This is a genomic window from Treponema vincentii (genome assembly GCF_010365865.1).
Lineage (GTDB): Bacteria > Spirochaetota > Spirochaetia > Treponematales > Treponemataceae > Treponema.
Genome location: NZ_CP048020.1, coordinates 2,246,093 through 2,303,763 on the forward strand (window position 1 = coordinate 2,246,093; position 57,671 = coordinate 2,303,763).

53 protein-coding genes and 3 pseudogenes (2 of these 56 running past the window's edge) are annotated in these 57,671 nt (G+C 44.4%); 30 read left to right on the plus strand and 26 right to left on the minus strand.

All coding sequences use genetic code 11. The features are described 5' to 3' along the window. Positions 1 to 209 carry the 3' portion of a mechanosensitive ion channel family protein gene (locus GWP43_RS10480; RefSeq protein WP_162664113.1) on the plus strand. Its footprint begins 628 nt before the window's first position, so only the last 209 of its 837 coding nucleotides appear in the window; the start codon falls outside the window, past its left edge; its stop codon occupies positions 207 to 209. 287 nt (positions 210 to 496) lie between these two features. On the opposite strand, the gene GWP43_RS10485 is transcribed toward GWP43_RS10480, so the two are convergent. The 3 genes from GWP43_RS10485 to GWP43_RS10495 all read right to left on the minus strand — a co-directional run bounded on the left by GWP43_RS10485 (position 497) and on the right by GWP43_RS10495 (position 4,410). Beyond that, entirely contained in the window at positions 497 to 1,531 is a 1,035-nt protein-coding gene (locus GWP43_RS10485) for an ABC transporter substrate-binding protein (protein ID WP_162664114.1), read from the minus strand. A gap of 58 nt (positions 1,532 to 1,589) precedes the next feature. After that, positions 1,590 to 2,678 (minus strand): ABC transporter ATP-binding protein, encoded by a 1,089-nt coding sequence (locus GWP43_RS10490; protein ID WP_162664115.1) that lies wholly within the window; start codon positions 2,676 to 2,678, stop codon positions 1,590 to 1,592. 64 nt (positions 2,679 to 2,742) lie between these two features. Next, the gene (locus GWP43_RS10495; protein ID WP_162664116.1) at positions 2,743 to 4,410 is read right to left on the minus strand and encodes an ABC transporter permease; all 1,668 of its coding nucleotides are present in this window, start codon (positions 4,408 to 4,410) and stop codon (positions 2,743 to 2,745) included. A gap of 153 nt (positions 4,411 to 4,563) precedes the next feature. Here GWP43_RS10495 and GWP43_RS10500 point away from each other — a divergent pair, with 153 nt between their 5' ends. Then, a complete protein-coding gene (locus tag GWP43_RS10500) occupies positions 4,564 to 5,430 on the plus strand; it encodes a MurR/RpiR family transcriptional regulator (protein WP_162664117.1) in 867 nt (288 codons plus the stop codon). Continuing rightward, positions 5,427 to 6,915, plus strand: a pseudogene (gene gnd / locus GWP43_RS10505) (decarboxylating NADP(+)-dependent phosphogluconate dehydrogenase). The gene GWP43_RS10500 and the pseudogene gnd overlap by 4 nt, the downstream one beginning before the upstream one ends. Before the next feature lie 125 nt (positions 6,916 to 7,040). On the opposite strand, the gene pyrE reads toward gnd, so the two are convergent. The 7 genes from pyrE to pyrB form a co-directional block, all read right to left on the minus strand. Beyond that, positions 7,041 to 7,703: an orotate phosphoribosyltransferase gene (gene pyrE / locus GWP43_RS10510; protein ID WP_203232403.1), complete on the minus strand. Its 663-nt coding sequence runs from the start codon at positions 7,701 to 7,703 to the stop codon at positions 7,041 to 7,043. Between the two features lie 15 nt (positions 7,704 to 7,718). Continuing rightward, entirely contained in the window at positions 7,719 to 8,999 is a 1,281-nt protein-coding gene (locus GWP43_RS10515) for a dihydroorotase (RefSeq protein ID WP_162664118.1), read from the minus strand. Positions 9,000 to 9,002: 3 nt separating this feature from the next. Then, positions 9,003 to 9,770 carry an orotidine-5'-phosphate decarboxylase gene (gene pyrF / locus GWP43_RS10520; RefSeq protein WP_162664119.1) on the minus strand — a complete coding sequence of 256 codons (768 nt, stop codon included), beginning with the start codon at positions 9,768 to 9,770 and terminating at the stop codon, positions 9,003 to 9,005. 68 nt (positions 9,771 to 9,838) lie between these two features. After that, positions 9,839 to 10,813 carry a dihydroorotate dehydrogenase gene (locus GWP43_RS10525; protein ID WP_162664120.1) on the minus strand — a complete coding sequence of 325 codons (975 nt, stop codon included), beginning with the start codon at positions 10,811 to 10,813 and terminating at the stop codon, positions 9,839 to 9,841. Positions 10,814 to 10,850: 37 nt separating this feature from the next. After that, entirely contained in the window at positions 10,851 to 11,690 is an 840-nt protein-coding gene (locus tag GWP43_RS10530; protein ID WP_162664121.1) for a dihydroorotate dehydrogenase electron transfer subunit, read from the minus strand. 12 nt (positions 11,691 to 11,702) lie between these two features. After that, a complete protein-coding gene (locus GWP43_RS10535) occupies positions 11,703 to 12,161 on the minus strand; it encodes an aspartate carbamoyltransferase regulatory subunit (protein WP_230977673.1) in 459 nt (152 codons plus the stop codon). Positions 12,162 to 12,226: 65 nt separating this feature from the next. Continuing rightward, on the minus strand, positions 12,227 to 13,147 hold the full coding sequence (gene pyrB, locus GWP43_RS10540) for an aspartate carbamoyltransferase (protein WP_162664122.1): 921 nt from the start codon (positions 13,145 to 13,147) through the stop codon (positions 12,227 to 12,229). A 307-nt stretch (positions 13,148 to 13,454) separates the two neighbouring features. Between pyrB and GWP43_RS10545 the strand changes: the two genes are divergently transcribed. The 19 genes from GWP43_RS10545 (at position 13,455) to GWP43_RS10635 (ending at position 29,236) form a co-directional block, all read left to right on the plus strand. After that, positions 13,455 to 14,210 (plus strand): head GIN domain-containing protein, encoded by a 756-nt coding sequence (locus tag GWP43_RS10545; protein WP_162664123.1) that lies wholly within the window; start codon positions 13,455 to 13,457, stop codon positions 14,208 to 14,210. Between the two features lie 46 nt (positions 14,211 to 14,256). Beyond that, on the plus strand, positions 14,257 to 14,610 hold the full coding sequence (locus GWP43_RS10550) for a nitrous oxide-stimulated promoter family protein (protein ID WP_162664124.1): 354 nt from the start codon (positions 14,257 to 14,259) through the stop codon (positions 14,608 to 14,610). Further along, entirely contained in the window at positions 14,607 to 15,104 is a 498-nt protein-coding gene (locus GWP43_RS10555; RefSeq protein ID WP_162664125.1) for a methyltransferase family protein, read from the plus strand. The genes GWP43_RS10550 and GWP43_RS10555 overlap by 4 nt, the downstream gene beginning before the upstream one ends. A 139-nt stretch (positions 15,105 to 15,243) precedes the next feature. Beyond that, positions 15,244 to 17,211 (plus strand): ABC transporter ATP-binding protein, encoded by a 1,968-nt coding sequence (locus GWP43_RS10560; protein ID WP_162664126.1) that lies wholly within the window; start codon positions 15,244 to 15,246, stop codon positions 17,209 to 17,211. A gap of 16 nt (positions 17,212 to 17,227) precedes the next feature. After that, positions 17,228 to 17,839, plus strand: coding sequence for a class I SAM-dependent methyltransferase (locus GWP43_RS10565; RefSeq protein WP_162664127.1), 612 nt, complete (start codon positions 17,228 to 17,230; stop codon positions 17,837 to 17,839). A 71-nt stretch (positions 17,840 to 17,910) separates the two neighbouring features. Further along, complete coding sequence (locus GWP43_RS10570; RefSeq protein WP_162664128.1) at positions 17,911 to 18,408, plus strand: GNAT family N-acetyltransferase; 498 nt, start codon at positions 17,911 to 17,913, stop codon at positions 18,406 to 18,408. 509 nt (positions 18,409 to 18,917) lie between these two features. Continuing rightward, positions 18,918 to 20,744: an ABC transporter ATP-binding protein gene (locus GWP43_RS10575; protein WP_162664129.1), complete on the plus strand. Its 1,827-nt coding sequence runs from the start codon at positions 18,918 to 18,920 to the stop codon at positions 20,742 to 20,744. 405 nt (positions 20,745 to 21,149) lie between these two features. Then, complete coding sequence (gene aspS / locus GWP43_RS10580; RefSeq protein WP_162664130.1) at positions 21,150 to 22,910, plus strand: aspartate--tRNA ligase; 1,761 nt, start codon at positions 21,150 to 21,152, stop codon at positions 22,908 to 22,910. A gap of 3 nt (positions 22,911 to 22,913) precedes the next feature. After that, positions 22,914 to 23,951: an amino acid--tRNA ligase-related protein gene (locus GWP43_RS10585; protein ID WP_162664131.1), complete on the plus strand. Its 1,038-nt coding sequence runs from the start codon at positions 22,914 to 22,916 to the stop codon at positions 23,949 to 23,951. A gap of 376 nt (positions 23,952 to 24,327) precedes the next feature. Further along, positions 24,328 to 24,960 carry a DUF5343 domain-containing protein gene (locus tag GWP43_RS10590; protein ID WP_162664132.1) on the plus strand — a complete coding sequence of 211 codons (633 nt, stop codon included), beginning with the start codon at positions 24,328 to 24,330 and terminating at the stop codon, positions 24,958 to 24,960. Between the two features lie 3 nt (positions 24,961 to 24,963). After that, a complete protein-coding gene (locus tag GWP43_RS10595; protein WP_044978216.1) occupies positions 24,964 to 25,533 on the plus strand; it encodes a Swt1 family HEPN domain-containing protein in 570 nt (189 codons plus the stop codon). A 149-nt stretch (positions 25,534 to 25,682) separates the two neighbouring features. Then, on the plus strand, positions 25,683 to 25,991 hold the full coding sequence (locus GWP43_RS10600) for a nucleotidyltransferase family protein (RefSeq protein ID WP_010697523.1): 309 nt from the start codon (positions 25,683 to 25,685) through the stop codon (positions 25,989 to 25,991). Continuing rightward, positions 25,975 to 26,331 carry a HepT-like ribonuclease domain-containing protein gene (locus GWP43_RS10605; RefSeq protein ID WP_162664133.1) on the plus strand — a complete coding sequence of 119 codons (357 nt, stop codon included), beginning with the start codon at positions 25,975 to 25,977 and terminating at the stop codon, positions 26,329 to 26,331. Before GWP43_RS10600 ends, GWP43_RS10605 begins: the two co-directional genes overlap by 17 nt. After that, on the plus strand, positions 26,321 to 26,980 hold the full coding sequence (locus tag GWP43_RS10610; RefSeq protein WP_162664134.1) for a hypothetical protein: 660 nt from the start codon (positions 26,321 to 26,323) through the stop codon (positions 26,978 to 26,980). Before GWP43_RS10605 ends, GWP43_RS10610 begins: the two co-directional genes overlap by 11 nt. A 332-nt stretch (positions 26,981 to 27,312) precedes the next feature. After that, entirely contained in the window at positions 27,313 to 27,603 is a 291-nt protein-coding gene (locus tag GWP43_RS10615; RefSeq protein WP_002669594.1) for a hypothetical protein, read from the plus strand. Next, the gene (locus GWP43_RS10620) at positions 27,593 to 27,850 is read left to right on the plus strand and encodes a hypothetical protein (protein ID WP_162664135.1); all 258 of its coding nucleotides are present in this window, start codon (positions 27,593 to 27,595) and stop codon (positions 27,848 to 27,850) included. Before GWP43_RS10615 ends, GWP43_RS10620 begins: the two co-directional genes overlap by 11 nt. Before the next feature lie 107 nt (positions 27,851 to 27,957). Next, entirely contained in the window at positions 27,958 to 28,590 is a 633-nt protein-coding gene (locus GWP43_RS10625) for a hypothetical protein (protein WP_162664136.1), read from the plus strand. Positions 28,591 to 28,684: 94 nt separating this feature from the next. Next, positions 28,685 to 28,858 carry a hypothetical protein gene (locus tag GWP43_RS10630; RefSeq protein ID WP_162664137.1) on the plus strand — a complete coding sequence of 58 codons (174 nt, stop codon included), beginning with the start codon at positions 28,685 to 28,687 and terminating at the stop codon, positions 28,856 to 28,858. 48 nt (positions 28,859 to 28,906) lie between these two features. Continuing rightward, the gene (locus GWP43_RS10635; protein ID WP_162664138.1) at positions 28,907 to 29,236 is read left to right on the plus strand and encodes a hypothetical protein; all 330 of its coding nucleotides are present in this window, start codon (positions 28,907 to 28,909) and stop codon (positions 29,234 to 29,236) included. 708 nt (positions 29,237 to 29,944) lie between these two features. Here GWP43_RS10635 and GWP43_RS15275 read toward each other — a convergent pair. The 8 genes and pseudogenes from GWP43_RS15275 to GWP43_RS10670 all read right to left on the minus strand — a co-directional run bounded on the left by GWP43_RS15275 (position 29,945) and on the right by GWP43_RS10670 (position 38,816). Continuing rightward, positions 29,945 to 30,714 (minus strand): annotated as a pseudogene (locus tag GWP43_RS15275) (IS256 family transposase). Position 30,715: 1 nt separating this feature from the next. Continuing rightward, complete coding sequence (locus GWP43_RS15280; RefSeq protein ID WP_203232404.1) at positions 30,716 to 31,180, minus strand: transposase; 465 nt, start codon at positions 31,178 to 31,180, stop codon at positions 30,716 to 30,718. Positions 31,181 to 31,278: 98 nt separating this feature from the next. Then, positions 31,279 to 31,953 carry a cytochrome c oxidase assembly factor Coa1 family protein gene (locus GWP43_RS10645; protein ID WP_162664139.1) on the minus strand — a complete coding sequence of 225 codons (675 nt, stop codon included), beginning with the start codon at positions 31,951 to 31,953 and terminating at the stop codon, positions 31,279 to 31,281. Between the two features lie 65 nt (positions 31,954 to 32,018). Next, positions 32,019 to 32,951, minus strand: coding sequence for an ABC transporter permease (locus GWP43_RS10650; protein WP_162664140.1), 933 nt, complete (start codon positions 32,949 to 32,951; stop codon positions 32,019 to 32,021). A gap of 3 nt (positions 32,952 to 32,954) precedes the next feature. Continuing rightward, a complete protein-coding gene (locus tag GWP43_RS10655; protein WP_162664141.1) occupies positions 32,955 to 34,055 on the minus strand; it encodes an ABC transporter permease in 1,101 nt (366 codons plus the stop codon). After that, entirely contained in the window at positions 34,055 to 35,560 is a 1,506-nt protein-coding gene (locus tag GWP43_RS10660) for an ABC transporter ATP-binding protein (RefSeq protein ID WP_162664142.1), read from the minus strand. Before GWP43_RS10660 ends, GWP43_RS10655 begins: the two co-directional genes overlap by 1 nt. A gap of 178 nt (positions 35,561 to 35,738) precedes the next feature. Continuing rightward, a complete protein-coding gene (locus tag GWP43_RS10665; protein ID WP_162664143.1) occupies positions 35,739 to 36,824 on the minus strand; it encodes a BMP family lipoprotein in 1,086 nt (361 codons plus the stop codon). A 291-nt stretch (positions 36,825 to 37,115) separates the two neighbouring features. Then, positions 37,116 to 38,816: a methyl-accepting chemotaxis protein gene (locus GWP43_RS10670; RefSeq protein WP_162664144.1), complete on the minus strand. Its 1,701-nt coding sequence runs from the start codon at positions 38,814 to 38,816 to the stop codon at positions 37,116 to 37,118. A gap of 30 nt (positions 38,817 to 38,846) precedes the next feature. Here GWP43_RS10670 and GWP43_RS10675 point away from each other — a divergent pair, with 30 nt between their 5' ends. Next, positions 38,847 to 39,290 (plus strand): ABC transporter permease, encoded by a 444-nt coding sequence (locus tag GWP43_RS10675; protein ID WP_203232405.1) that lies wholly within the window; start codon positions 38,847 to 38,849, stop codon positions 39,288 to 39,290. A gap of 378 nt (positions 39,291 to 39,668) precedes the next feature. Here the strand turns inward: GWP43_RS10675 and GWP43_RS10680 are convergent, their stop codons facing one another. Genes GWP43_RS10680 through selD form a run of 4 tightly spaced genes read right to left on the minus strand, consistent with a single transcriptional unit; the run spans position 39,669 to position 42,690 of the window. Next, a complete protein-coding gene (locus tag GWP43_RS10680; protein ID WP_230977675.1) occupies positions 39,669 to 40,709 on the minus strand; it encodes an aminotransferase class V-fold PLP-dependent enzyme in 1,041 nt (346 codons plus the stop codon). A gap of 17 nt (positions 40,710 to 40,726) precedes the next feature. Continuing rightward, positions 40,727 to 40,996, minus strand: coding sequence for a putative Se/S carrier protein (locus GWP43_RS10685; protein WP_162664145.1), 270 nt, complete (start codon positions 40,994 to 40,996; stop codon positions 40,727 to 40,729). Positions 40,997 to 40,999: 3 nt separating this feature from the next. Then, positions 41,000 to 41,602, minus strand: a complete 603-nt coding sequence (gene yedF / locus GWP43_RS10690; RefSeq protein ID WP_162664846.1) for a sulfurtransferase-like selenium metabolism protein YedF — start codon at positions 41,600 to 41,602, stop codon at positions 41,000 to 41,002. A 29-nt stretch (positions 41,603 to 41,631) separates the two neighbouring features. Then, the gene (gene selD / locus GWP43_RS10695; RefSeq protein ID WP_162664146.1) at positions 41,632 to 42,690 is read right to left on the minus strand and encodes a selenide, water dikinase SelD; all 1,059 of its coding nucleotides are present in this window, start codon (positions 42,688 to 42,690) and stop codon (positions 41,632 to 41,634) included. Between the two features lie 178 nt (positions 42,691 to 42,868). On the opposite strand from selD, the gene uvrB reads away from it, so the two are divergent. After that, positions 42,869 to 44,860 (plus strand): excinuclease ABC subunit UvrB, encoded by a 1,992-nt coding sequence (gene uvrB / locus GWP43_RS10700; RefSeq protein ID WP_162664147.1) that lies wholly within the window; start codon positions 42,869 to 42,871, stop codon positions 44,858 to 44,860. 602 nt (positions 44,861 to 45,462) lie between these two features. Further along, a complete protein-coding gene (locus GWP43_RS10705; RefSeq protein ID WP_162664148.1) occupies positions 45,463 to 46,071 on the plus strand; it encodes an ATP-dependent Clp protease proteolytic subunit in 609 nt (202 codons plus the stop codon). 203 nt (positions 46,072 to 46,274) lie between these two features. Here GWP43_RS10705 and GWP43_RS15640 read toward each other — a convergent pair. The 4 genes and pseudogenes from GWP43_RS15640 to lepB all read right to left on the minus strand — a co-directional run. Next, positions 46,275 to 47,075, minus strand: a pseudogene (locus GWP43_RS15640) (nuclease/transposase family protein); the annotation flags it as partial. 189 nt (positions 47,076 to 47,264) lie between these two features. Next, complete coding sequence (locus GWP43_RS10720; RefSeq protein WP_162664150.1) at positions 47,265 to 47,501, minus strand: hypothetical protein; 237 nt, start codon at positions 47,499 to 47,501, stop codon at positions 47,265 to 47,267. Between the two features lie 26 nt (positions 47,502 to 47,527). Further along, on the minus strand, positions 47,528 to 48,700 hold the full coding sequence (locus tag GWP43_RS10725) for a thymidine kinase (RefSeq protein ID WP_162664151.1): 1,173 nt from the start codon (positions 48,698 to 48,700) through the stop codon (positions 47,528 to 47,530). Further along, positions 48,701 to 50,479 carry a signal peptidase I gene (gene lepB / locus GWP43_RS10730; protein ID WP_162664152.1) on the minus strand — a complete coding sequence of 593 codons (1,779 nt, stop codon included), beginning with the start codon at positions 50,477 to 50,479 and terminating at the stop codon, positions 48,701 to 48,703. Positions 50,480 to 50,909: 430 nt separating this feature from the next. Here lepB and GWP43_RS10735 point away from each other — a divergent pair, with 430 nt between their 5' ends. The 5 genes from GWP43_RS10735 to rlmN all read left to right on the plus strand — a co-directional run. Continuing rightward, positions 50,910 to 53,012 carry a methyl-accepting chemotaxis protein gene (locus GWP43_RS10735; protein ID WP_162664153.1) on the plus strand — a complete coding sequence of 701 codons (2,103 nt, stop codon included), beginning with the start codon at positions 50,910 to 50,912 and terminating at the stop codon, positions 53,010 to 53,012. A gap of 227 nt (positions 53,013 to 53,239) precedes the next feature. Then, positions 53,240 to 54,937, plus strand: a complete 1,698-nt coding sequence (locus tag GWP43_RS10740) for an FAD-dependent oxidoreductase (RefSeq protein ID WP_162664154.1) — start codon at positions 53,240 to 53,242, stop codon at positions 54,935 to 54,937. A 459-nt stretch (positions 54,938 to 55,396) separates the two neighbouring features. Further along, a complete protein-coding gene (locus GWP43_RS10745; RefSeq protein WP_162664155.1) occupies positions 55,397 to 55,729 on the plus strand; it encodes a hypothetical protein in 333 nt (110 codons plus the stop codon). Next, the gene (locus GWP43_RS10750) at positions 55,722 to 56,873 is read left to right on the plus strand and encodes a tetratricopeptide repeat protein (RefSeq protein ID WP_162664156.1); all 1,152 of its coding nucleotides are present in this window, start codon (positions 55,722 to 55,724) and stop codon (positions 56,871 to 56,873) included. The genes GWP43_RS10745 and GWP43_RS10750 overlap by 8 nt, the downstream gene beginning before the upstream one ends. 59 nt (positions 56,874 to 56,932) lie before the next feature. Next, on the plus strand, positions 56,933 to 57,671 hold the 5' portion of the coding sequence (gene rlmN / locus GWP43_RS10755; protein ID WP_162664847.1) for a dual-specificity RNA methyltransferase RlmN. The gene runs 287 nt beyond the window's last position; 739 of the gene's 1,026 nt are visible here — the first part of the coding sequence; its start codon is at positions 56,933 to 56,935; its stop codon lies off the right edge, out of view.

Consider the following 57,671-nt stretch of genomic DNA (forward strand, 5'->3'; position numbering starts at 1 on the left):
ATGCATTCACTCTTGATGATCCGGCGCCTTCAATTCTTTGGACAAGCTTTTCAAGTTCAAGTATTGATTTTACGCTTATGACATGGACAAAAATCGAAGACTTTAGAAATTTACGTAATTCATTATTCATCGAAATAGATGAAAAGCTTAAACAGGAAAATATAATCGTACCCTTCCAGCAACTCGACATTCATATAAAGGATGACTAAACAATAACGATACCCGAACTTGACCAATCAATACCTCCAACACAGAGCATTGCCGAGGACGGCGGGTATTAAACTCTCCGCACAAATAAAAAACCTCTCAGCCCTTACATTGTAAGTTCCGGCAGATATTGCAAAAACAAAACGTCCCTCTGAAATAGTATGCTTATGTTACAGCGACTTGAAGAAAAATGAGCCGTACGAAATATTTTTATCTTTTATAAATTTAATGCGATCTGCTATAAACACAGACCGCATTTTATGCACAATGATTTAATAACCGTCTTGTCCTACTTTGACTTAATTGCGTTGTTCCATGCTTCGAGCAGGCGGTTCTTGTTTTGACCCGACCAGATAAAATCATATTTAATGAGCTTGGTATCACGTAATGCAACAGCTTCATCGGGAGTATGCGCATCGGGATTAGTCAAGAAGTGATAGGAGTCGGTATATTTCTGACCGATTTCGAGGCACGCGGGAGTCATACACCAGTCGATGAATATCTTGGCAGCTTCAGCCTCGGGAGCGCCTTTGATCATAGCAACGGATCCAACCTCGTAACTGGTACCATCTTTCGGAACGGAAAGATGAATGTTGGTATAACCTTGTTTCATCAACCGGATACCGTTGTGCAAAAAGGTAATACCGACGGCGCATTCGCCGAGCGCAGCCGACCGGGACGGCGCTTCACCGCTTTTAGTATACTGCTTAACTTGACCGTTCAACGCCTTCATATACTGAATACCTTCTTTTTCTCCCCGCATCTGTACCATTGTTGAAAGCAACAAATAACCGGTGGATGCAGAACCGGGATTCGATACGATAATTTGTCCTTTAAATTCAGGCTTTAATAAGTCGTTCCACGATTCAGGATAGGCGACACCGGGGTGATCTTCAAACCAGCGTTTGTCGCAGATAAAACCGAGATAGCCTACGGTAAGCCCTGTCCAATAACCTTCCGCATCTTTAAAGTTCGGTGCAATTTTTGCGGCAGACGGCGAAACGTATGCTTCCAATAATCCCTCACCCTTTGCAGTGATGAACGAATCGGCAGATCCGCCGTACCATACGCTTGCTTTCGGGTTTGCTTTTTCCGCACGAATCCGGCTCAAGGCTTCGCCTGCGCTCATACGTACAAAATCGACGTGAATACCGGTTGCTTTTTCAAACTCTGCTGCAACCTTCATACCGTACTCTTCAACATAACCGACATACATCGTCAAATGTTTCGGTTTTCCATTCCCCTGCTCCGCTTGCCCACCCATAGCAAAGAGCATTCCTGCAGCAACGATCGCTGCAAGCATCATACTGCACATTTTTTTCATATAGACCTCCTCATTAATGGGAACCTCTGAAAATCCAGCTTGGTTTTTTAGAGGTGTCCTAATCTACTATATATATGCTATCCTCATGCAGACGGATAGATACATGCTCATTTTCTGCAAACAGCTTACCGCCCATCGGGTTAAGTTGTTCGGCATCCAGTACGATATCGCCGAGTTTAACTCGGTACTCTTGGTGTGCGCCCATAAAAGCAGACATCACAATATCGCCTTCAAACTGACCTTCCGTACCGACCGTTACGGATTCGGGGCGCACTACGGCGGTTACCGTGTCGCCTACGGCGAATTGCTTTTTTGCATAATTTGTTATGTGCAACACCGTACCGTACAGTTCAACGGCAAGGCCGTGCTCATCACGCCCCTTTACCTCGCCCTTAATAAAGTTTGCCCGCCCGATAAAGTCGGCGACAAAAACAGAAGCAGGACGCAGATATACTTCTTGCGGTGTTCCTACCTGCTCTATCTTCCCCTTATTCATAATGATGATACGGTCGGAAAGCGCCATTGCTTCCGCCTGATCGTGGGTTACATAGATACTCGTAACACCGAGCTTACGCTGAATCTTGCGGATTTCGGTACGCATATTTACGCGCAGTTTTGCATCGAGGTTAGACAGCGGTTCATCAAACAGCATTACAGCAGGTTCCATAATGAGGGCACGGGCAAGTGCCACACGCTGCTGCTGTCCGCCGGATATCTGCGTTGGGAAGCGGCTTTCCATACCGGTTAGCCCGACCAGCTCAATCATCGCTCCGACCTTTCGGCTGATTTCTTCTTTAGATAATTTACGGAGCCTCAATCCGTATGAAATGTTATTAAACACATCATAATGGGGAAATAACGCATACGATTGGAACACCATCGCAGTATCGCGCTTATCAGGAGTTAAACTATTAATCCGCTCATTTCCCAGAAACATATCGCCTGACGTCGGTGTTTCAAAACCTGCGATCATCCGCAGCGTAGTGGTTTTTCCGCAGCCGGAAGGACCAAGCAGCGTTACGAATTCGCCTGCATTGATGGTAAGATCAATATCATTGACCGCGCGGAACACCGACTTATCGGGAGAAACATATTCTTTTACAATGTGCTCTAACCGTACCGGTTGAGATTTCTCATTCTTTACCATATCGTTACCTCATTGTGTGAACAAGGGTATCTCTAAAAACTAACCGAGCTTTTAGAGATACCCATTATGTCAATTTAATGTCTTTTTTATTTACGCCGAGCAACCGTATCAGCCGGTAGAGGATTGCAATCGCAATGTATACAACGACAATCAGCATCGTTGATAAGGCCGAAGCGACGCCGAATTTTCCCGAGTCTACCTGATCGAGAATGGAAACCGTCAAAAGCTTGTACCGTGCCGATACCAAAAAGATAACGGCGCTGATCGATGTCATACTCTTTACAAAAGTGTAGACGAGTCCGCCGAAAAATGCGGTTTTAATGAGCGGCAGTGTAACGGTTGTAAATGTCGTAAACGAGTTCGCGCCTAAATCAGCCGCTGCTTCTTCTATAGAAGGATCAATCTGCTTTAATGAGGTTACACCCGATTGTACGCCGACGGGAAGATAGCGGAACACATACGACAGCACGATGATGAGCATTGTACCGGTAAGCACAAGCGGCGGAGTATTAAAGGACAGCACATAACCGATTCCCATGACCGTACCCGGCACCGTCATACCGAGCATCGAAATCAATTCCATTGCTTTTCTACCGACAAACCGCTTACGTACCGTTAAAAAGGCGATAACCATTGCCAATATACCGGTAACCGGAGTCGCAAGCGCCGCCATCAACGTTGAATCACGGAGACTCTTCATACCGATACCGAATGCATACCGGTAGTGTTCAAGAGTGAACGTATAATTAATACCCCACAGTTTAACGAACGAAACAAGCGGAATGAGGATATACAAGCCGATAACGATGAACGAAATAAAATAGCAGCCTGCATTGATGGGCGCTGCGATATGTTTTTCATCAATGAGCACTCGTCCGCGTGCCGCCTTGCCGGTAATGGTAACAAAGGTTTTCTTTTCTACCCAGAGCTTACTAAGCGCAAAAAGACCGATCGAAATCAGCAGCAATAAAATAGCCACTGCTGCGCCGCCCTGCATATCATAATTACCGATTGCCTGATAGTAAATTTGTGTCGCTAAGGTTTGATAGTTGCCGCCGATGGTGATGGGATTCCCGAAGTCGGCAACCGATTTGATAAATACCAGCAAAAATGCGTTCGCAATACCGGGTAAGCAAAGCGGCAACGTAACGTGAAGAAAGGTCTTGCCCCGTGAAGCACCCATATTGCGGGCTGCTTCTTCAATTGAAGGATCAATCGAACCGAGCACTCCGTTTAAAAGCAAGTATGCAATAGGAAAGTACGAGAGCGTTTGTGCAAACAAAAGCCCGCGGAATCCGTAGATATTCACATCCTGTAAACCGAGCAGCGTGTAAGAAATCAGCCCCCTGCTGCCGAACAACAAGATAATCGACAATGCGATGGCAAAAGGCGGCGAAACAATCGGAAGCATGGCAATCAGGTTGAAAAGCCGCTTCCAGCGCATGTGGACATAAGCGGCACTGTAGGCAAACAAAAAACCGATAGCAGTAGAAAGGATGCCGCTCGCTGCCCCAAGCGTCAAACTATGACTGAGTGCCTTAAAATTTTCTTCCGACGTAAACGCACGGAGATATGCATCAAAGGAAACGACACCTTCATACGAAATAAAACTTTGAATGAGTACTTTTACTAATGGGATAACGGCAAACACAATCAGCGAAACCATTGTAAATATAATGGTAAACACTAAAAGCGGATCAACCGGTTTGTTTGACGCCGGCATCTTCAGCATATCTGCAATCTCCTTCTAAACGATCCCTCAAAAAAACAATTGAGGTGAACTATACTAATAGCTTACACCGAAGAATATCTGCTGTCAAGAAAAAAATATTCCTTGCATAAAAAAAATTTTCAAGATATACTAATAAGAGAGATGGTCAATAAGATGAATACAGAAAGCGAAACAACAGTAAGTGTTCTTTATACTATTAAAAACCAGTATGGATCACTCAGTGAAAAAGAACGGCTCATTGCAGATTTTATTATCGAGCACAAAGGGGCTACTGTTGATCCAAGTATCACCGAGCTGGCAGCACAAATCGGTATCAGCGAGGCGACACTGGTACGGTTTGTTAAAAAGCTCGGTTATCAAGGCTATCAGAAATTCCGTATTGCGCTTGCCCGCGAAAGTGCTGCCGATAATGCGCATATTTTTGAAATAGCGGTTGACGGAGATGAGCAGGAAGAAGATGTTATCGACCGTATCTTTAAACATACCATACAGGCGCTCGAATCCAGCCGGAAACTCCTCGATAAAAAAGCCGTCATAAAAGCAGCGGAGCTTATGACAACTGCCCGACATTTGCTGCTGTTCGGATTCGGCGGTTCAAATGTAAACGCCCGCGATGCTTATCATAAGCTGTTACGGACGGGGCTTGCATGTATGTACACTGATGAATTTCACATGCAGCTCATGCTCGCTTCACAGGCATGCGCTGAGGATGTGGCATTGCTGTTTAGCCATTCGGGAAGAAATTATGATATTGTTGCGTTGGCAGAGGAGTTGAAAACACATAAATGCCCGATCGTTGTCATAACCAGTTATGACAACTCACCGCTTGCGCATTGTGCGGATATATTGCTGACGGTGAGTCCCGTACTCAATTCGGTTATTTCGGAATCGTTTTCGGACAGTTTGGCGGTGGGTACGCTCATTAATGTGCTCTACGTTGAGGTCATGAATAGGCTGAAAGAAACCGGCTTACAGAACTTAGCAAAAATGCGCAGAGCAATTGCAGGGAGAAGAATATGAAAGCATCTATCGGTATTATCGGCCTTGCCGTTATGGGAGAAAATCTTGCATTAAATATGGAAAGCAAAGGTTACACTGTTGCGGTGTTTGATATTCGCCCTGAACGGCCGGATGAATTTGCCGGTTCAAAGGGTGCGGGAAAGCGGTTTATTCCTGCACACAGTCTGTCGGAATTGGCCGCTTCTCTTGAACGTCCCCGGAAAATCTTGATGATGATAAAGGCCGGAGAGCCTGTCGATCAGGTAATTCAAAGTCTACTGCCGATTTTAGGTGAAGGCGATGTTATTATTGACGGCGGTAATTCCAACTTTGCCGATACGGAGCGGCGTATAAAACAGGTTGAAGCAAAAGGAATCTTGTATATTGGGATGGGAGTTTCCGGCGGAGAAGAAGGTGCTCTGAACGGGCCGTCTCTTATGCCCGGCGGAAGCGCAGCCGCATGGCCGCTTGTACAACCGCTGCTGCAAACCATTGCCGCACACATAGATACGAGCCCCTGTTGTAATTGGATTGGAACAGGCGGTGCAGGGCATTTTGTTAAAATGGTGCATAACGGGATTGAATACGGTGATATGCAGCTTATCTGCGAAATATACGACATTATGCGCAAAGTGCTCAAAATGCCTAACGAAGTGATGAGCACGGTTTTCTCCGATTGGGATAAAGGAGAACTCTGTTCGTATCTGATAGAAATCACTGCGAATATCCTCAACTACCACGATACGGACGGATCCTATTTAATCGACAAAATTGCAGATACAGCCGCACAAAAGGGAACAGGTAAGTGGGCAGGTATGACGGCCTTATCCGAGAGTGTTCCCCTCACGTTGATTACCGAGTCGGTATATGCCCGCTGTTTAAGCAGTCAACGGACACAGCGGACGGAAACGTCGGAAGTATTCTCCGGTATACAAACAAAAGCACCGAATGCAGCAGGAATATCTGTTGCCGAACAGTCCGACACATCTGCCACCGGCAATGAAGTCTTACGCATTTTGCATGATGCGCTTTACGCTGCTAAGATTATTTCCTATGCACAAGGATTCGAGTTGATTAAAACAGCGGATGAGCATCACAGCTGGGGAATCGATCTCGGAGAACTTGCACTTCTCTGGCGCGGAGGCTGCATTATTCGATCGGTGTTTTTGGAGAAAATCAGCGAGGCCTACATCCGCAATAAAGATTTACAGAATTTAATTGCCGATCCCTATTTTAGCGGAGTTTTATGCCGTACGCAGCTTGCACTGCGGCAAGCGGTAACGTTCGCTGTTCTCAATGGAGTTCCTGTTCCGGCGCTTTCCGCAGCACTGGCATGGTTCGACGGTATACGCTGTACCCATCTTCCGGCAAATCTTTTTACAAGCGCAGCGCGACTACTTCGGTGCGCACACGTATGAACGCACCGATAAAGCTCCGGGTACATTTTTCCATACAAACTGGACAGGTTGCGGAGGAGAAACATCATCTACAAGCTATACGGTGTAAAAAAGTAGAGACTTGTACACCGCTTCGATACTAAGACAAGCCAATTAACACACTTATTCCTACCGGCATCACCATGCGGCGACAGTAATGACACACCTCAATACGAAAGAAACGGTTCCTTCCCCTTACCCGCGCCGTACACGGTCAAACCAAGTTTCGGGTTCCTTGTTCCATTCAAGCGCGATAGCGGCTTCTTCGGGGCTTAAATACTTTTCTTTTTGCAAGAGCTCAATTAAAACCGAAAAACGGGAAAGCGATTCAAAGGGGCAGTTTTCGTTTTTAAAATTGGCATCAGCTTGCGCAAATTGATAAGAAAAAATCGCTTTTAAACTCACTTCTGCGGCTCCGGCTGCACGTAAGGACTTCACCGCGCCGATGCTGCTCTTTCCTGTCGAGATTAAATCTTCGATAAGCGCTATCTTCTTACCCGCAACGGCTGCCCCTTCTATTGTGCTGCCAGTTCCGTGATCTTTCGGTGCGGAACGCACGTAGGCAAGCGGTTTGTTCAAGGCATTTGCAATGAAGGCCGCCCACGGAACTCCCGCCGTAGCAACGCCCGCAATCACATCGGTATCGGCAGGAATTAATTGTGTAAAGGCCTCCGTAATGAGGGTGCGCTGCTGAGGCCAACCTAAAAGAGAGCGGTTATCGCAATAGATAGGGCTGCGTATCCCCGAAGCAAAGGTGAAGGGCTCCGCAACGTTAATCTTGACGGCTTTTACCTCAAAGAGCGTGCGGGCAACCGCAATTTCTATTTCTTTTTTATCACGACAAATCGGATTACACACAGTATTCCATCCTCCCTATGCCTGAAATACGAAACGTCCGGCGGGGCGTTCCCGTAAGTCGGCGGCGAAACGGCCGTCGCGGTAGACTATGTTGCCGTTTACAATAGTCATATAATTTTTACCGATAAAGTTCCAGCCCTCAAAAGGAGACCACCCGCATTTCGATACTATGTCCTTTCGGCCGAGCTGCCAGTGTACCGCGGTGTCGGCAACGGTAATATCGGCATCGGCGCCTTTTGCAAGTACCCCCTTGCGCGTTAGCCCGAGGATTGCAGCAGGATTTTCACTCATCAGCTTTTGAAGCAGCGGCAGCGTGATATTTCCTTCCGCCGCCGCAGTGAGCATCAGCGCCAGCGAGGTTTCGGCGCCGGGGATGCCGAAAGTCAGCTGTGCCAGTTTTTCATCCAGCGTATGAGGCGCGTGATCGGTGCCGATGGTATCGACGTAGCCGTCCCGGACGGCCTGCATCAAAAATGCAGTATCGGATTGCGCTTTCAGTTCGGGCTTCATCCGCAACAGCATATCGGCTTCGGGGCTCGCTTCCCGCATACCGGTATGTAAAAAAAGATGATGAGGCGTTACTTCCGCATAGATGGGATGCTGCCGGTTATGTAATTCAGGATTTTGCTTCGCCTTGATGACCGTTCGCATCTCTTCTTCGGAAGAAATATGACAAATATACAGACCGTTCCCATAGCGGGCATTCAGCTCAATCGCCTTACCGATCATCTCCGCTTCGGCATGGACAAAGACCAAGCCGCCGGCCTTAAAAATTTCAGCCAGCAGAGCGGTGTCTTCAATCAGCATAAGACCGGTGCTCACATTCATAAACACCTTCGTACTGCGCGCCTGACCGCTGCCGATAACGCGCCGGATTTCATCAATATTATTGTTTTTTGAAGCGCCGAAGTGGAAGCCGAAATTAACGGCTGAAACCCGCGCCGCCTGTGCAATTTTTTCCGCAAGCGCCTGAGCCGTTACCGTCGGCGGCTGCGTATTCGGCATATCAAAAAAAGTCGTTATGCCGCCTTTTGCACAAGCACGCGAACCGGTATAAAAATCTTCTTTATGGGTAAGCCCCGGATCTCTCATGTGGGTATGCAGGTCGATAATACCCGGCATAACGAGGCGACCTTCCAAATCAATTTCCTGCGAATCCTGTACGGCATCCCCCTCTTTTGAACAGCACTGACCGGATATACCCTGTTTGATGATGATATCTTCAATTATACCGCCGTTGATTACAAGGTCGATAATTTCGTTGCGGATGGTTTTCCCGTTTTTGAGTATGAGCACCGTTTAGTCCTCCGTTGCCCGTCTAATCTCCTCCAAAACCGCATATACAGCCTGAACGGGATCGGGATGTTGGGTAATCGGTCGGCCGACCACCAAATAATCGGCACCGTTTTTTACCGCTTCGTAAGCAGTCATCACCCGCGCCTGATCTTCTTTGCGGTTTTGAGCATACGAGCCGCTTTGGGTAAAGGCTGGGCGGACTCCCGGACATACGGTAATGAAACTCTTACCGAAACGCTGTTTAATAGCGGCAGCCTCCTGCGCAGAACAGACAATACCCTGCAAACCGGCATTGCTGACAGCGGCAGCCATCGCTTCGACGGTTGTTTCGACATCGACGGCAGCTCCGTAGAATTGCTGTAAGTCTTGTGCGTTTAAATTGGTTAAGACCGTTACGCCGATGCAAATGCTCTGAGAGCCTTTTTCTTTGAGCATCTCGGCGACTGCCCGCATGGTTTTTTCGCTGTTGGAGCAATGTACGTTGAACATGAATACATTTTGCTCCGCCGCAAAAAGGCAGGCCTGTACAACCGTGTTGGTAATATCGTGGAACTTTAAATCCAAAAACACCTTTTGGTTTTTTCCGTGCAAGTAATCGACAATGGCTCCCTTCGTCCGTAAGAAAATTTCGAGCCCTGCCTTATACACCGTAACACTATTGCCGAGCTGCTCCACGAGGGCGGCTGCTTGGTCGAGTGTGTTATAGTCCAACGCAACAATCAATTTTTCGCGGACAGCGCTGCTGATGGTTCCGCATTGTGTTTTTTCCATATTGTAAAACTCCTCCGGGATGAGGGTATCTCAAAGCTGTTTGCTTTCGAGACTCCCCTACTCTCCTCTTATTGAACGGTATTGCGAACAGTACTGCGATGTTTGAGTTTGCTGCGGTATGCAGCGCCTCCGTCGGGATGGCTGCGGCCGACCAAATCCGTAACGGCAGTTTGATGCCTTTCACAATACCGTTCAAGACCGTCAAGTATTTCTACCGCAGCGCAAGGATTATTAAAAAGACCGCAGCCGACCGCAACTGCCGAAGCGCCTGCAAGTATAAATTCGATTGCGTCCTCCGCAGTCCGTATACCGCCCATCCCGACGATCGGCAGCGACGTAACCTGCGACACCTGATAGACCATCCTGACCGCGATGGGCTTTACCGCAGGGCCGGACAGTCCGCCGAAAATATTGCCGAGCAGAGGCTTTTGGGTATTGATGTCGATTGCCATACCGGAAACCGTGTTAATCAGCGACAAGGCATCCGCGCCTTGGGCCTCCGCGATGCGGGCAAAAACCGTAATGTCGGTAACGTTCGGCGACAGCTTCACAATGAGCGGTTTCCGGCTTGCCGCCCGTACCAGTGAGACCACCCGCTCCGTTTGCGCCGGATCGGTACCGAAAGCCATCCCTCCGTGCTTTACATTCGGGCAGGAAATATTGAGCTCTACGGCCGCGACTTCCGCGATGCCGTTCAGCCGGGCGGCAAGTTCCGCATATTCTTCTGCGGTTTTGCCGTTAATATTAATAATCAACGGGATGTGCAGCTGCGGAAGGATTTCCGGCAATACCCGCTGCACAAACTCATCATAGCCGACATTTTCCAAGCCGACGCAGTTGAGCATACCGGACGGCGTTTCTGCAATCCGCACCCCTGCATTACCGTCCCGCGGCTCAAGCGTTAACCCCTTCAGTACCGCCGCACCGAGTATATTCGGATCAAAGAAATCCGCATAGTCGGTACCGTAGCCGAAACAGCCGCTCGCCGTCATCAACGGATTCGTTAAATGTAAACCTAAAAAATCCAAGGTAAGTTTGCTCATATCATTCTCTCAATTATCACGGCTCATTCTCTCATTGTTACGGCAATTCGTACGGAAACAAAAGCGAATCGAAAACAGGGCCGTCGGCGCATACTTTTTTCACCCCCGCAGCTGTTTGAATGGAACATCCCATACAGGCGCGCACACCGCAAGCCATACGGCGCTCAAGGGAAAGCTGACAGGGTAACTGCGCCGACTGCGAAAACGCACGTATCTTATTCAGCATCGCAGTTGGCTCGCAGGCATAGATCATCGCAATGTCCGCAGCCGCCCCCCCGCTGCCACAATGTTTTTCAATATACGCTGAAAGTACGTCCGGTACAAACCCGTGAATACCGAGGCTGCCGTCATCGGTACAAAGGATGAGTTCAATATCCGCAGGCAGGGCAAAAAAATCGATAAGTTCTTGAATATGCCGGTCGCGTCCTCCTGCAAAAAAAATAATGCGCGCTTCCGGCTGCCTGCTGCAAATCGCCCGTATCAGTTCAGGTAGCGGTGCAAGTCCTATGCCGCCTCCCGCGATAATATGACAGGAACCGGCGGAAGGAACCATAAAGCCGTTCCCCAAGGGGCCTTGAATAGCAAGGCTTTCACCGGCACGGTACTGCGTTAATTCTTGTGTGCCGGCGCCTATGGGGCGATATACAAAGCTCAAAGTACCCTGTTTCTCATCAAATGAATGCAGACTGATGGGACGGGGTAAAATATGAGATTTATCGTGCAAACTGATCATGTAAAACTGTCCCGCACGGGGAAAATCGGAGCCTTCCATCATCCGCGGCCATCGGACGGTAAGACAGTAATAATCGGCTCCCGCATATTCATGGGAAACAATTTCGGTTTTTTCAAAATGCTTCTTTCCGCACCGGTGTTCCATACCGCTTCTCCGCTAATTTAAATTAAGCTTAATGTCGGCGACCGGAATAACCCGTTCACAGTAAAAACACTTGTAGCAGTCCTGTCCATGCGAATGTACTTTTATAAACCGCGACGGTACCGCTTCATTATTTGAAATACATTTAAAATTTTCGCAGTGCATAAGCGCTTCAATTTCATCAGGCAATTCAAGCGGTATTTTCTGTACAACCTTACTGTCTTTAATGATATTGACCGTCGCATGAGGCGCCAACAACGAAATTTTTTCCAGCTCCGATTTAGTCAATGTTTTATCGGCAATCTTAATCAGGCCTTTTTTACTGTGCGCCTTGCTATGCAAATTAAAACCGACGGTTACCATGTCGGTATACTCTTTCAATTTCAGCATTTTGACGATCGCAAAGGTACGCTCCGGTGGTATATGGTCAATCACTATTCCGTTTTCCAATGCAGTTATCTGTAATTCCATCATTCAACTCCTTCTTGTAGTTCCGTTATTCGCACGGATGGTTTAATACCTCATTGCTTCTTGAGCTTTTATTGTTCTAGAGAGAGCATCATCATTGCCTGTCTAATCGGGATGCCGTTCCGCGCTTGCTCGAAATAACGCGCATATTTTGTAGTATCCAAATCCACATCGATTTCATTCACACGCGGCAGCGGATGCATGATAATCATATCATCTTTGCACTTCCCTTCTATATTGCCTCTATTGATGATATAAATGCCTTTCACCTTTTCGTATTCTTCCGGATCGGGGAAACGTTCGCGCTGAATGCGGGTCATATAAAATACATCGAGCTTATCTAAGCAGCCGGTAAAGTTTTCTTCTACATAGTAGGTAACCCCTGCATCATCCAAATCGTCAAGCAGATATTGCGGCATAGCAAGGTTTGACGGAGAAACAAAGTAGATAACCGGATGAAAATGCTTGAGAGCTTTAGCCAACGAATGAACGGTACGCCCGTATTTTAAATCGCCGGTAAAAGCAATGTAAAGATTTTCCAGAGTACCTTTTTCTTTCATAATGGTATACAAATCGAGAAGCGTTTGGCTCGGGTGCTGGTTTGATCCATCACCGCCGTTTAACACCGGCTTATGCGAAACGGAAGCAGCAAGGCGCGCCGCTCCGTCCATCGGATGGCGAATAACAATGATGTCCGAATAGGATTCCACCATGCGTATGGTGTCCGAAAAGGACTCCCCTTTTTTAACCGATGAATGTTCCGTATCGAAATAGAGGATATTTGCGCCGAGCCGCATCGCAGCCGACTCAAATGACAGTTTTGTTCGCGTGCTCGGTTCATAAAACATAGTTGCAACAATCTTGCCGTGCATCAGCGAAAGTTTTTCCTCATCGGACATTTTTTCTATTGCTTCCGCCTTTTTCAAAATGAGCAGAATTTCTTCTGCGGTGAAATCATTCATTGAAATGATATCCTTCTTCCCGTTTATCATAGAACCTCCTCAAGCAAAAAAAAAGGATACTGTCTTCATTTAGAAAACAGTATCCTTATCGGTTACGGTAATAATGCTTACCGGCAGTTGAAAGAGTGAACCCCTGCGGATTATACCCCCGAATGGTACACAAGGATTATACTGGTGTTGCCGTAAGCGCTTTGTCATTATTGCCTCTTTCAATTTAAATTGCAGGTTTATAACAGTATTGAATTTTCTTCGGATGACAGCCTTGGATGATACATTGACATATTTACAGCCTTAAAGTATGCTAAAAACCACAAATTTTATCAATTGAGGGGTTGTGATGAACAGGACAAAAAACAATATAACCAGTATCGTATACATTACCGTTATCGTATTGCTTTTGTTTGCCACCGGCGGCTGCCCGGGGTCGCTCATCCCTATTCGCGGGAACGGGAACATAACACAACAGAACTTTCCACTGAATGATTTTAAGACCGTTTCCGTCAGCGGCGACTGGACTGTCGAGATAACACAGAACGTAACATTTTCCGTTACCGTAGATGCCGATAGAAATCTTTTTGACTATTTAGATATACGAGTCGATGGTAATCATAACCTCCATATCGGCTTCAAAAAAGGGTACGCTATAAGCAACGCCCACTGCAAAGCTTCAATTAAGATGCCGATTTTAGAGCGGTTAACAACTTCCGATTCGATTACCGGGGAGATTAACTTATTTAATAATATGTCAGGAAAAGCAATGTCGATTGCTATTTCAGGATCAGGCAATATTACCGCAAACAACATTAAGGTAAAAAACTTAGCCTTGGAAATATCCGGTTCGGGTGATTTTAAAGCGACAGGGGAAGCTCAAACGTTTACGGGAAGTATTTCCGGTTCCGGCAATATTAAAGCTGTCGACTTAAAAACCAAAGAGGCGAATATTTCCATTTCCGGCTCAGGCTCTGCAGAAGTATGGGTTACAGACTCTTTAACAGCCGATATCAGTGGGAGTGGCAGTGTTCTTTATAAAGGCAACCCCGCCAATGTTATCCCAGATATCAGTGGCACCGGCAGCGTAGCCCCTCTTCCGTAGAATGCGCCCGCGTCCGTTATTCTGAAGCATTGCCGGTATACATACCATGACCGTAGAAGATGAAGTACGTTTAGTTGATTCGATGATCGACTTGTATGCGGCGGCGCACCACACCCATTCTTCACAGGTCGATGCAGAGAATATTGATGCAGCGGTGCCGGATTTAGAGGCATTAAAAGCATATACGCACAAGCGGATTGAACAATGCCGGTATCGTAGCGGCAAGCAGAAGAAACCGTTTTGTAACGTTTGCCCCATACATTGCTACAAACCGGAAATGCGTCGGCAAATTCGCGCAGTTATGCGCTACAGCAGCCCGCGTATGTTATTCCGACATCCGCTGTTAAGCTTACAGCATCTGATCGGCACCATCCGCAGCAAAAGGACTCGTCCCCTATGAAAACAAATGAACAAGAACATCTCCCTGTAATGGGTATCGGTCCTGTATGTATTGCAATTATGATTGCGTTCACTGCCGCAGGTATTACCGCGGTAAAATTCGATCTACTGACAAGCGGAAACGTGCGTAGTGCTATCATTGCAATCGTTTTCGTCACTGCCGGAATACTGTGTATTAGTGGCGGCATCGCACTGTGGTGCGCTGCAGTATTCGGTGCTCGTATCGACATTACGATAAAAGCAAATCAGCTTGCAACCGGCGGCGTATATGCCCTTGTACGAAATCCCATTTATTCCGCTTTTTTATTTATCTGTACCGGAGTACTGCTATTTTGCCGAAATTGGTATGTATTGATTTTACCGCCACTCTTTTGGGTATACCTTACCGTGTTTATGAAATTGACGGAAGAACAATGGCTTTCCGAACGTTTCGGCGATGAATACGCAGCGTATTGCAAACGGGTTAATCGCTTTCTTCCATGGAAAAGACGGTAAGTGATAAGCCCCATCAACATTACGAAATTGTAAATTAAATTGTTAAACATCGTTGACAATCCATTCCTGTTTGCATATATTTTCTATGACTAAACAACTGACGATACCGTCGATTATTTGATATGGAGGACTATTCTCTATGAATGATACAAAAAAGCCGCAGGGGAAAAACGTTACAAAGGATCGGCAATCCCCGGCAAATGCTACAGAGGAAAATCCGGCACAGGAGAGTGCCGTACCGCAGCAGCAAGAACGAAATCCGGCAAAACAGCAAGCCATTAAACGACTGTTAAGCTATGCGGGCAGCAGCAAGAAATTTTTATCGCTGTCGCTGGTGCTTTCCGCTTTAAGCGCACTCGTCAGTTTTGTGCCGTACATTATGGTGTTCTTTGTAATGCGCGATGTGATTTCCGCAGTTGCGGCAAAAGAAGCGGTGAACGCAGCAGCTCTTGCACGCTACGGGCTGTGGGCGGTCGGTGCTGCTACGGCGGGCTTTGTGCTGTATTACGCAGCACTCATGCTTTCGCACGCGACGGCATTTACCATTCAGCAAAACCTTTCAATACGGATGGCGGAAACACTGGCAGACCTGCCCATTGGCTGGCATATTACGCATGTCAGCGGCAAGGTACGCAAGGTGTTTGAAAAAAACATTAATCAACTTGAAACGCTCATTGCTCATAATATGCCTGACACCGCACAAAACATGGTCTCTCCTTTTGCGATACTCGCGCTTACATTGGTATTCGACTGGCGGCTCGGACTGATTTCTCTTTTACCGCTTGTGCTTGCGTTTGTTCTGCAAGCTGTTTTAATGCGGATTAGCACCAACTCGGGCTTTATGCAAAAGTATGAAGACGCGCTTGAGCAGATGAACAACGCGGGTACCGAATATGTACGCGGTATTTCGGTTATCAAAACTTTTAATCAGTCTGTTTACTATTTCAAAAACTTTTACACCTCTATTATGCACTATAAAGAATTCGTTCTCCAATATTCGATGTCGTGGGAAAACGGCTATGCGATTTTTTTATCGCTTATCAAACTCGGGTTTGTCTTTTTACTTCCGGCAGCGTTATTGATGGCTGGGACAGCAACGCTTGACCCGCACTTTTTTTACAGCTTTGTGTTTTACCTTGCTTTCGCACCGGTTACCTACACAATGCTGATGAAAGTTATGTATGCAAACACGTTTTATCAGCGCTCAAACGATGCGCTCAACCGTATCGAAGATATTTTGCAAGCACCGCTGACCAAAGAACCGGAAACATCCATACTGCCTAAAAAATATGATATAGCATTTAACAACGTGATATTTTCATATAAGACGGAACCGGCTGCCGCCTCTGCAAAAACCGCACCGGAAACAGACGGAGGAAACACCGGCAGAGCAGCCCCATCTCCTCAGAGCCGAACCGCGATAAACGGCATCACACTCAGCATTCCCGAACATTCGCTCACTGCTCTGGTCGGTCCTTCAGGGGGCGGCAAAACAACCCTGGTAAATTTGCTCGGCCGCTTTTGGGAAGTTGATGCAGGAAGTATCAGCATCGGCGATATTGACATCCGCGATATAAAAACACAAGACCTGCTGCACACTGTCGGCTTTGTGTTCCAAGAGAATAAGCTTTTTAAGGAAAGCATTTTAGAAAATATCCGCTACGGCAAAAAAGACGCAAGCCGCGAAGAGGTAATGGAAGCACTCCGCAAAGCCGAGTGTATGGACATTATCGAAAAACTCCCCGCCGGTATCGACACGGTGTACGGCACCAAGGGCATATACGTCTCAGGAGGAGAAGCCCAGAGGCTCGCCATCGCCCGCGCCCTGTTGCAGGATGCCCCCATCATCGTACTGGATGAAGCAACCGCCTTTGCCGATGCCGAAAACGAATACAAAATCAAAAAGACCTTCGACGTACTGCTCAAAGACAAAACCGTCATCATGATTGCGCACCGCCTGTCCTCAGTCGTAAACGCAGATAAAATCTGTGTTATAGAAGAAGGCAAAATCGCAGAAGAAGGCACACATAAGGAACTGCTTGCGCGGAAGGGTTTGTACGCAAGTATGTGGGACAATTTCCAAAAAGGCATCGAGTGGAAAGTGTGAATCAGGGGAGGAGAAAATGAGTTTAGGAGATAATTTTAGGAAGCCTGCGGGCTTTATCGGTAAGCTGATTGTCGCGGGAATGAATTCAGGACATACGCGCATGGCGGAATGGGGCTTTTCGCATTTGGATGGAAAAATTTTAGGCAGCGGTCTTGATATCGGATGCGGCGGAGGTGCAAATGTCAAACGATTGCTTGAGCGCGGCTGCGAAGAGGTAACCGGTATTGATTATTCCGATGTCTGTGTTGCGCAATCGACGAAATGCAATAAGGCGTATATCGAACGGGGAGCCTGCCGTATACTGCAAGCAAGCGTTTCTTCCATGCCGTTTGAAAACGATTCATTCGATATTGCGACGGCATTTGAAACGGTTTATTTTTGGCCGGAGATAGAAACAGCGTTTAAAGAAGTGTTCCGCGTGCTCAAAAAAGGAGCGCACTTTTTTATCTGCAACGAAGTAGACGGGCTTCATAAAGGCGATGAAAAATGGCCGAAAAGAATCAGCGGTATGAAAATCTATACCGGTGAACAGTTGAGTGCACTGCTGACTTCGACAGGTTTTACCGGTATACAAACCGACTCGCTTTTTGCAAAAAGGTATCTGTGTGTAACAGCGCGGAAAGGGTAAATAATTGATAATTGATAATTAAATAAGATGGTATTGGTAACCGGTTTATAAAAAATATTATCGAGGTGTTCATGACATTAAGAAAATATGAGGCGCAAGATTCCAAAATCATTTGCAGTTGGATTAAGGATACAAAGCAGCTTTATCAATGGTCTGCCGACAGAATAGGGCGGTTTCCGTTAAACGGTAATGAGTTGAATGAATACTATGATTCGATGAACGGTATACAGTCTATCATTCCTCTTTGCGCCGTTGACGAACACACCGTGCTCGGTCATTTGTTTATCCGGTACCCAAATAAAGACGATAAAACACTCGTCCGATTTGGGTTTATTATACTTTCGCCTGAGTGCAGAGGAAAGGGAAATGGAAAGGAAATGGTAGCCCTTGCAATAGAATATGCAAAAAACGTTTTGCATGCTTCAAAAATAACATTGAGAGTGTTTACGAATAATGAACGCGCTCGGCATTGTTATGAAATCGCCGGTTTTCAACCAACAGGGAAAGTTATAACCTATATGATGCCGGATGGCGTATGGGAATGTATTGAAATGGAATTGAATATCTAACTTTGAGGTCGGGTATGAACATACAAGATTTTTGGGATGCAGTATTAACACAGAACGCCGAATGTACCGTGCTCGCCCCTTCCAAAAAACAGCTCTACTCTGATCGGGCGGTAAAATAAGGCTATATCTTTTTTCAGCGAATGTCTTACGGATTGGGACACGTCAATCCAAAAAACAGAATTCCCCCCGAAAGCGGACAGGATGTTCATTTCAGAGGGGACACGGATGTTCGTGGTTTCACGCAGCAGCGAGTTTAGGCGTTAGGCTAAACTCGTAGCTCCAAAATGAACAGGGATGTTCATTTTTTGGGCGGGTTTCCAAAGGGTACTCCCTTTGGTCGCCAGCTGAGTGGAGTACCTCCCTGTACTCCACTCAGCACGAGATTTGCATCAAACGCAAATCTCGTGCCTGTATGAAACCACCGCCATCCGTTGCGGTTCTGATTAGAAGGGGTCGTAGGGGAAGACCTTTCTTTTTATCGAAAAAAAAGAAAGGTCTTCCCCTACAATATGGAGAAATTATGTTACAAAGATTTTTTTGCGTTATCCGATGCGGGGACGCGGAATTTACGCTTGTCGATTACGCTCGGGGTTATTATCAATTTATTTGTGATGGTGCCGCTAGGACTTTCGCTGTATGTGCTGCAGTATTTTTTGGCGCGTATTATGCAGCAAGGTTTTCAAGCCCCGAATGTATGGGCGGTGGTAGCAGCCGGAGCGGCGTTTATTGCCGTGCTGTTTATCCTTGAGAAATTAAAGTACGGCAGAACGTATAACGGCGCGTATGAAGAAGCGGCGAATGTACGTATTTCGCTTGCAGAGTCGCTTCGGAAGCTTCCGCTGTCGTATTTCGGCAGGCAAGATTTATCGTATTTAACCTCGACGCTTTTAAACGATGTTACAACGATTGAACAAGCGTTTTCTAATGTCGTACCGGAAATGTTCGGCGGTATTATTTCGATTTTAATTGCGACGGCTCTTTTAGCGTTTTTGGATTGGCGGATGACTATTGCGTTGTTTGTTTGCGCCTTTGCAGGATTTTTTATTGTTGTCGGCTGCCGGAAGCTGTCGGAAAAAAAGATGAAAAGCGTCATCGTACGGAAGGATGGGATATACGATTCGCTGCAGCAGATGATAGACAATATCAAGGTGTTGAAATCTTCCGATAAAAAAGCTTTGTATGTGCAAAAGCTCAAAGACGATATTACCGAAACGACGAGCGTTGCGCTCAAATCGGAAGCTGCGATCGGAGCGCTTATGTTCGGTGTGGCTGCGTTGATCCGGTTCGGCTTTCCGCTCGTCATTTCTTACGGAGCGTACTTGCTGTCGCAGGGGCAAATCGAACTGTTGACCTATATCGTTTTTTTGCTGGTCTCATGTCGTATCTTCGATCCGTTGACGACAGTGTTTATGCTGCTTGCCGAATTCTTTTATACACTGATTGCAGTTGAGCGGAAGCAGGCGATTGTCAATTATCCCAAGCAAACGGGAAGCGAAACTTTTAAGCCGAATGGGTATGATATCTGTTACGATAATGTGTCGTTTTCGTATAATGAACCGAGCGGCAAAGGTGCGACTGACATCGGTGGAAGCGCTGCCGGTAATTCACATAATGCAGGCGGTGCCGCAAACGATACCGGAGAAAACACGGTAAGCGGAATCAGCTTTACTGCAAAGCAGGGCGAAATTACGGCTCTCGTGGGACACTCCGGTTGCGGAAAATCCACCATTGCGCGATTGGCTGCGCGCTTTTGGGATGCGTCATCGGGTACAGTCAGCATCGGCGGCGTCGATGTTTCTACGGTAGAACCGGAAACTCTGCTCAGCGCATTTTCGATTGTGTTTCAAGATGTCGTGCTCTTTAACGACACGGTGTACAACAATATTTTAATCGGCAACCGGAATGCGACAAAAGAGCAGGTACTCGCCGCCGCAAAAGCCGCGCAGTGTGAGTCGTTTATCGAAAAACTGCCGCAGGGCTACGACACGGAAATCGGCGAAAACGGCTATACCCTTTCCGGCGGAGAACGCCAGCGGCTTTCCATCGCCCGCGCTCTCCTCAAGGACGCACCGATCATCCTTTTGGACGAAGCAACCGCCGCCCTCGATCCGGAAAACGAAACGCTCATTCAGCACGCCATCGGTACACTTATAAAAGGTAAAACCGTTATCGTCATCGCCCACCGCCTCCGCACCGTAGAAAACGCCGATAAGATTATCGTGCTCAACAAAGGCACCATTGCCGAAACCGGCACCCACGCCGAGCTGATGGAAAAAGACGGTATTTATCGGGAGATGTATAGGTTGCAGAGAGAATCGGAACAGTGGTCTGCGTAACTTGCAAATATGCGGGCATCTGCGTTGTCGCTTTGCAAAAAACAGTCCTCGACGTACAACAAGTACGCCTGCGGGTGTTTTTTGCACGCTCCTAGCATCTGCTCCACCTATTTGCAAGTTGAGGGGATTACTCTCTATTTACGCCGACGGATATTTCAGAACGTCCACGGATGGACGAGGGGTAAAACAGCAGCGATGTTTTTGTACCGTAAAAACTCGCCATCGGCAAATGTACACGGACGTACATTTCGTACCGTGCCTGCGGGTGTTTTTTGCACGCTCCTAGCATCTGCTCCACCTATTTGCAAGTTGAGGGGATTACTCTCTCTTCTCTGTCCAGCATGAATCAGAACACGAATTGCATAAACGCCCCGTTTCAACTATACTTATCCTATTATGATAGAAATGAAACGTACAGTTACCTGCGGAGAGCTGCAAAAAAGCGACGCCGGTAAAACAGTAGTATTAAACGGATGGGTGCACCGCAAGCGCGACCACGGCGGTATCTCTTTTATAAACTTACGCGACCGCTATGGGCTGACACAGGTGGTTGTCGATGATGATGCAAGCCCTGAATTAAAGGAAATCGCAGCCGGTTTGAAGATGGAATATTGTATTGCCGTTGAAGGCACAGTGCGGGAGCGTCCCGATTCCATGGTCAACACGGAAATGCCAACCGGACATATCGAAGTGAAGACGCAGCGCATTGTTGTGCTGTCGAAGAGCGCTGTGCTGCCCTTCCAGATTGACGAAAAAACCAACGCCAACGAAGACCTCCGGCTCAAGTATCGGTATCTCGACCTGCGTTCCCAGACTATGCAGGATCACCTGATACTGCGCTCAAAGGTTACGTTTGCGGTGCGGGAGTACCTCACAGCGAGAAACTTCTTGGAAATTGAAACGCCGACCTTTATTAAATCGACGCCGGAGGGCGCGCGCGACTATTTGGTACCCTCCCGCCTCTATCCGGGCAAGTTCTATGCACTGCCGCAATCCCCGCAGCTGTACAAGCAGATACTCATGGTCTCCGGCTTTGACCGCTATTTTCAGATTGCCCGCTGCTACCGTGATGAAGACGCACGCGGCGACCGCCAGCCTGAGTTCACCCAGATTGATATTGAAATGAGCTTTGTTTCCCGCGATGATGTGCTCGATGTTACCGAAAATATGTTCCGCACGGTATTCAAAAAGACTATCGGTGCGGACTTGGCGCAATTCTTCCCGCGGATCAGCTATGACGATGCCATCGACCTCTACGGCACCGATAAACCCGATATCCGCTTTGAGATGAAGATGCAGGATGCCGCATGGCTGGCTGAATGCACCGAGTTTGCCGTGTTCAAAGATGCGGTCGCCGCCGGAGGAGCTGTCAAGGCGCTTGTAGTGAAAGGACAGGCAGCAAATTACAGCCGCAAAAAGATCGAAGAGCTTGAAGCTGCGGCAAAAATCTACAAGGCAAAGGGGCTTGCATGGACAAAAGTTGCAGGCGGCGCATTCGAAGGCGGTATTGCTAAATACTGCGCCGGTGCGGAAGCTGAAATATGCAAAAAACTGAATGCCGGGGACGGCGACTTGCTCCTCTTTGTTGCCGATGCAAAATATAAAATCGCCTGCACCGCACTCGGCGCTGTCAGAAGTAAACTCGGCAAGGATTTAAATTTGCTCGATCCAAAAGTATTCGCCTTTTTGTGGGTTATCGATTTCCCGCTCTTTGAATGGAATGAAGATGAGCAAAAATGGGATCCCGCGCACCACATGTTCTCCGCGCCGCAGGAACGCTACCTCGACACGCTGGAGCAAAACCCCGGTGAGGTAAAAGGAGACCTGTACGACCTCGTACTCAATGGCTACGAAGTTGCTTCCGGCTCAATCAGAATCCACAATCCGGAGTTGCAAAAACGGATATTCAACATCGTCGGCTTTAACCCCACCGATGCGGAAAAGAAGTTCGGCTTTTTAACGGAAGCATTCAAATACGGAGCGCCGCCCCACGGAGGTATTGCCCCCGGTCTTGACCGCATCGTGATGCTGATGGCAGGGGAAACCTCGATTAAAGAAGTAATCGCCTTCCCCAAAAACACCTTCGCCGTCAGCCCCATGGACGAAAGCCCCAGCGAGGTTGACGAAAAGCAGCTTGCCGAACTGCACTTGAGCATTCGGGAATAAGCAGTGGACATCGAAGCGCTTGAATTCCGTGCGGCTTGTTTGCAGGCTGCGCGGAATTTTTTTATTACACATGGCTATCTGGAGCTGGACACTCCGGCGCTTGCTCCGGCGCTCATCCCCGAAAGCTGTCTCGAAGTGTTCCGCACGGAATACCTCAAACCCTTTAAGACCGGCGAAGAAGCGGCAGTCCCGCTCTTTCTTGTCCCCTCTCCGGAAGTATTCATCAAGCCGGTTATTGCCACGCACGGGCGATCGGTGTTTCAGCTTTCCAAATGTTACCGCAACTGCGAATCCGTCGGGCATATTCACAACCCTGAATTTACCATGCTGGAATACTACACCATGCAGGCGGATTACCGCGATTCCGTCACGCTTACCGAAACTTTTCTACAGACTATGGCGCAGGCAGTTGCGGGGCCGCCGCTTGCCGATCCCGAATTGGGTGCGATACTTTCCAAACCGTTTTTGCAGCTGACTATGGACGAAGCCTTTAAACGATTCGCCGGTTTTTCTCTCGCCGAAGCGGAAACACCGGAGCTTACATTCCATGCGGAACGGCTCGGCCTCGGCGACAGGGCGCAGTATGAAGACTGGGCGTGGGATGATTTATACGAGTTGCTTTTGGTGCACTGCATCGAACCGCAGCTTCCGCCCGATGTGCCCGTTGCGCTGCTGGACTATCCCGCGCGGGTACCCTGCCTTGCACGGGAACGGTCGGAACAGCGTACCGCCGCTGACGGACGGACATATATATGGAAGACAAAAGAGCGGTGGGAAGTATATGTGCGCGGAGTAGAGCTCGCAAACTGCTATACCGAAGCGCGGGATGCGGGAGAGATCAACCGCTCTTTTGTGGATGAAGCAGCGGTTAAAAACGCAACGGCACGGGTTCCGCATCCCGTACCGGAGAACTTCGGCGGGATATGCGCCTGTATGCCGCCCTGCTCCGGCGTTGCAATGGGATTTGACCGCTTAATCATGCTCCTCGGTGGCAAAAAAACACTCGAACCGTTTTTATACGGCGGATTTTCTCGTCTATGATACCTACAATACAGAGAGCAGCTCTAAAAACTCGCTTAGAATTTGTTTAAAGGGGTCCCATACTGATTTTGTAGTTTGTACATACCAATTTCGGATTTGGAACGACATCCATGTCCTCAACTGCAGCGGTTTTGGCATTCAAAAGCCCTATAAACAGGACGTGATTTTCTTTGACTTGTTTAGTGAAGATAGGCCTAATCTGTCTGCTGATGATTCGTTCCGGCGAGTATTTATGGTAGAAAGATACAGTTGTTTGGAGAGATGCAGCTTAGATTGAAAGCGCATAGTTTCTATGATATTATGAGGAAAGGTCGAAAAGATGTTATGTGTTCCTTACGGATGAAATGATAAGTAGATATTATTATGGAGGGAATTTATGAGTTTACCTGATAGTTATACCCAAAAGCCAAGTGCAATTTCTGAATATTTTGAATCATTCAAAGCCGCACAAGCTCCAGAAAGGGTATCTTATAAGTTTTTGGAGAATCTAGGTTTTACTTCAACAAACGACAGAATGATTATTGGTATATTAAAAGAGCTTGGTTTCATTGATACAGATGGGAAACCAACACAGCGGTATTATAAGTTTCTCGATAAAAATGAATCGAGTAAAATTATTGCAGAAGGTATTCGAGATGCATATTCTGATTTATTTGCTGTAAACCTTAGAGCTAATGAACTTTCCATTGAAGACGTGAAAAATAAATTACGTTCTTTATATGCAGGTAAAAAAACTGATCAAGTAATAGGTCGTATAGCGACAACTTTTAATTCTTTGTGTGAACTTGGTGATTTTTCTATTGAAACAGTGCCAAAACAGGAGTGTAAGGTAGATAATACAACTGAAACCTCTAATATTCGAACGGAAAGACCTTTACCAAATACTCAAGAAAAAAAAGAAATAGCACTTGGATCCTTGCAATATCATATAAATATCATTCTTCCGGCTACAAAAGATCAAGCAGTATATGATGCTATTTTTAAAAGCTTAAAAGAACATTTAGGTTAAAATATGGATAAGCTTTATTCATTTGTGTATAAAGGAATATTAGCAGAAGAAAGTCTTAAGAAAGCAAATCCAAAGACTGTAGTTGATATTGAAGAGTTTGATGAATTGAAAATTAAAAAATCTTTATCTTTTGATATGCTTGACCAAGAATTCCTTCAACAATCAATCAAAACGAGTATTATTTATCAAGCTATCCATACTTTTGAGAATATGATTCGGAAAATGGTTGTAAAAGCTATGGATGAAAAATATCATTTGGATTGGTGGAAGCATGTTAGTGAAAGTATTCAAAAAAAAGTCTCTGCACGAAAAGAAGAAGAAAGGAAAATAAAATGGCACGCATCGAGAGGTTCATCTGAAATATTTTATTGTGATTTTGGTGACTTGTCAGCAATAATTTGTTCTAATTGGGAATTATTTGAAGAATTATTAAGAAATCAAGAATGGGTAAAACAATTACTTTTAGCATTAGAAAAATCTCGTAATGTCATTATGCATGGTGGAAATTTAGCTCAAGAAGATATTGAAAGGATTGGTGTAAATATTAGAGATTGGTTGAGACAAACAGGTTGAGTAAGACATCTAATACCCGCTTCAACCTGACATTGCGGACGAGCCGCAAATGCAGGTTAAGCGAATGTTAGATGGACTCGTGCTACTGCACGAGCTGAATTTTTAGATATAAAGCTAGATTTAATATTAAAAAAAAGTATAATAGAGCTATGAAACCTAAAGAAAAAAAAGAGATTTTTAATTTCTTAGAATATAATAAAAACATTCTCCAGTCCTATGGCGTAAAAAAAATAGGTCTTTTTGGTTCTTATATACATAATCAACAAAATAAAAATAGCGATATTGATATATTAGTAGAATTTCATGCTAATAAAAAAAACTATAATAACTTTATAAATTTAGTTTATTACTTGGAAGATAATTTGAATACAAAAATAGATTTATTAACTATAGAAAGTTTAAGTCCGTATATTGGTCAGAGAATACTCAATGAGGTTGAATATGTATCGATCCAATGAAGATTTGTATAATCATATTTTTGATGAAATCATTTTTTTGGAATCTGAAACAGGTACTATGACAAAAGAGGCGTTTCTAAAAGATGAAAAAACGCAACGGGCATTTGCACGGAGTATTGAAATTATTGGAGAAGCCGTTAAAAACATTTCAAATGATATAATCATTAAATATAAAGAAGTTCCATGGAGAAATATTGCCGGTATGAGAGATAAACTCATTCATGGTTATTTTTCCGTTGATTATGAAATTGTGTGGGATGTTGCAAAAAACATTATTCCTGAATTTAAGAACCAACTGATAAAAATTATGGATACAGAAAAAAAGAAAAATGACAATTAAAGAAATAATAACAGAAATCAATAAAATAGAAATAGATATTGCTGATTTTATAAGTAGTTACAAAAGTGAACAACTCGTCAGTAATTATGATGATTGGAATTATAAAGATGTCATTGCGCATCTTTTGGAATGGATTATGTTTTCAAAAAATAAACTAAACGCTATTGTACATAACCAAGATTTTCAAGAAATAAGTAATATCGATATATTCAATAAACAAAATTATATAAAAAATAGGAATAAGCATATTACAGAATTACAGAAGAAACTAATCTTTGAACTGAATGAATATAAAAATATTGTGCTATTGTATACAGAAGCGGATTTACAGAGAAAAGATTTGCCAACAGGTTTTTCATTTGAATTATGGCAGTATATGATAATGGATACTATTATACACCCTGTAATGCATTTATTATATTATTTAATTAAAACAAAAAAATATAAGTTATTTTTCAAATTGTGTAAAAAATATAATGACATATTTTATTGTTATGCAAAAGGAAATCTTGAGGTGTATTCTTTTTATGAATATATTGAAGATAGTAAAAAATTTATTGAGAATATAAAAGAATTAGGCGAGCAGTATAAAAATGATGCTATGATACATGCAGTTTTAAAAGCCAATAAAATAGATGAAAACATCTAACACCCGCTTCAACCTAACATTGCCTTTGCGGCAATGCAGGTTAAGCGAATGTTAGACGGATGCCTTACGGCACGATAAGCTGTAACTTTGAAAAATAGGATATATTTTTATAAATTAAAGTTTAAAGCCCCAATTAATGGGTTAGGTTACTTTGAGCAAGAGTGTCTTTTATTATAATGGCTATTTGAGGATGAGAAAAAATAAATTTTTATCTAATAATTTTAAAACTTATTAAGGAAATTAACAAAATATAAGTCATTCCGACGGTTGTGGTGTTTGTAAGATTAGGATTTATTGTTAAAAAACTGGAAAAGTGATATATTATTTATAGTATGATATTCGATTGGAATAATGAAAAGAATATAATGCTTAAAAGAGATAGAAATATATCGTTTGAGCGGATTATTATAGCAATTGAACAAGATAGTTTGTTGGATATTTTAGAGCATCCAAATAAAGAAAAATATCCAAATCAACTTTTGCTTCTTGTAGAAATTGATAGATATGTATATGTAGTTCCTTGCGTACTTGAAAATAATGTTTGTTTTTTGAAAACTATTTTTCCAAGTAGAAAATATACGGCAAAATATCTTGATATTAAAGGAGAAGAAAATGAATACTGAAAAAGAGCTGTATGAATCTATAGAAAATGATGAATGGGAAGCGGTAAAAAATTTTTATGATCTTCGCAATGATTTAAAAAAAGCTGCTAAAACTATGCTTATGAAAAAAGAAAAGATAGATGTAATACTTGCCAAGCAAGATATAAATAATCTAAAAGCCAAAGCTTTTGAAGAAGGTATGGAATATGAAATTTTTGCAGGAAGTGTTTTACATAAATATCTAACAGGAAGACTTATAGAGGGATAAAAATTCAATTCGTCTAACACCCGCTTCAACCCTGACATTGCGGGCGAGCCGCAAATGCAGGTTAAGCGAATGTTATGCTAATACTCAACTTTTGTGTTTTATAAAAAATGAAGAAGACTAGTAATAATGATAAAAATAGCGGTTGGAAAATACTTTGTTATTTACTAATTGTATTTTTTTTATTTTTAGCATGTAAGAATTATTATAATCTTTCACACTTGGAAAAATTTGGAATCATTGAAACCGCAATTATAAAATCATATTCAATAAAAAGCCATATAGAGGGAAGTGGAACATATTATCATGTAAAAATTGAATATAGTTTGCTTGGTGAAAATTTAAAACAAATTTGTTCTTTTGATTTCAAGCCAAGTGAAGAATACTATGAAAATAAAAGAATACAAATTATTCACGATTCTAAAAATGATTTCAAACTTCCAATAGCTGAAAAAGAAGCGTATAAAAGAAATGAAATAAATGGAAATTTTATCCGCGCAATGGGAGTTTTATTTATTATATTATTAGCAAGATGTGTTAATTACATATTCGAAAAAAACCGTAATCGAAACAAAAGAATAAAAAAACTTATAAAAAAGAAACCTGAATTAAAAGAGAAGTATAGAAAAGAAGAATGTATAAAAAATATAATCATTTTAATCTTGTTAGTACCTTTTCTGTTAATTCAGTGCTTAATTGAATGGATAAAAGAAAGGTTTAATAGCAGAAAAAGAAATAAATAATGGCAGTCTGCTATACATCGATACGTTTTACAACTTAACTGTATGTTAGATGAACGTACTATCATACGAATTATCAACTCAGGAGTTATAAAGTATGAATGAAAAAAATGAATTAAAGAAAAAATCGGATATTGATTTATGGATCATTTTTATATCAACAATGTTTGTTATTATTTTATACAATAGTTTTTCATCGATAATTAGAACTATAACAAAGAATGCATGGGGATGTGTATTTATTTTCATTATATTTTGGAATGCTTATTAAACAATTTATTTGATATAACCCCCGCTGGGCGCTGTAATGGGATAATAAATGAGAAAAATTACGATTATATTTATATTATTTTGTATAGTATTTGTTTCATGTTCACAAAAACAGATTCCATTTAACAAAAAACAATGGATGAGAGAAAGAAATCGATTTTATATGACCGATTCGCTTATTAAAAAATTAAATGAAGATAAACCAAAAAGAGCTGAAATATTTGATTTGCTAGGAAAACCAAAACTTGAAGGTAGGATAAGTGATAATGAGGTCTCTTATTGGTTAAAATCTGACGGTTTCCTTGCTATGTGGGAATTATATATTGATTTTGATGATAACGGAAATTTTAAATCTGCTGTGGTTGCATATGCCGATTAAAAAGAGAAAAATCTTTTTCAGCAAGTTTTAGTTGCTGAAAATAAGCTGAACTTTAAGATTCAGTTTAAAAACCTTTTTCACATCACATACTCACCGCTTTTTATAAAATATTTTGTGTTGACAAATCCATAAAATAGTATGTACAGTATAGATGTATATGACATTTAAATGGGATGAAAATAAAACTCTGAAACTATAATGTTAGGTCGACAAGCTAACCACTTGCGGAAAATTTATAGGTGTCCTTAAATGAAAAGGAATACATTTATTGTGCTACTAGTCTGTCTATTGACAATATCAGTAGTAGTTGGATTTGCAAGTTGTGAAGTAAGAGGATCACCCTGTCTGCAATGCCGTGGAACTGGAAAATGCTCCCACTGCGATGGGACTGGACAAGATTACGATAGACATTATTATAATCATAATTGCGTTGCGTGTAAAGGTTCCGGAAAGTGTCATAGATGTAAAGGAACCGGAATATTATAATAGCAAAGAAAGTCTAAAATCCAGGTTTACAATATCACATAGAGACTGTGAAGTCCTTTCTGTAAATTCAGTAGGCTGCGGTAAAAAGTTTTAATGCGGGTATATCCCACAAGTAGCTGACAGCTACTGTTTATTTTTTGAATATAAAATACTGTTGATTTTTTATCAAGAGTTAAATACTAAAGACAGCTTCCTTGCTGTGAAATTGTCTTTTTTTATAGATTAGTCAGGCAGGCGACCTTCGTACATTATGCACATTTCTCCGTAGGCCTGGCACAGTTGTGAATCGGCTGAGTCCATTTTTGTTGCTTCAAAAGTTGTAAGATACAAAGCTTTGAGCAGAGCCTGGTCGCTTGGGAATACACTGCGCTGGCGATTGAGTTTTCGGTAACTGGAATTCAGGCTTTCAATCGCATTCGTGGTGTAAATGATTTTCCGGATATCCTTAGAGAACTTAAAATAGGCACGACAACATCCCAGTTTTCTATCCAGCGCTTCATGGAGTTCGGATATTTTGCGGACCATTTTTCAACAACTCGGTCGCGAGCTTTCAGCCCTTCACCTTCGGAGGCTGCGTTGTAAATTGTCTTCAGGTCAGTAGCGAAAGATTTCATGTCTTTTGATGCAACGTATTTCAGAGTGTTGCGGACCATGTGAACCATACAGCGCTGATAATCAGTTTTTGGAAATGCGGCATAGATGGCCTCTTTGATACCTGTAAGGCCGTCAGCACAGATAATCATAATATCCTGCACTCCACGGTTCTTAAGCTCATTCAGAGCGTTCAGCCAGAACTTAGCACTTTCATTTTTGCCTATGGCAAGCGACAGCACTTCCTTACGCCCGTCACAGGTAAGTCCAAGAATTACATAAGCGGCTTTTTTGACAATCACTCCGTTGTCTCTGACAGAATAGTGAATGGCATCGATGTAAATGACCGGATAAACATCATCAAGCGGCCGGTTCTGCCATTCTTCAATCTGCGGAACTATCTTATCTGTGACATCGGAATAAAACCCTCAGACACATCAAAGCCGTAAATGTCTTCGATGGTGTCTGAAATCTGACGGTTGTCATTCCCTTTGCATACATTGATATGATTTTATGATCGATGTCAGAAATATCTTTCTGGCCTTTTTTTACGACCTGCGGTTCGAAAGTTGATTTTCTGTCTTGAGGAACTTCCAGTTCAACTTCTCCGATACTTGATTTTACAGTCTTTGACTTGTAACCGTTTCGGTAATCATCGTTGTCAGAACGCTCAGATTTTTCATATCCCAAGTGAGCCTCCATCTCTGCTTCCATCATTTCTTTGATGGTTCCGCCTAGAAGGTCTTTCAGTGCTTCCTGAATATCCTGCGCTGACTGGATGTCGTATTCTGAAAGCAAAGTTTTAATAATCTCTCTTTTGCCTTCAGTCATTACAACTTTGTGTGGTGGTGTTTTTTCTTTTGCCATACGTTGGCTCCTGTCTTTATTTTACCACAGTACCTACTTTTTAGGAATTTACAGAAAGACTTTCACAGAGTCTATCACATAGGACGGCTACTAAGCAATTATTTTTCTTCCAATAGATTCACAACATTAGGGCTATCAACTTCTTTATAAAATAAGATTTTTTGATATGTCCAAATCCCATTTTCTTTTTTAGCCTTTACATAAACCCTAGAAATTCCGTTTTTTCCCTTTATCTTATATGAAATTGAAGCATCACCGGAAGAATCTCCACGTGCATTAATTGATCCCGATATCATTCCTATTTGTTTATAATCGGGTCCAATATACTCCATTATCTCATGGTTTGTTTCAATTAATTCTATTGAATGCTTGAATGGTATGCTCATTTTAAATATTTGCATTATCGAAATAACAATTATGGAGGACAAGCCAATAATAATAAACAAAACACAAACTACAGTAATTATTATTTTCTTACTTTGTTTTTTCTTTATATCTTTGATTTCAGTTTCGGTTTTATTTGCTAAAACTGTTTCTTTTCCGCAATAGGGGCAAAGTTTAGCCCCATTAGGAATTTTTTTATTACATGATTCACAGATTTCTAAAGGCTTTAAAATTAACATTACAATAAAAACCCATATTCCTATTCCCGGCCAAATTCCAAGCCAAAACCAATGGGGAGAGCGATTTTTCTTTTTTGCAACAATTATGCCGGCTATTATTGGCTCAATCCATAAAATAAGAAAAATGATAAGGAATATTTTTGTGTCCATTTTATACTTCCTTTAAAAAAAATGCGTGAAACTTTTAAAAATTTCACGCATAAGGTCGGGATTCTTTAATACGGTTCGCCGTTTGCCTTTGGCGCGGCTGAGTTTTTACTGAATAGTACGAGGGCTATCAGCGTAACAAGATAAGGGAATATCTTGAGCCATACCGGCGGTATGCCGCTTAAAGCAGGGATAACCTGCGAAACGTTCGCAACGGTACGGGCAAACCCGAAGAAGAAGGTTGCACCCAAAATACCGAACGGCTTCCATTGACCGAAGATCAAAGCGGCGATAGCCAAGAAGCCAAGTCCGTCTACGCTGCCGTTAAACTCTCCCGAATAGGTTACGAGAATGATGGAGCCGCCCAATGCGGAAAGCGCACCGCTCGCACATACCGCAAAGTACCGCATCCGATGTACGTTGATACCGGCGCTCGCAACGGCAGACGGATGCTCGCCGCAAGCACGCAGCCGTAACCCGAACGAGGTCTTATACAGCAGTATCCACGATAGAATAAGTATCAGTAGTACCAGCCACGTGCTCCAATACACTTGCGAAAAGAAGAGCAGCCCCAATACGGGAATTTTTGAAAGTCCGGGGACGTCCTGCCGGATAATACCTGCAACACGTACGTTTCCCGAACCGGTTATGGTACGAGCCATATAGATGGTTAACGCGGCGGCGAGCATATTGATAGCAGTACCGCTGATAACCTGATCCGCTTTCAGTGTAATCGACGCAAAGGCATGCAACAGCGAAAAAAGGATACCGGCTACAGCGGCAACCAGCAAGCCGATAGGAATAACAATCCCAGCCGGAACGGAATGTTGCAGCAAATTGATAGTGACCGCTGCGGAAAAACCGCCGATCAGCATCAATCCTTCGAGGCCGAGGTTCGTAACGCCGCTCCGTTCGCTGTATAGCCCACCGAGCGAAGTAATCAAAAGAGGAATCGTATATGCAATTACATATGGAAAAATAAGGGTTAAAATATGCCACATACGTTATACCTCCTCCGCAGCAAGCCCTGCTGTTTGACGTGTGCGTATTTTTTTGGAAATCATACCCCAGAAGCGTTTAAAGAGCAGGCTGGTCGCTGTAAAATAGATGATAACCGCAATGATGGTATCTGCAATTTCCGGCGGAACAATAGTGTTTGCGCTCATAAAGCCCTTACCGACATGAAGCACGCCGAAGAAAATCGAACTGAGCGCAACGCCGACCGGAGTACCGGCGCCAAGTAAAGAAACAGCGATACCGTCAAACCCTTGTGAGGGCATTACGCCGATCTGCATATTCAGTGCGTAGCCGGTATAGTAGGTAAGTCCCGCCAAACCCGACAGCGCTCCCGCAATCATCATCGAAATAACGATATTCCGGTTTACTTTGATTCCTGCGTATTCCGCACAGTTACGGTTATAACCGACTGCTTTTAATTCAAAGCCGAGGGTAGTCTTATCCAAGATAATTTTAAGAAGGATCATTGCAAGAATACCGAGAAAGATACCGTAGTTTACATATTCGCTGCTGAACAAATCGGTAAGCCATGGGGTACGAAGCGAGCGGGCAACTGCGATGGATTTACTTTCCGTTTCCAGATATTCCGCTTTTAAGTAGCCCGGTACGATATAAAAAACGAGCCAATACGCAATCCAGTTCATCATAATGGTAGAAACAACTTCATGCACATTGAACAGCGCTTTTAATAAGCCGGGAACGACGCCCCAAAGCGCTCCGCCTGCGATACCGATAAGAATCAGTACAATGAAAAAGATCGGCCGCGGCATAGAAGTTGCCGATAAGGCAAACATACTGCCGAGTAATCCGCCGATCAGCATCTGCCCCGATCCTCCGATATTGAAGAGGCCGGTTTTAAATGCAAATGAAACGGAAAGCCCGACCAATAAGAGTGTCGTTGCCGTTGCAAGCGTATTCCCGATGCGTTCAATATTCATAAGTCCGCCACGGAAAAGGTAAGAAAAAGCGGTAAAAGGATTTTCTCCGATACAAATAATCAGAATCGCTCCGGCAATTAAACCGAGCAATACGGCGGAAAGACTGATTACAAGGGTATTATCCGAAAGCGAAGTGTGTCTTTTTATCATCACTGTTGGCCTCCATGTTTGCGCGTATCTCCGGCCATCATCAATCCCACTTCCTCGACCGTAGTTTCTTCAGGACGAACTATACCGGTTAGGGTGCCGCGATGCATAACTGCAATTCGATCCGACAGATTAAAGATTTCGTCCAACTCAAAAGAAATGAGCAATACGGCTCGCCCTCTGTCCCTGTGTTTGACCAATTCTTTATGGATTGCCTCGATAGCGCCGACATCCAGCCCACGGGTAGGCTGTACGGCAATCAGCAGTTCCGGATCAAGGGCAATTTCACGGCCGAGGATAGCCTTTTGTTGATTTCCACCACTCAAGTTCCGTGCAGCCGAGTAAACCCCTTCGCCGGAGCGAACATCGAATTGCTTGGTAATATCACCCGCAAATGTGAACATCCGGTTTTTATGCAGGAACCCGTGCTTTTGAAAAGGTTCTTTGTAGTATGATTTGATAATCGTATTTTCGGCAATCGTATACTGCATAACCAAACCGTGTTTCTGGCGGTCTTCGGGAACCAATCCCATACCCGATTCATTGCGTTCGCGGATAGAGGTCTTTGTGATATCCTTACCACTTAGCAGAACGGTTCCTTCCGCAATCGGCATTAATCCCGAAAGTGCATGAACAAGCTCACTCTGCCCATTCCCGTCAACCCCCGCGATACCGACAATTTCGCCTTTATGCACTTGCAGTGAAAAGTCATTGACGGCAGGTACTTTTTTTGCACCGATAACTTTGAGGTGTTGTATATCGAGTACGACTTCGCCGGGCTGTGCAGGCGTTTTTTGTACCTTAAATTCAACCGGACGCCCGACCATCTTTGCTGCCATCTCGTTTTTGGAAGTAGTGGCGACGTCTATCACATCGATCAATTTTCCTCGCCGTATGATGGTGCAGCGATCCGCAACGTCCTTAATTTCCTGTAATTTATGGGTGATGAGGATAATGGATTTTCCTTCCTTTACCAGATTCCTCATTATTTGGATGAGTTCTTCAATTTCCTGCGGCGTTAAAACGGCGGTAGGCTCGTCAAAGATGAGCACTTCCGCATCGCGGTACAGCATTTTTAAAATCTCCACACGCTGTTGCATACCGACTGTTATATCCATAATGCGTGCATTCGGATCGATTTGTAATCCGTATCGGGCGCTTAATTCTTTTATTTTTTTTTCGGCCTTATGCAAGTCGAGAAAAAAGCCACCTTCTTTTCCGAGGATAATATTTTCGGTGACGGTAAAGTTATGTACAAGCTGGAAATGCTGATGTACCATACCGATACCGAGTTCGTTAGCATCATTCGGATTATTGATAACCACCTGTTTACCGTTTACAAGGATTTCTCCCGCATCAGGGTGGTATAAACCGAATAAGATACTCATAAGAGTGGATTTACCCGCGCCATTTTCCCCGAGAATTGCATGGATTTCCCCCTTTTTTACCTGCAATGTTATATCATCATTTGCAACAATACCGGGGAATTCTTTGCGGATATGGCGCATTTCAATAGCATATTGTTCAGACAGATCAGGCCTTCCTTTATTTACACTGTAAACTTTTATCTAATTACTATTGTTAAAAACCTCAGTTTTTAGAGATTTCTCAATAAACGATTAAAGAAAAATCCGAGGCGTACGTAGTCATACATCCTCGGATTTGCAGAAAACAAACGCTTATCGATTAGCGGAATAAATCGCCCTGCTTGTCGGCAACGACAATGGCGCCTGACTTAATCTGCTGATAAATTTCATTCACTTTCGCTTGTACCTCATCGGAAAGGTTGGGGTTCTCCGGAGGAATACCGACCGCATCTTCTTTTGCAGTCAAAATAAGTGTTCTTCCACCTTGAAATTTACCATCGAGTTCGTCTTTGACCATATCATAAGATGCACGGTCTACATACTTCATTGCAGAAGTTAAAACGACCGATTTTTTGTCGGGGAGTAATCCTTCGTTATACTGATTAACGTCGACACCGACAACCCATACGTCTTTTCCGACCTGACGGCGTGCTTTTGTTTCATTGATTACGCCGACGCCGCCTGCTGCAGCGTGGATACAGGTAACACCGCGGTCAAACATGGAAGCAGCGATCTGCTGTCCCGCTGCGATATCGCTAAACGTTCCCTGATATACGAAATCCTCCGGATGCATTTCGATGTTCGTTCCAAGATTTTCATTGGCATATTTAATACCTTGCTGCCATCCCCAGTTGAACTTCTGAACAGCCGGAATTTCCATACCGCCGATAAATCCGAAGCGGCCTTCTTTTAATTGAAGCGCTGCGGCAAGGCCGGCAGTGAAGCCTGCTTCCTGTTCGGCAAAGAGAATACCGATGGTATTCGGCCCGTTTTGAGCATCATACGAATCGGCAGGATGAGCGTTGCCGTCGATAAGGACGAGTTTTGCATCAGGGTATTTTGTCTGTGCCTTGAAAATTGCAGTTTCAAATTTAAAACCAGGGCAAACGATAAATTTATATCCTGAATCATAGAGGTTGGAGATTTCTTTCACATAGTCCGCTTCGGTTGTCCCCACCGGCTTTAAGTATTTAATCTCAACGCCAAGTTCCTTTTCCGCACGGATAATGCCTTCCCATGTTCCCTGATTGAATGATTTATCATCAATCGTCCCCGCATCGGTAACCATACCGACTTTCATAGCTTTCTTTGTCGTTTCCTCGCTTTTTGTGCATGAGCAAATGACAAATGCACTTAATACCAGTACAGCTGCTCCCAGTACCGCTTTTAAGCTTATTTTTCGCATATTTGCGCCTCCTCAAATAAGTTCAATAAGTATACCTCAATAAAAATACCGTGTCAAATCGTTGATATAATGAAGGTAAACGCATCAGGTTGTTAGGAGTATATCCCCCGCAAAATAACGAGGCTGTATCAGCAGAATTTCGCCGCTTTGCGGCTCAAATGCTGCTCCAGCCTCGTTATTTTGCGCTATGGTTTTGACTGTCTGATGCGTTTACCCATTTACCGAAAAAATTTCGCACAAAAAGACAGCAGTCGCCTAGAATATGTATAATGCGAAAGCCCTGATACCTTGCTAGAGTTGGAATGAATCAACTTCCCGTACGACTTCTTGGATAGCTTGTGCATTTTTTTGAGTAACTTCGTGGACGGTTTGGATTGCCTTGTTGATGTTCAATACATCACCGGTCATTTCGCTCATTTTCTCTGTCAGCGCTGCGGTTAGGGTATTGAGCATCGCCATTTCCTCTGCAGTATGGCGGCCGTTATTTGCCATTTCTTCCGATTTAGTTTTTATATCATGTGTTATACCGTTGATATCCGTAATAGCTGCGGTAATTTTTTCACTGCCGGTTTCCTGCTGTTGCATTGCTTCCAAAATACCGGCTTCCTGCTCGGAAATTTTGCTCACCAATGTGTATACCTGTTCAAACGCCTTTTCAGTCGTGCTTTCGGTATTGGTTAATTTCTGGATAATCTGTAAAGATTCTTTAATGACCGCGGCAATCTTTTTTCCTTGCATACTTGATTCTTCCGCTAATTTCCGAATTTCATCGGCAACGACAGCGAAACCTTTACCCGATTCACCGGCATGTGCCGCTTCAATAGCTGCGTTCATCGCTAAGAGATTAGTTTGGCTCGCCACATTTTGAATAACTTCACCTGCTTCCAAAAGATCGCCTGACCTTTTGGCAATTTCCATTGCCGCTTCATTGGCATTTTTTGCCCCTGCCTTTCCTTGCATACTCAGTTGATACGCATCTTTGATAACGGTATTACTTTCTTCAAGTAATTCGGTAACGGCTCTCACGTTTGTTATCATCGTTTCTATCAATGAAGAAGACTGCATAAGTTTATTTGATTGGATAACAATGTAGCCGTCGAGCGTATTGAGTGTTTCCAAAATCGTTTTTACCGTACTGTCGGTCGTTGTTACACTCTCGGCCTGATTCATCAATTGCTGCTTGAGGCTATTGATATTTCCGGCAATGTGACCGGCGCCTTCTGACGTAGTCTGCATTGTTCCTTCAAGAATGGTTCCGTGCTCCGTCAAATTACGGAGAGCGTGATGAATCGCTTCTATGACCGATTGATTGGCCGTTTGCTTTGCGCGTAAAAGCGCCTCATCTTCTTGCAGCTGTTTGATGTTTTCCTGTTTTCCAAGATCCGTAATCAAGAATAACACCGCAGCGATAATAACGGCATTAATAATGATTTGCGGAAAGAGAAGCAGATCGAACATGAGCGCGGCGGCCTCTGCGAACGGTTTCTCTCCGAGGAGCGGTACAAATACCATGATGTGCAGTATTTCCCACACTCCACCGAAACCTGAAAAAAGCAAAATCGTTTTGTACGTTAAAGTTATGCGTTCGTATTTCTGCCGAAGGATCAAGACGATACCGGCACAGACAATACCTGAGAAAAAAGTTGCTGCAGAACAGCCGAGCGCTGTCCATCCTCCGACAGTGTATCGATACACGCTGCCGATCAGTCCGACAATGATTCCCGGCAGAGGTCCAAGCAGCGCCGTTGCAACAACGACAACGCCTGTTCTGATATTCGCGAGCGCATTTCCCACTTGGATACCGAGAACCGAAGCCAAAATATTTAAAATAGAAAAGACCAATGTTAATCCGATTGCAGCAATAAATTCCGCTTGTGTTTTTGTATGATATACCAAAGCGGCTTTTATCGGTCTTATTTTAAATAAAAAATAAAGGACCATAAAAAAGAGCGCTACATTTGATGTAAGCGAAAAAAAGGTAGTTGCATTCACTGTTTTTCTCCATAAAGATATAAAAATATTTTGAAATTGATAATCCCCCATGCCGTTAAAAACTTTTCCGCACTTTTTGATATGCTCGATCATAATTATGTTTTTATCGGAAAAAATCTCAGCTTATCCAATGTACAGATATTTTTTCATATTGTGCTTCCAAACCTCAAATATCAGATAGGGTGCATCTGGATAATATGCTTTGCACGAGTGTTGGGAGAATTCGGCGCTTGTATGATGCTGGCCGGAATTACCGGTATGAAAACGGAAACGCTTACCACCGCTATTTTTCTCAATATGACTACCGGCGACTTTGAAGCAGCGGCGGATTGTTCCTTTCCCATTGAGCGATATCGCCAGTTTGCAAATCGGAACGAACGACTACGATACGGCAATTTTTATTGCAGTACTCAATGCGCTGCACACACCTCTACCGCTTTTGAAAACACATTTTCCGTAAGCCTTTTGAAATAGACTGTTAAGCAGTTGTACATCCCTGTACAACTGCTTAACGACGAGTTCGCAATGCGAACTCGCTCCTGTCGAAAACCACCGACATCCATGTCGGAAATGATACGTTGAGGATTAATTTTTCAGCAGCAGCGTATCGTAAAGCATACTCCTCCGTAAGCCTTTTTGAAATAGGCGAGGTAGATCCGAGGCGCGAGGAAAAATTAACCGCAGGCGTATCTTTGATACGTTGAGGATTAATTTTTTCGCAGCAACGAAGGAGATACCCGCATATTTCAAAAGGACTCGCTGATGGCCCCAAGAGCATCGATACTAGCCTCTATCTCTTCCGTCGTATTAAACGTAGAAAAGCTGAAGCGGACAATCCCTTGCGCTTCCGTTTTATAGCTCCGGTGCACAAGCGGAGCGCAGTGGGGCACCCGGACGGGTTGCAATGCCGTACCGCTCATCAAGGAGGCGGCTCACTTCCGCAGACGGCACGGTTCCAATGTTCAGCCCGATAACAGGACCGGCATTTTGTACGTTCGGTGCATAGAGCGTGATAAACGGAAGGTCTGCGGCGAGCTTGAAAAAGTATGCGCGCAGCTTTGCTAAATACGCAGCGGCGTTCTCTTGTCCAAGCTGTTCGATATATGCACATCCTGCCGTCAGTCCCGCAAAGGAAGGCACATTCATGGTACCGGCTTCAAAGACATCGGGCATTGTCGCGGGGTGTGTTTTGTCAAAAGAATGAATGCCGCTGCCGCCGGAAAACACCGGCTTAAAAGCAAAGTCACCGTTCACTATGATGCCGCCGGTACCCTGCGGACCATATAATCCCTTGTGACCGGTAAAGCAGACAATGGTTTGTTCATACTGCGAAATATCCATCGGCATGGTACCGGCGCTTTGGGAGGCATCGATAATCAGCGTCAATCCATTCTTTCTGCATAAGCCGTAAATTCGCTGCATATCGGGAACGGCGCCGATAACATTGGAGCAGGCGGTAACAATAATCGCCTTGGTATTGCTCCGTATCTGCGCTTCCATTGCCGTATAGTCAAGCTCGCCTGTTTCAAGATCAAAGCCGACAATCGACAGCTCCGCCCCTTGACTTTCCAGCTGATAGAGCGGACGCAAGACCGAGTTATGTTCAAGCGCAGTGGTAATGAGATGATCGCCTGCTCCGAACAAACTTTTGAACACGAGATTCAAGGCTGTCGTTGCATTTTGGCACAGTGCAACTTGCAGCGGATCTGTTATATGGAAGATACGGGCAACGGCAACACGGGTTTTATACAAAGAGGCGAGCGCCGCATGGGCGGTTTTATGCGCAGCACGTCCCGGATTTGCAAACTGCTGAGAGGCAATCGCGTCATACACTGCATCTGCAACACTGTCGGGCTTATGGAGCGTTGTCGCGCTATTATCAAAATAAATCATACTACTTACCCTTCTGACTATTTCCCAGACATCTTCACTGCGGTTCTGTCCGAGCCTTGGACGGTGAGCAGATACACATCCTGATACGCGGCTCCGCTTGTTTTTAATAAGTCAACCGCTTTTTCCGCATCTTCACGGTTGACCCGCAGCGCCATCCCGCAGCCTTCTGAAATTTCCGGAGGGAGCGGGATCAGGCGGGCGCCGGAGAGACCGGTCACTGCCATTTCCGCTGCGATTGCCTGATGAGTACTATCAAATGAAATAACGCAAAATACTTCGTTCTGCATGGCTTAGGGCTTTACGACCTTATTGGTACGCATAATTTCCGTAATACGGTACATATTGGTAGCCGAACCGACTTGCAGTTTCTCTTTTAAGCCGTAGAAATCCAAACACAGCCCACACGCAAGCACTTCCGTCCCCTTTTCCTGCAAGGTTTTTAAATCATTGACGGTTTTTTCGTTCTCGGTTGCAAGGCGGACACCGGAGTTATACATCACCACCATTTTAGGGATTCGATCCTGTTCGGTCAGCGCATACACAAAGTTCTCCAACAGCTTTGTGCCGAAACCTTCATCGCCGGTGCCCATCTTGTCGGAATTGATCACCACAACATATTCGTCAGCGCCTTGTTCCAACACGCTTGTGTCGTTCAAAATAGCACAAGCCTCGCAGCCTTGAAAGTCGTAGAGTACGGTGTATTCCGCATCGTTCAGCTTGGTAACGCTTGCTTTGATATTCAGCTGCCCTGCCATCTTGGTCAGATTCTGGGTCGCAATTTCGTTATCCACCCGTATCAGGATGTTTTCCCCTGCAGTGTTTTCGCGCAATACTTTTTTCGTCATAATGACGGGAATGGGACACGCTTTGCCCATCGCATTTACTTCAATCATCATTTTCCTCCATAGATATTAAGTAACCATCAACTCACCACAATCGGATAATCCGCGCGAGATTCGATGGCGCCGATTTGGAATAGGCTGATGCCTGCCTCGGCAAAGGCCGGTTTGATTTTTTCCGCTTCGGCAGGGCTGACGGCAAAAAGTAAACCGCCTGAGGTTTGCGGGTCAAAGATAATTTCTTCAAGTGCAAAATCTTTTATGCCGAAGTGAATTTTCCCTTGAGCAAAGTTCCGGTTCCGCTGTCCGCCGGCGGTAAGCAAAAATTCACCGGCTGCCTGATACGCTGTCTCGATATAGGGAATATGGCTTGCGTCAAGGCGGGCGGTAAAATCCGTACCGGTCATTTCCGAAAGATGTCCGCCCAAGCCGAAACCGGTTACATCAGTGCAGGCATGAACGGTAAAGTTCCGGAGAATTTCGGCTGCGTATTTATTGAGGTAGGTCATTGAGGCAGCCGCTTCGTCAAAGGCGGCGCGGGAGACTTCTCCTGCGCTGTACGCGGTGGTGATAATCCCGATCCCCAGTTTTTTGGTTAAAAATAACACATCTCCCGCCTGCGGGGTGTTGTTTCGCCAAATGCGCTCAGGGTGTATCGTTCCCATCACGGAAAGTCCGTATTTTATTTTGGGGTCGTGGATGGAGTGCCCGCCAACGAGTGCCGCCCCTGCTTCTTTCACCTTTTCCGCGCCGCCGGTTAGAATGCTTTGCAGCGCTGCGTATGCATTATCGCGGGTTGCTTCCTCAGGATAGCAGACAATGTTCATTGCACATACCGGCTCTCCACCCATCGCGTACACATCACTGAGAGCATTTGCTGCTGCAATCTGCCCGAAAAGGATAGGATCGGTTACCATCGGCGGGAAAAAATCAAGGGTCTGGATGACTGCTATATCGGGTGTCAGCTGAATAACGGCCGCATCATCGGAGCTGTCGAAGCCGACCAATAAGCCTTCGTGTGAAGTCTTGGGGAGTGTTTTCAGTAAGGCGCTCAAAACCCCTGCACCGATTTTTGCATTGCATCCGCCGCAGACAAAAAGCGCATCGCCCTGTCCGCTCGCGGATTTATTATAATTTTCCATTGATTTATTATAATATATGAGGGTGCTTTTTACAAGCAAATTTCCGACTACACCCAGGATAAACGCATCAGCACCGCAACAGACGTCGGTGATATTACATTCTTTACTGCGTATTTTCGTGTACCCGTACCAAAATGATAGAAATAAACTACAGAATACAGTACAATCTCATCCATATATGAAACAGTTTAAACTGATAGCGGATTATCAGCCTTCGGGCGACCAAGGGGATGCGATACGGCAGCTTGCGGACGGCATACTTGCGGGTGACCGGTTCCAAACGCTCAAAGGTGTTACCGGTTCGGGCAAGACTTTTACGATGGCGAACATTATTCAAGCGGTGCAGAAACCGACGCTGATTATCAGCCACAACAAGACGCTTGCGGCGCAGCTCTACCGTGAGTTCAAAGGCTTTTTCCCAGAAAATGCCGTCGAATACTTTGTTTCATACTATGATTACTACCAGCCGGAGGCTTATGTCCCGGCGCGAGACCTCTATATCGAAAAAGACGCTTCTATCAACGATGAGATAGACCGACTCCGGCTTTCGGCAACATTCAGTTTGATGGAGCGGCGGGATGTTATCGTTGTGTCAACAGTGTCGTGCATTTACGGCTTGGGCTTACCCGAATCGTGGCGCGATTTACGCATCACCATAGAAAAAGGGCAGACCGTTGATCCCGGTAAACTCAAAAAACAGCTGATCAGTCTGCAATACGAGCGCAATGATGCGGTGTTAGAGCGTGGTCGGTTCCGTGTGAAGGGCGATGTGATGGAAATATTCCCTGCGTATATGGAAGAAGCCTACCGCATCGAGTTTGACTGGGAAGAGATTGTGCGTATCCGCCGCTTTAGCCCGCTGACCGGCGAGGTGAGCCAAGAATACGAAGAGCTTTCGATTTATCCTGCAAAGCACTTTGTTATGCCGGAAAATGCTATTCCCAATGCTATCGAACGGATTAAGCAGGAGCTTGATGCACGTTTGGAAACGCTCAAGGCGCAGGGAAAGCTCTTTGAGGCTGAACGGCTGAAAACCCGTACCGAATACGATATCGAAATGCTCTCCGAGATGGGGCATTGCCCGGGCATAGAAAACTACTCTGCGCCGATCGCAAACCGCAAGCCGGGCGAGCCTCCTGCAACGCTTTTTCATTACTTTCCCAAAGACTTCCTCCTTTTTATGGATGAAAGCCACGTAACCTTTCCGCAGATCGGCGCTATGTACGAAGGCGACCGCAGCCGCAAGCAGAACCTTGTAGACTTCGGCTTCCGGCTTCCCTGCGCGCTGGATAACCGCCCGCTTAAAATCAATGAGTTTGAAACAATGCTCAATCAGGCTGTCTTTGTTTCCGCAACACCCGGCCCCAAAGAATTGCAATATTCTACCCGCGTTGTTGAGCAGCTCATCCGCCCGACCGGTCTGTTAGACCCGCTCATCGAAATTCATCCGAGCGAGGGGCAGATGGAGCATATCTACGGCGAGGTGAGAAAGCGTATCGCAAAGGATGAGCGGAGTCTTATCCTCACCCTCACCAAGAAGATGGCGGAAGACCTTACCGACTACCTCACCGGTCTGGGCTTAAAGGTAAAGTACATTCACAGCGAGGTGGAAACCATCGAGCGGGTAGAAATCCTCAAAGGCTTGAGGGCGGGTGAGTTCGATGTGCTTATCGGGATTAACCTCCTGCGGGAAGGTATCGACCTGCCGGAAGTGTCGTTTATCGGCATCCTCGACGCGGATAAAATCGGCTTTTTGCGGTCAACCACCAGCCTCGTACAGATTGTCGGGCGGGCGGCGCGTAATGCCAACGGCAGCGTGGTGATGTATGCCGACCGTATCAGCGACGCGATGAAGGAAACAATAGAAGAAACCACCCGCCGCCGTTCAATTCAGCAAGCCTACAACGATGAGCACGGCATTACGCCTAAAACCATAAAAAAATCGATTGAAGATATTTTGGTACGCGAAACGGAAATCAAAAAAGAAGCCGCCCGCGCCGAAACCGAGCCGCTGGTCAACAGCTTCAATATTCTGAACCCCGCCGACCGCAAAAAGCTTATCAAAAAGCTCGAAGCGCAGATGGCTGAATATGCCGATATGTTGTTGTTTGAAGAGGCGGCGGTGGTGAGGGATAAGATCGAAGAGATTAAACGCCTCGGGAGCTTTTGAAATATACGACGCATCTACTGCGTCATACGGTAAAAAAGTGTCCTCAACGTATCAAAGATACGCCTGCGGTACTTTTTTACCGTATTCCTTGTATCTGCATCGTCTATTTCAAAAGGCTTACGGCAAAATATACGGCTACGGCGTTGCTGCACACAAATTAATCTTCAACGTATCAGAACGGACAGGGATGTCCGGGGTTCCACGCAACGGCGACGTTTTTGCTCCGCAAAAACTCGCGTTCAGAAGTGTACACGGATGTACACTTCTGGACAGGCTATTTCAAAAGGCTAACGGCAAATAGTATTTCAGCACAGACAGGGATGTCCGTGGTTCTATGCAGTAGCGAGATTTGTGTTATGCACAAATCTCGTCGTTAAGCAGTTGTACAGGGATGTACAACTGCTTAACAGTCTATTTCAAAAGGCTAACGGCAGGCGCATCTATGGCGTTTCTGCGCACGCATTCCATACCCGCTGTACTAAAGTGCGCTTTTTTAGTATGGTAGTACGTCAACGGTTTTTATGACAACCGTATTTTTATTGATAGGCATTTCTGAAAATCAAAACGGTTCAGGGATGTTTTATACTCATAAAGGACACCTCATGAATACTTTTTATAACGCGGAAGAAACATCAAAGGAAAAAACAAGCGATAGCGCAAATGATCAGCTGATGCAGAAGTTCTTGAATACCCGTCAAATTATCTTGTCGGGTGAAGTGAATAAAGAGCTGGCGGAAAAGGTTATCCGTCAGCTTTTGATACTCGAATCCGATTCCGCTTCAAAACCGATTTATGTGTATATCGATTCTCCGGGCGGAGATGTTGATGCCGGTTTTGCGATTTTTGATATGATTCGGTTCATTAAGCCGCCGGTTTATACGATCGGAATGGGATTGGTAGCCAGTGCAGGTGCGCTTATTCTTTTAGCGGCGCCGAAAAACTATCGGCTTGGGTTGCCGAATAGTCACTACCTCATCCATCAGCCGTTATCCGGCATCAAAGGGGTCGCAACGGATATCGAAATCCATGCAAAAGAAATCGAAAAAATCCGCACAAAAATTAATGCGCTTATCGCCGAAGAAACCGGTAAGGACGTAGCTGAGGTTGCTAAAGATACCGATCGCGACTATTGGCTTTCGGCAGACGAAGCGGTGAATTACGGGCTCATCTTACAGGTCATTAAAACCCGCAGTGACCTTCCAAAAAAATAAAAACAGCACCGCCACGGACGGTGGTGGTTCCATATAGCAGCGACGTTTTTGCTGCGCAAAAACTCGTCGTTGACCAGCGTACAGGGACGTACACTGGTCAACAGCGCCATGAACAGCATCATTCAAAGATGTACTTCCTTGTACATCTTTGAATTACGAGTTTTTCAGTGAAAAACTCGTTGCTATCCGAAACCACTGACGTCTTATTTAATCGCTTCAACATCTTCTCGAGTAAGACCGGTAGCTTGTATTATCTTTTGCATGGAATCTCCGTACTGTTTTAGTATCTTTGCTGTTTCGAGTTTTGCTTGGCGGGAACCTTCGGCGAAACCTTTGGCTTCACCTTCATCGAAAGCGTCCATAAGAGCTACCGGTAAAATATGGTATTCTCTCCGTGCTAATTCATTCTGTTTTACTGTCTGTATCATCTGCTCTATCCTCCCTGTATATTCAGTTGTTACCTTACCGGTTTTTACATATTGTAAAAAGCCCTGTAAATCTTTATTATCTGCTGTGCTAAATGCATTTGCATTCTCAATATAATCTTTTTTTGTATCTTTTGAAAATATGCGGGTATCTGCGTTGTCGCTTAACAAAAAACAGTCCTCGACGTACAGCAAGTACGCCTGCGGGTGTTTTTTGTACGCTCCTAGCATCTACTCCGCCTATTTACAAAAGGCTAACGGAAGGCTTTTTTCGAAAAGTCTGGTTCAGCAGCGGCATGGATGCCGCTGGTTCTAGCAGCAGCGATGTTTTGCCGAATGGCAAAACTCGTGTTTTCCGATAGACACGGACGTCTATCGGAAAACACATCTCAATATCATAAGATGTACCGGCTTCGTCTTTTACCAATACGTCAAGACGAACATTTTTTGCGCTCGAATTAGTGGTAACGGTATTTTGGGACGATAGATACGTGATTTTCTCTATCTTAGCGTTAAAGAGTATCTCAAGAAATTCTTTACAAATAGATTCATGTTCCATGACTTTGCAGAACATAAAATCGTCTGCGATTGTTAATTCTTCAAATGGTTTTTTAGCCATCTTTCGCCTCCGTTAGTAATATCTCTTATAAAGCACTGATGCAAAAATGGCTAAAGAAATGGAGAAAAAATCATCTTTTTTATTCGTGCGGTTTAATACCTGCCGTTTCTCGGCAATGATCTGCGTCGGGGGTGTTGATTGTCAAGCGTTCAGCCCATTACCTTAAAGCCGTCATCGGGCTTTAAGGTAATGGCTACGGTTTTGTCCTTTTCGACGGTAGTATCGGTTTTTATTTCTGTTTTGTTTGTCTTTGCTGTAAAGACCTCATCTACGCTAAAGGTTATCTTGTACTTGGGCGTTGTCGGCTTATTTCCGTTTGCATTCTGGCAAGCCGGTACACAAAACCGATGAAAATAATGGGGAACGGATAAGAACAAAGGTATCAAACCTTCCGCACAAATAATGTGCCTGTTCAGTTCCACACAAGCGGTCGTTTGTTATCGGATAGCCGCTTATCAAGATACTCCTTATTTAAGTGCAGCTCTTTTACCAATGTGCGCATTTGATCGGCGGAGAGTAGATTCTGTTCGGCAAAAAGGAAGATGAGCGCCCGTTCTGCGATGCAGGGAACACGGAGCGCATTGATCCGTTCAGGCGAAGGATTGGCGCAATCGAGATATTCAGTCTTAAACGTATTAAATAATATGGAATGCTCCATATTATCTTGAATTGCCGCAAGTTCCTGCATAAGCGGCTGCATATTTCCTCTGCTTGCTTCTATTCCAAGCGGCTTTAACGTAAAGAACGTGTACTGCTTACCGGGTAAAAAATGGTGCTGATCGCAGCGGGTACAGTAATTCGGTTCAAAAGGGTCTTCTTTTTTGCGGTCTCCCCCGATGATAATCAGCGGATCAAAATAGAGCGCGGGGCATTCAACGCCGTTTACAATGTAGTATCGATAGGTATTGTAGCCATTTTGCAGACAGTCTGGATGTTCGCAATAAGCGGAGAACGGATATATTTCCGTTGCCGTTTCTACCAGCAGCCGCGCTGTTGCATTGAAAATTTCGCCGCGGAAGTTTAGCAGCAAGGTCGGCATCACAAACACAAGGCCGCGGCGGTCGCTTTCTTTTTTAATCACGTATGCGAGCCGTTCGTCATAAAATGCTGCCTCATCGATAATCCAGGTACCGATATGCGGATTTTCCTGTAATAGTCTTTCAAGCGCAAACGAATTGCCGACTGTCGCAATATGTTCCCCGCACCGCTGGTAGCCGCCGCGGTAGGCAAGCGCATCCTCAGGATAGTCGGGAAAACGCTCTTTATCGAGGCTGTAGCGTGCAAAAAAAGTATATCGCCTATCCGCCGAGCCGATACCGCTTGCAGGGTCAAACAAATCTTTTTGAGAATTTGCTCCGCTGGTCAGCTTTTGCACGGCGCCGCTTTTGGTACGGGCGACTTGTGCATCTCTCCATACGTGTCCCGCATATTCGGTTTTTCCCGACCCCATCGGCCCTACCACCAGGATACGGCGAGAGGCAGTAGTAAAGTCAAAATGAGCTTTCGGCTCATGCATCAATAAAGAAGGAAAGCCAAGGTTTTTAAACCATGCATTAATCTGTTCTTGTGCGGGTTCCAATTGCATTTATAAAGCTCCAAATCGCGAGAAGGGAAATACCCGCAGTATCGTCGTACCGAGTATTTTTTCCGCAGGGACATATTTCGGTTCAATATTACTTAAAAATCGAATGGATTGTACATCGTTTTTATCTACGGAGGTCAGCTTAAAAACAGTGGAATGGCGCATATCTGTTGAATTAAACCGGTTGTCCCCCATCATAAAATACGCATTTTCAGGAATGTACTCATCCTGTCCGGCAGGGAAGACATTCATGTTGCGCTGATTAGTCCATGCAAGATAAAAGGCGTAGGTTTGCGCTTCTTGTAAAAGACTGTTCCGCACTTCGTCGTTGATGAATTGCTCCGCCGTAGCGTTTGCACGGAACAGTTCAATATTGCGGATAATGATTTTACCGAAGCAGAGCTTGATAAGTGCATTCAACTGCGCAAACCGTTTTTCGTATAACGAAGCGTCCTGTGTATCGCCGCTTTGCCAATAAGGAACCCAACTTGTCATAAAGCTGCGGAACCATGCAAGCCCGCCGTTGGTGGTTAAAATTTCGCGGCTTATCGTATCGTTTGCACGAAAGAGTGCGCTCATCTCATATTCAGCTTCCTGTAAGAAATCTGCAGCTGCCGCCGTGTCGTTATTGCCTTTTAAAAGCGAAAGCCGGTTGACAAGCGATTCGGTTTGCTTTACTGCATCGTTTAAGTTGAGTGCTTTTCGCTGTGATTCAACTGCTTCCATTATACGCAGTTCTTCGGAGCCGATATATATATCTTTGATTAACCGGCGTTCTGATATGGGAAGACTTGCTAAATCCCAATTTGCATAGAGGCTATCTTCTTCTACCGGTAAAAATTCGGTATCGCCGCGATGTTTAACGTATAAAACTCCGTCGACCAGCATCAGCTTTTCGCCGGGAAGTCCGGTAACCCGCTTTACCAGCGGATCCGCTTTCGGTTTGCCGTTGTCATCGGTGTTAAGGTTTACTCGTGCAAGGGTGAGCATATACACCAACTGCGACATAAACGTTTTAAGCCGTGCCTTGGGCGTGTCGGGATAATTCGGGTTGTTCAGGATAACGATATCGCCGCGCTGATATTTTTTCCATTGCGGAAGTCTAAAAGACGAAAGCGGAAAAAAAGGCCCCGAAGGAGTTTTAACGCCGATAACCGTATCACCGATCATAAACTCCGGCACCATAGATTCCGATGGAATGCGGTATACCTGAAAAATAAAGATGTTGACTAATAGCACAAAAAAGATCGCGTAAAAAGCGGCATCCACCCATTCGAGCAGTTCAATTAAAACTTGTTTTATTATTTCTTTAATCGTTTTTTTATTACGCAGCTCGGTTAAAATTATTTTTATGCGCTCTCTCAATTTTTTCCCTTTGCGCGAAAAGATTTTTTTCTTTTGAATAGGTTTGATATCCGGAAAATATTTTTGTAAGTTCTTGTTTCTGAGATAATGGACAGTACGCGATTTTAAAATAAAAATACCGAACCACAGCAGCGCAAGAATGGCATCCATTGTATAAGGTGAATGCTCTACAAGTGCACGGGAGCATATAAAGCAAGCTATCATAACAAACGGCCAGTAGTCAAAGAGCTTTCTCGTAAAAACGAGTGAGATATAGGTTCTCTTCCGGTTTAACTTTAATTGCGCGTAAGTGAGCGCGGAAGAGAAAATAACACCGGCAACACTTCCTACAAAGGCTAAACCATGCATATTATTGACAATTAATAGGAGAGAAAAAACGAAAGACAGCCCCGAACAAACACGGAAAAATAGTGCCATGAATTACCTCGTAAATAGTTGTTTATTGTAGCTGTTATCATTTAGAATGTCAATTTTTCGGTGTATATCGTGTAACAATATTTTAATTTCAATATTATAAAGCAATTAAACGCTTGAACAGTCAATAGTAAAATGATAGTATCTGCTCTTAATTAGAGAAAGCTGATATACGGGGATTCAATAATATCGGCTTTTCTTTATAGGCCGTTTTAACGGCTACACATCCTACAAGTGAAGTACTCCATATAGTAGCGGATTCTTGTATCAACTATTCACTGCTAACATGGACGATCCTCCACGACATTCAATGTAATGCGGTAGTTTGATGTAATCTTGATATTAAAAGGAGATACTTGACAAAATGAATGAAAAAAGTATAATACCCGATACGTACGTGCGGAAATCATCATTACAAGACGGGAGGTATCTTATGAATACCGGAAAACGAATTTTCCCGCTTAGATATAAGCTCGTTTTATTTTTCGGGTTATTGATTTTAGCGGCGGTCATTACGCTGGGAACTTTGGCAATAAGAACAGCCCGTAAAGCCGTTATGGAAAAAATTGAAGTCCATCTTACCGACAAGGCAACAGACGTTGCAGAAATTGTCGACGGAAGAGCCTCTTCCTTTGTACAATTTGTAGAAGGACTTGCCCGTATGCCGTTTTTACGTGATAACAGTCTTTCATTGCAGGAAAAGGCGCGAATGATAACAATAGAAGCGGAACGGAATACAAATATAGATTACTTCGGCGTATGCGATCTCGAAGGTAATCGGTATGACGCGCATAGATCCCTCACGCTTGTAAGTGACAGGGAATGGTTTCAGTCCGCTGCTAAGGGAAAAAACTATATTACGGAACCATTCCTTTCGCAAATAACGAATACTATGCAAATACTCTTTGCTGTTCCGATCTATGACGACATGGATACCATCATCGGTGTTCTTAGTGCGGCGGCACCGGCAAAATTGCTTTCCCAAGAAATAGATAATATTGTAGTCGGCAAAAATGGATATTGTTATATTGAAGATTCGTCGGGTACAGTTATTGCACATAGAGATTTCACGTTAGTGCAGAACCGTGCTAATTCACAAGAAAAAGCGAAAACAGACGCAGCACTTACGTCTCTAGCGGCATTTGAAAAACAAGCTTTGGCATCCCAAGTATCTTCTGTAGGATACTATGAGTATAACGGCATCAATAATATAGCATCTTATGCTACCATACCGTCAACCGGCTGGACTGTTATTATAAAAGCTCCGGTGGATGAATTTATGGGAACCGTGAACGCGCTTCGCAAAGGCATTATGCTTACCGGTATTATTATTTTAGTATTATCGCTTGTCATTGTGTATATTATCGCCTATAAAATGATGCAGCCTGTTCAGGCGGTTGTCGCTGCATTGGGAGATATTGCTCACGGCGAAGGGGATTTAACGGTTCGCTTGCCGGTTTTTGGGAATGATGAAATAACGAATTTGTCCGCATACTTCAATGAAACAATCGAGAAGATTGGATTATCGATACGTGCCGTCGGCGTAAATAGCCAATCGATGGAAGAAGTCGGAAATGAGCTTGCTTCCAACATGGTAGAAACCGCGAGCGCCATCAACGAAATAAGCGCCAATATCGAAGGTGTAAAACAACAGGCAATGACACAAGCCGCAAGCGTAACCGAAACGGCAGCCACTATTGAAGAGATCGTTCGAACGATTAAGCAGCTTAATGGCAGTATCGAAATGCAGGCGGAAAGTGTTGCGCAGTCATCTTCTTCTATAGAACAGATGGTTGCAAATATCGCTTCAATTACCAAGACGCTTGAAAGTACCGACGGTGCTATTAAAAAGCTGGCCTCTGCAACAGGGGACGGGAAAGAGACGGTCGCGACCGCCAATACCGTAACACAGAAAATTGCAGAGGAATCGGGCAGCTTGTTGGAAGCGTCGAGCGTTATTCAGCATATCGCTTCGCAGACAAACCTACTTGCTATGAATGCCGCTATAGAGGCAGCTCATGCAGGAGAAGCCGGTAAAGGTTTTGCGGTTGTCGCCGACGAAATCCGCAAACTTGCGGAAGATTCTGCAACACAAGGTAAAGCAATAACTGCAACACTGAAAATTTTAAGCGGAGAAATTGAAACGCTTTCGGATTCTTCCAGAACTGCCGAAGAAAAATTCAGTACCATCTTTAACTTATCGGAACAGGTAAAATCGATGAGCGATCGTCTGACCGAAGCGATGCGTGAACAGGAAAACGGCAGCAAGGAAGTGCTTACCGCAATTAAAAATATCAATATGGTAACGGTTGAAGTAAGCGAGGGGTCTGCCGAAATGCTCAAAGGGGGTGAAGGCGTTGCGGAAGAGATGCAAAAGCTCAACGATCTTACTCGTATCATTACCGACAGTATGAATGAAATGGCAGCAGGAGCGGTTCAAATCAATAACGCTGTACAGGAAGTAAATGAAATTACACAAAAAAATAAGCACAATATTGAAAGCTTAGTATCCGAAGTTAATAAATTTAGAGTTTAACCGACTTCCGTGAAAACTTAAACAAGAAGGTGTCCCAATTCTTCGACGCCTTCTTGTTTGAATCTCCATCGTTTCAATTTAACCTTTAATCGCTCGTTTCTCCTTCTATAAACGGAATACGCTATATTCTGAGAAGAAGTGTCGTATTTTTTTATATATATTTTTATAATGACTTGTATAATGAATGGGCAGTTCAAATTGACTCTGCCTTTACCAGGAGGAATAATATGGCAAAAAAAGTTGTGATTGCCGGAGGCGTCGCAGGCGGAGCTTCCGCCGCCGCCCGTGTAAGACGTTTGGACGAAAGCGCCGAAATTATCATGTTCGAAAGAGGATCGAATGTCTCTTTTTCTAACTGTTGTCTGCCGTTTTTCTTAAGCAGAATGGTGCCTGCAAGTGAGAACCTCGTTTTAATGACGCCGGAGCAATTTAAAAAGCAATATAATATCATTGCAAAAACCTCGCACGAGGTATTAAAGGTAAATGCTGCGGCCAAAACGGTTACCGTAAAGGATTTGACTTCCGGCAAGGAATTTGAAGAAGCTTATGATGTGCTGGTGTTGTCGCCCGGTGCTTCGCCGATTGTGCCCGCTTCCGTTAAGGGGCATGATAAACCGCACGTGTTTACTGTACGCAACGTAGTCGATATAAAAAAGATAGACGATTATGTTCAGGCCAATAAGATAGACGATATTGCTGTTATTGGCGCAGGTTTTATCGGTATGGAAGTTGCAGAAAATTTCCGGCTTGCAGGGAAAAATGTTTCGCTTGTCGAAAAATTGGATCAGGTTATGGCTCCCTTCGATTACGATATGGCACAAATTCTGCATAAAGAATTGCACGATAAGGGCATTAATCTTATTCTGGGCGACGGCATTAAGGAAATCGGGAACGATTTTATTGTACTGGAAAGCGGAAAAAAGGAGAAAGCGCACGCCGTTATTATGGCGCTTGGTGTACGCCCCGAAACGGAACTGGCAAAGACCGCAGGAGTGACGCTCGGCGAAACAGGCGCCATTTTAGTTGACCATAATTACCGAACAAATGTAGACGGGATTTATGCCGTCGGGGATGCCATAGAAGTAACGCATTTTATTACCAACAAAAAGACACGCCTTACGCTTGCAGGCCCCGCCCAGCGGCAGGCTCGTGCCGCTGCCGACGATATGTACCGCATACCGCACAGAAACACGGGCGTTATCGGTTCTTCGGTTATCCATTGTTTTGATTACAATGCTGCCTGCACCGGTCTTAACGAAAAGGACTGCAAAAAGAACGGCATCCAGTACGATTATGTGTATGTTATTCCGGGCGATAAGGTCGGTCTTATGCCCGCCTCGAATCCGCTCTTTTTCAAACTTATCTTTGAAAAACCGTCGGGAAGAATTCTGGGGGCACAGGCTGTTGGAAAGGGTAATGTCGATAAGCGTGTCGATGTTATTGCTTCGTTTATCATGCTGAACGGTACGCTTGAGGATTTAAAAGAGCTCGAGCTGTGTTATTCACCCATGTTCGGAACCGCTAAAGACGTTGTAAATCATGCGGCGCTGGTGGGAATGAATATTTTGAACGGTGTGTTCAAACAGGTACCGGTTACGATGGTACGCGAATTAGTGGAAAGGAATGCCTGTATTATCGATGTGCGCGAACCGCGTGAATTCGAGATGGGGCATATTATAAACGCAGTCAATATTCCTTTAAGCCAACTCAGGGAACGGATGCACGAGATTCCGAAGGATAAACCTGTGTATGTGCATTGCCGATCCAGCCAGCGCAGTTACAATGCGATTTGTGCGATGCAAGGTCGTGGGTACAAGAATGTATACAATATCATGGGTTCGTTTTTGGGCTTAAGCGTATATGAGTATTTCAACGATATAAAAAACGGCCGGAAACCCATTGTTACGAAGTACAATTTTAATTAGGATCGTAATTTGCAGGGCTCCGATATGCCGGCAGAAAAAAAAGGTCTGTCCAAATTCGATATTTTGAACCTTGTCATTGGTTCGATTATTGCGATGTATCGTCGTTTAAGCTTTCGGTGAATCTCATCAATGTAGGACTGGTGATAGGCGCTCTGTTTACTCCGATTGCGCATTTTTCGCTTTCAGGATGGCTGTATCTTATTTTCGTAACCTCGGGCGGTATTTTAGGGAATATGCTTTTGAAGAAGATGAAGCGCAAAACATCGTACATGCGGAACTAAACAAGTTAGTTTTGTTTCCCATCAGCTAATTAAGGCACCTTCTTAAAACAGATTTTCGTGCAGCAAATGCGGGGGCTTGCAATAAACGCACCTATCTTATAGAATAAGTGCATCAGTATTAAAAATAAATCGTTCTGTTTTTCAGAAAAGTTTATGAATTTATTAAAGACGAAGCAAAATGGAATCGGACAATAAGCATTTTATTAAAGTAACGGAAAACGCACTCACTCCTCTCAGTTCTGAACAAAAGGTAGTATTAAACCGGCGCGGGAACCAACTCTTTAACGAAGGCTTTATAAACGAAGCTCAACGTATCTTTGTTACGACCGGTTATTCGGACGGGCTTACAAGAGTCGGCGATTACTATATTGCGCATGATAATACACTGGAAGCACTCCGCATGTATTGTCTTGCGAAAAATAAACGAAAATCCGACCCGATTATTGATTCGCTTGTTCGGCTCATTAGAGTGTTAATAGATACTGAAACAAAAGGAGTAGAAAATGTTTGAAAGTATTGAAAATGGTTATTCCGAGCAGACCGATTCGTTATTTCCTGCTCAAGAGCTTCCTCACGCAGAAGGAACCGATGAACTTACAAAGCTTTCACGCGAGGGCTACCTTCTCTTAAAAGCAAATGAAATTGATCGGGCAGAAGCTGAATTTAAAAAAATGTTGGAACTTGATGAAAACAATAATTATGCCCTTGTCGGACTTGGGGATGCCGCACGAAAGCGGAATAAATGCAAAGAAGCCGCAGAATACTATAGTGAATGTTTACGGCACCATCCGGGGAATAATTATGCTTTGTTCGGATTAGCAGATTGCTATAAAAATATGAATTTATATGCTAAGGCAATAGAAATTTGGGAACAGTACCTTGAGCATGATAATGCAAACATTACCGTCTTTACCCGCGTTGCTGATGCATATCGAAAGATACATGATTTTCAAAATTCAAAAAAACTCTATTTGAAAGTACTTGAGATCGAAGAGAACAATCCTTATGCGCTCATCGGCTTGGGGCACCTCCATTATGATTTTAAAAAGTATCGAGAAGCGCTCGTTTATTGGCAAAAGATTTTTGATCAAAATCCTGAAAATGTCGATATCCGTATCTTAACATCGATTGGAAATTGTTACCGAAAGATGAAGCAATTCGACCGCGGTGTGTATTATTTTGAGAAAGCGCTTGAAAAAGATCCCGATAATTTTTACGGACTTTTTGGTCTTGCCGATTGTTATCGTGGTATGAAGCAGCAGCAACATTCAATAAAATACTGGGAAGCAATTCTGAGTAAAGATCCGAATAATAAAGTAATTCTTACCCGTATGGGCGATGCATACCGGCACATCGGCGATTATGAAAAAGCCGAGCAGATTTATCAGCGTGCGCTCGATATCGATTATGATTCTTATGCGATACTTGGGCTTGCGATTCTGTGCAAGATACAGGGAAAATATGATGAAGCAATAACCAGTTTAACGCATTTGTTGCAGGCGGATCGGAAAAACTATCGTATTTACCTTGAACTTGCCGACTGTTATATTCACATAAACGAAAAAGCCAAAGCGATTGAAGTACTGCAAGCGTTCCAACAGTACGGCATTAAAAACCAAGCAGTAAGCGATACCCTTTTTTCATTACAAAATTAAGGCAGTGGTGATTGGGACAGAGCGATAACGGCATTGTAAAAAAAACAGCCCTTTCGGGAATGCTGCCGGAAGAAATTGATGCAGTATGCAATTTACCGCAACGCTTTCACTCTATACAAATTTTTCAATGGATTGCGCAGGGGTGTTCGTCGTTTGAAGGTATGACAAATCTTCCACTTAAAGTGAGGGAACGACTTACCGATGAATATACGCCGTGCGATACTGTATGCGAAACCGTGTTGAAAGATCCTGACGGTACGGTAAAACTCGGAATAGGCTTGCATGACGGCAGCAGCATTGAAACGGTACTGCTGTTTGATAAAGCTTCGCGTAGGACTGCCTGTGTTTCCTGCCAAGTCGGCTGCCCGATGGGCTGTACCTTCTGCCAAACAGGCCAGCTCGGTTGTTTGCGTAATCTTAGCCCCAACGAAATTGTAGAACAATTTTTGCATCTGGAAAAAATCTGTGGTAAGTTGGACAATATCGTGTTTATGGGCATGGGCGAACCGTTATTAAACCTCGACAGTATCGCAAAAACTATAGCCGTTCTTACTCACCCCAAGGGCAGAAACCTTTCACACAGGCGGATAACGCTTTCCACGTCCGGTATCTGCAAAGGCATTTATGAGCTTGCAGATAGCAAACTCGATATTCGCCTAGCCGTTTCGTTGACGACCGCGGACGAAGACTTGCGAACAACCTTGATGCCGGTTACAAAAGCAAATCCGCTCAGCGAATTAAAAAAGGCAATCCGCTATTTTAATGATAAAACCGATAAGCGGGTAACTCTGGAACTCG

Coding starts and splice junctions, on each gene's coding strand:
- GWP43_RS10525 (WP_162664120.1), bottom strand. CDS start 10,813: ATGAGCAAACTTACCTTGGATTTTTTAGGTTTACATTTAACGAATCCG.
- GWP43_RS10750 (WP_162664156.1), top strand. CDS start 55,722: ATGTTTGAAAGTATTGAAAATGGTTATTCCGAGCAGACCGATTCGTTA.
- lepB (WP_162664152.1), bottom strand. CDS start 50,479: ATGGCACTATTTTTCCGTGTTTGTTCGGGGCTGTCTTTCGTTTTTTCT.
- yedF (WP_162664846.1), bottom strand. CDS start 41,602: ATGATTGAAGTAAATGCGATGGGCAAAGCGTGTCCCATTCCCGTCATT.
- GWP43_RS10530 (WP_162664121.1), bottom strand. CDS start 11,690: ATGGAACACCGGTGCGGAAAGAAGCATTTTGAAAAAACCGAAATTGTT.
- pyrF (WP_162664119.1), bottom strand. CDS start 9,770: ATGGAAAAAACACAATGCGGAACCATCAGCAGCGCTGTCCGCGAAAAA.
- uvrB (WP_162664147.1), top strand. CDS start 42,869: ATGAAACAGTTTAAACTGATAGCGGATTATCAGCCTTCGGGCGACCAA.
- GWP43_RS10740 (WP_162664154.1), top strand. CDS start 53,240: ATGGCAAAAAAAGTTGTGATTGCCGGAGGCGTCGCAGGCGGAGCTTCC.
- GWP43_RS10665 (WP_162664143.1), bottom strand. CDS start 36,824: ATGCGAAAAATAAGCTTAAAAGCGGTACTGGGAGCAGCTGTACTGGTA.
- GWP43_RS10655 (WP_162664141.1), bottom strand. CDS start 34,055: ATGATAAAAAGACACACTTCGCTTTCGGATAATACCCTTGTAATCAGT.
- GWP43_RS10565 (WP_162664127.1), top strand. CDS start 17,228: ATGAGTTTAGGAGATAATTTTAGGAAGCCTGCGGGCTTTATCGGTAAG.
- GWP43_RS15280 (WP_203232404.1), bottom strand. CDS start 31,180: ATGGCAAAAGAAAAAACACCACCACACAAAGTTGTAATGACTGAAGGC.
- GWP43_RS10535 (WP_230977673.1), bottom strand. CDS start 12,161: ATGATGGAATTACAGATAACTGCATTGGAAAACGGAATAGTGATTGAC.
- GWP43_RS10635 (WP_162664138.1), top strand. CDS start 28,907: ATGAGAAAAATTACGATTATATTTATATTATTTTGTATAGTATTTGTT.
- GWP43_RS10610 (WP_162664134.1), top strand. CDS start 26,321: ATGACAATTAAAGAAATAATAACAGAAATCAATAAAATAGAAATAGAT.
- GWP43_RS10555 (WP_162664125.1), top strand. CDS start 14,607: ATGAAAACAAATGAACAAGAACATCTCCCTGTAATGGGTATCGGTCCT.
- GWP43_RS10650 (WP_162664140.1), bottom strand. CDS start 32,951: ATGTGGCATATTTTAACCCTTATTTTTCCATATGTAATTGCATATACG.
- GWP43_RS10625 (WP_162664136.1), top strand. CDS start 27,958: ATGAAGAAGACTAGTAATAATGATAAAAATAGCGGTTGGAAAATACTT.
- GWP43_RS10745 (WP_162664155.1), top strand. CDS start 55,397: ATGGAATCGGACAATAAGCATTTTATTAAAGTAACGGAAAACGCACTC.
- GWP43_RS10645 (WP_162664139.1), bottom strand. CDS start 31,953: ATGGACACAAAAATATTCCTTATCATTTTTCTTATTTTATGGATTGAG.
- GWP43_RS10575 (WP_162664129.1), top strand. CDS start 18,918: ATGGAGAAATTATGTTACAAAGATTTTTTTGCGTTATCCGATGCGGGG.
- GWP43_RS10660 (WP_162664142.1), bottom strand. CDS start 35,560: ATGCGCCATATCCGCAAAGAATTCCCCGGTATTGTTGCAAATGATGAT.
- GWP43_RS10680 (WP_230977675.1), bottom strand. CDS start 40,709: ATGATTTATTTTGATAATAGCGCGACAACGCTCCATAAGCCCGACAGT.
- GWP43_RS10550 (WP_162664124.1), top strand. CDS start 14,257: ATGACCGTAGAAGATGAAGTACGTTTAGTTGATTCGATGATCGACTTG.
- GWP43_RS10685 (WP_162664145.1), bottom strand. CDS start 40,996: ATGCAGAACGAAGTATTTTGCGTTATTTCATTTGATAGTACTCATCAG.
- GWP43_RS10495 (WP_162664116.1), bottom strand. CDS start 4,410: ATGCTGAAGATGCCGGCGTCAAACAAACCGGTTGATCCGCTTTTAGTG.
- GWP43_RS10725 (WP_162664151.1), bottom strand. CDS start 48,700: ATGCAATTGGAACCCGCACAAGAACAGATTAATGCATGGTTTAAAAAC.
- GWP43_RS10605 (WP_162664133.1), top strand. CDS start 25,975: ATGTATCGATCCAATGAAGATTTGTATAATCATATTTTTGATGAAATC.
- GWP43_RS10570 (WP_162664128.1), top strand. CDS start 17,911: ATGACATTAAGAAAATATGAGGCGCAAGATTCCAAAATCATTTGCAGT.
- GWP43_RS10560 (WP_162664126.1), top strand. CDS start 15,244: ATGAATGATACAAAAAAGCCGCAGGGGAAAAACGTTACAAAGGATCGG.
- GWP43_RS10620 (WP_162664135.1), top strand. CDS start 27,593: ATGAATACTGAAAAAGAGCTGTATGAATCTATAGAAAATGATGAATGG.
- GWP43_RS10600 (WP_010697523.1), top strand. CDS start 25,683: ATGAAACCTAAAGAAAAAAAAGAGATTTTTAATTTCTTAGAATATAAT.
- GWP43_RS10735 (WP_162664153.1), top strand. CDS start 50,910: ATGAATACCGGAAAACGAATTTTCCCGCTTAGATATAAGCTCGTTTTA.
- GWP43_RS10590 (WP_162664132.1), top strand. CDS start 24,328: ATGAGTTTACCTGATAGTTATACCCAAAAGCCAAGTGCAATTTCTGAA.
- GWP43_RS10500 (WP_162664117.1), top strand. CDS start 4,564: ATGAATACAGAAAGCGAAACAACAGTAAGTGTTCTTTATACTATTAAA.
- aspS (WP_162664130.1), top strand. CDS start 21,150: ATGAAACGTACAGTTACCTGCGGAGAGCTGCAAAAAAGCGACGCCGGT.
- GWP43_RS10705 (WP_162664148.1), top strand. CDS start 45,463: ATGAATACTTTTTATAACGCGGAAGAAACATCAAAGGAAAAAACAAGC.
- pyrB (WP_162664122.1), bottom strand. CDS start 13,147: ATGATAAACGGGAAGAAGGATATCATTTCAATGAATGATTTCACCGCA.
- GWP43_RS10630 (WP_162664137.1), top strand. CDS start 28,685: ATGAATGAAAAAAATGAATTAAAGAAAAAATCGGATATTGATTTATGG.
- GWP43_RS10485 (WP_162664114.1), bottom strand. CDS start 1,531: ATGAAAAAAATGTGCAGTATGATGCTTGCAGCGATCGTTGCTGCAGGA.
- GWP43_RS10615 (WP_002669594.1), top strand. CDS start 27,313: ATGATATTCGATTGGAATAATGAAAAGAATATAATGCTTAAAAGAGAT.
- GWP43_RS10490 (WP_162664115.1), bottom strand. CDS start 2,678: ATGGTAAAGAATGAGAAATCTCAACCGGTACGGTTAGAGCACATTGTA.
- selD (WP_162664146.1), bottom strand. CDS start 42,690: ATGGAAAATTATAATAAATCCGCGAGCGGACAGGGCGATGCGCTTTTT.
- GWP43_RS10595 (WP_044978216.1), top strand. CDS start 24,964: ATGGATAAGCTTTATTCATTTGTGTATAAAGGAATATTAGCAGAAGAA.
- GWP43_RS10545 (WP_162664123.1), top strand. CDS start 13,455: ATGAACAGGACAAAAAACAATATAACCAGTATCGTATACATTACCGTT.